Raw genomic sequence first — 56761 nt, forward strand, 5'->3', positions numbered from 1 at the left:
AGCCCGCCCTCAAAGCGGGTGCGCAGGCGGTCCTCCAGGGTGGTCAGCTGCTTGGGCGGGCGATCAGACGACAAGATGATCTGCTTGTTGGCCTGGTGCAAGGCGTTGAAGGTGTGGAAAAACTCCTCCTGCGTCGACTCCTTTCCCTCCAGGAACTGGATGTCGTCGACCATGAGGATGTCCAGGTTGCGGTAGCGCCGCTTGAAGGACTCCTGGCGGTCGTCGCGCAGGGAGTTGATGTAGTCGTTGGTGAATTCTTCGGAGGAAACGTACTTCACCCGCAGGCCCTTGTGCAGGTACTGCGCGTAGTTGCCGGCGGCGTGGAGCAAGTGCGTCTTGCCCAGGCCGGAGCCGCCCCAGATAAACAGGGGGTTGTAGGCGCGGGCCGGGTTTTCGGCTACTGCCACGGCCGCGCCGTTGGCGAAGCGGTTGGACGAGCCAATGACGAAGCTGTCGAAGGTGTGCTTCGGGTTCAGCGACTGATCGCGGTTCGGGTCGTGCGCCGGCTCCTCGCGCGGCATCCGGTTGCCGTAGTGCGGCGTCTGCTGCGGCTGCTCCACCGGGGCGGGGGTCTCCGGCTGTTGCTGCTGGTAGTGATCCGCCAGCTCGTCGAGGCTGGCCGGTGCGTGGGTCTGGGACCACGGCTCGCGGCGGTGCGGCTGCTCGCTGAATTCGCGCTGCTCCGGCGCCGGCTGCGTAGCGGTCTGGGCGGCGGCCGGATCCGTGATCTGGTGCGGGAAGTCCGGCATCTTGGTCACGTCGACCTGGTGCAGGCCCGGTTCGGGCTCCGGTTCGGGCTCGGGCGTGGGCTGCGGCGCGGCAGGTGCCTCGGGCGCGGCGACCGTCACGGCCAAGGCGCACGGGCTGGCCAGGTGCCGGTTGAGGGACTTGGTGATGTAGTGTCCCAGTTCCTGCTCGAGGGTGCGCTTGCCGGTTTCATCGGGCGCGGCGATCAGCGCGTAGCCGTTCATGACCATGATGGGCTGGGCGATCTGCAGGTACAGGCGCTGGGAGTGGGTAAAGGTTGGTACGTCGGAGTCTGGCTGCTCAGATTGAGCCAGGAGATCATCGACCACAGTTCGCCAGGTGGCGTTTATGTTCGCTTGCGGATCAGACACACCGTTGCCTTTTATTCTCGTTGACGGATAGGGACATATCGCAGCCAAAAGCGCGCCGGAGGACGCGCAGATTGCCGAAATTACAGTTTTCCACGGGGTTAATCACAACGGGATTTTGTGGTTAACCTCGGTTTCCACAGAAGTTTTCACAGGTGTGAAAGATCAGTTTATCCACAGCCTATACGATAGGGTGTGGATAAACTGCACTCGGGTGTTTACCGCTTGTGACCTCGGAAAACTCCGTAAGTCTCAACTATCGATTAAGGGTTATCCACACCCGAGTGCTTTCTGTGGAATATCGATTCTTCATTGATACCCCTTCGATCGCGGCGCTGTCTAGCGGGCGATTTTGCCCCTTCGCGTGTCGCTTCCCGGCGTGGGTGTCACGGTGATGGCACAATCCCAGTAAGACTGGCAAATCTATGGCCTTAGCTGGGCGAAACAACATCTTTGTAATTTCGGGTACCCCTGTGTGTCGATTTGTTTCGAGGTGGGTTCGTCACGTAATCTGTCAGGGTCTATCGCAACTTTATGGTTGCGCGTAAATGCATAACTCGCGCGGGGATCGCGCGCTTTGGTTGCGCTTTACGGAATCTAATCGTCGTGGAGGCGAGGGTTTATACTCTCCGCCTCCACACCCAAATTTCAAGGAGTTTTACCGTGGCAAAGGGAAAGCGGACGTTCCAGCCGAACAACCGTCGTCGTGCACGCAAGCACGGCTTCCGTACTCGTATGAACACCCGTGCAGGTCGCGCCATCGTGGCCGCACGTCGCAAGAAGGGTCGCGCTAAGCTGACCGCTTAAGACAACAGTGCTCCCTAAACCCCATAAGCTCACCTCGCCGACGCAATTTCGTCGGACCATCAAGGGCGGGCGCCGGGCTGGGTCACGCACCCTCGTGGTGTATGTCTTAGACACTTCTCACCAGCGTGACGAGATCGCGGTCACAGGTCCGCGGTTCGGGCTGGTGGTCTCGAAAGCCGTCGGGAACGCCGTGGTTCGCCACCGCACCTCCCGGCGGCTTCGCCATGTGTGCCTCGGGCTGCTGGACGAACTGCCCGGACACTACGACGTGGTGATTCGCGCCCTGCCCGCCAGCGGCAGCGCCCCGAGTGCCCAGCTGGACGCCGACCTGCGGAAGGCCTTGGCCCGCGCATGCCGTACCTAAACAGCTCCGAGGAGGAAATCCCGGCTGCTCGTGGCGCTGCGGTTCCGCTGGTGGCTATGGTGCGCTTCTACCAAAAAAATTTATCAGGCCTTAAACTGGTTTCGACCTGTCGTTTCGAACCGACCTGCAGCGCTTATGCACTGGAAGCTATTTCGGTGCATGGGGCCGTGCGCGGCACCGGGATGGCACTGGCACGCTTGGCCAAGTGCGGCCCGTGGCATCCCGGCGGGTTTGATCCAGTAAAGAAGAAAACTTAGGAATTCGTTTCAGTGCTTAATATCATCTACTGGCCGATTTCGGCCGTCCTGTGGTTCTGGCACTGGCTGCTGAGCTTCGTGCTCGACCCGGCGGCCGGTATCACCTGGATCCTGGCGATTGTTCTGCTGACGTGGACCTTGAAGGCGATCATGGTCAAGCCGACCATCACGCAGATCAGGTCCTCGCGCCGCATGCAGGAGATCCAGCCGAAGATGCAGGAGATCCGCAGCAAATACGCCAACGACAAGACCAAGGCTGCCGAAGAGATGCAGAGGGTCTACAAGGAGTCGGGCGTCAAGCCGGTGGCCGGCTGCCTGCCGATGTTGGCCCAGATCCCGATGTTCATCGGCCTGTTCCACGTTCTGCGCTCCTTCGACCGCACCGTCTCCGTGGCGGGCGGCCTGGGCCACACCGCCGGCGAGCCGATGACGGTGGAGCAAAACCGCCAGACCGCGAACTACATCTTCAGCCCCGAGCTGGTCCAGCAGTTCCTGGACGCGAAGATCTTTGGCGTTCCGCTGGTAGCCAACCTGCGCGTGAACTCCCCGGTCCTCGAGGACGTCACCGTCGCGCAGGCGGCCGTCATCATCGTGCCGCTGATTGCCATCATTGCTACCCTGACCCACTTCAACGCGCGCATGAGCTTGAACCGCCAGGAGAAGCGTCGCCAGTCCGGCAAGGTCAACGCGCCGCAGGGCGATAACGCGGAGATGATGCAGCAGCAGATGGCCGTGATGAACAAGATGATGCTCTGGGTTATGCCGGGCATGCTGGTCTTCTCCGGCTTCATCTGGCCTATTGGTCTGCTGTTCTACATGCTGGCCAACACCGTCTGGACCTTCGTCCAGACCCGCACCATCTACGCCAAGATGGACGCTGAGGAAGAAGCCGAGGAAGAGGCCAAGCGCGAGCTCAAGCGCACCACGGCCCCCAAGCCCGGCGCTCGCAAGAAGGACAACCGCAGCAAGAAGCAGCGCCGCCAAGGCTAGCTCTTCGGCTAGTTTCCCAGGAGTACACCACAAGAAAACGGAGAATAGAGTGTCCCAACTGGACCCGTCTGTAGTATTCGGTTCCCGCCTGCCGCTGGCGCAGGCCTACCACGACTCGCTCGCTACGGACGGGTCCACTCGTGGTTTTATCGGCCCCCGCGAGGTCCCGCGCCTCTGGGACCGCCACCTGCTCAACTGCGCCGTGGTCGAGGAGCTCATTGCCGCCGATGCCCGCGTCGTCGACGTCGGCTCCGGCGCTGGCCTGCCGGGCATCCCGCTGGCCATCGCCCGCCCGGACCTGCACCTGGATCTGGTTGAGCCCCTCCTCAAGCGCTACAACTACCTCAACGAGGTGGTGGACCTGCTGGGCTTAGACAACGTCACCGTCTGGCGCGGTCGCGCCGAGGAAGGCCCCATTAAGAAGGCCGTTAGCGGCTGCGACGTGGTGACCTCCCGCGCGGTGGCGCCGCTGGGCAAGCTGGCCAAGTGGTCCCTGCCGCTGGTGCGCAAGGGCGGCGAGATGATCGCCTTAAAGGGCGAGTCGGTACGCGACGAGCTTGAGCGGGATGCCGCGGATATTAAGCGGGCCGGCGGCGGTAAAGCCGAGGTCACTACGGTGCGGGGAACCACCGTCATCCGTGTCCCGCGCGTGAACTAGAGTAGTGGGCATGACTACTCCCCGGCTTATCACCATCGCCAACCAAAAAGGCGGTGTCGGCAAGACCACCAGCGCCGTGAACCTCGCCGCCGCACTGGCGGATTCCGGGCACAAGGTGTTGGTGGTCGACTTGGACCCGCAGGGCAACGCCTCTACCGCTGTCGGGGCGGCTCACAATTCCGGCACGGACTCCAGCTACGAGGTGCTGCTGGGTGATTGCCGCGCGGAACAGGCCATGCAGAAGTGCCCGGACGTGGACAACCTCTACTGCATCCCCGCCACCATCGACCTGGCCGGGGCGGAGATCGAGATGGTCTCTCTGGTGCGGCGCGAGTTCCGCCTGTACGACGCCCTGCACAAGGGCTTTTTGGACGAGCACGAATTCGACTACGTCTTCATCGACTGCCCGCCCTCGCTGGGCCTGCTCACCATCAACGCGATGACGTGTGCGGAAGAAGTCATCATCCCGATTCAGTGCGAGTACTACGCCCTGGAGGGCGTGGGCCAGCTGCTGGGCAATATCTCCATGATCCGGGAGCACCTGAACGAGGATCTGCACATTTCGGGCGTGCTGCTGACCATGTTCGATGCCCGCACGAAGCTGGCCGAGCAGGTCGCCGACGAGGTCCGCGATCAGTTCGGCGCCGTCGTTTTGGGCAACGTCATCCCGCGCTCCATCCGGGTCTCGGAAGCGCCGGGCTACGGCAAGACCGTCGTGGACTATGATCCGTCCTCGACCGGCGCGCGCGCCTACGTGGCGGCCGCCCGGGAACTCGACGAGCGGGGCGACTACCGCCCCCACCCCACCACGGGCGCCATTGGGGTAAGCCCGGAAATTTTCGCGGAATTGGAGGAAGGCTAAAACCATGGCGGACAAGAAAGCAGGAGCACCCAAGGCGGGCAAGGCACCGAAGGCGCAGCACGGCGGCCTCGGCCGCGGTCTGGCAGCGCTCATCCCGTCTGGGCCGGACGCGCCGACCCGCAAGCCGCGCCTGGGGGATTCCGCGGCGGATGTCATCCTGGGCAACGCCACCTCGCGCACGCCCGCTGAAGGCTCCTCTGAGGGTGGTTCCGAGGGCAAGCGCGTGAAGGGCGCTCCCACCATCCAGTCCGGGAACACCGGCAAGAAAAAGCAGCCGAAGCCGGCCGCTATCGGGGCCACCTACCGCGAGGTGCCCGTGGGCGACATCCTGCCCAACCCGAAGCAGCCGCGTACCGTCTTCGACGAGGACGAGCTCAAGGAGCTGGTTCACTCGATCAAGGAATTCGGCCTCCTGCAGCCCATCGTGGTGCGGCCTTCGGAGGAGGGCGGCTTCGAGCTCATCATGGGTGAGCGCCGCTGGCGCGCTTCCGCCAAGGCGGGCCTGGCCACGGTGCCAGCCATCGTGCGGGACACCACCGACGACAGCATGCTGCGCGACGCCCTGCTGGAAAACCTCCACCGCGTGCAGCTCAACCCGCTGGAAGAGGCCAACGCCTACCAGCAGCTGCTGGAGGAATTCGGGGTCACGCAGAACGAGCTGGCCGACCGCCTGGGCCGCTCCCGCCCGCAGGTGACCAACATGCTGCGCCTTCTGCGCCTGCCGGTGGCCGTGCAAAAGCGGGTGGCCGCCGGGGTGCTCAGCTCCGGCCACGCGCGCGCCCTGCTGGGCCTGGATTCGGCCGAGGCGATGGAAGAAATCGCCAACCGGATCGTGGCCGAGGGCCTGTCCGTGCGCGCCACTGAGGAGGCCGTGACGCTCTACAAGCGCCAGGGCAAGGCCGACCAGCCGGCCAAGCGGCAGGCGCCGGTGCAGCCGCAGTACTTCACCGACTCCGCGGAGCGGCTGTCCGATCGCTTCGACACCAAGGTGACGGTGACCATGGGCAAGCGCAAGGGCAAGATGGTCGTGGAATTCGGTGACCAGGAAGACTTCGAGCGCATCATGTCCCTCATCGAGGGCGAGAAGAACTAGCCGCGGCTTGCCGGGCACAACAAAAGCCAGCGTCGAGAATCTCGACGCTGGCTTTAGTGTTTACCGTGGCTTTTTAAGTCCTAGGACTGCTCGGCCTCGAGCAGCTCGGCGAATTTGTACGTGCCGGTGGCCAGGTTGTCCTCGTCCATGAGGTAGAGGCGCTTGACGGCCACGACGATGGCCTCGGCGATGTCGTCGCGCTTGGCGGGATCGGTGAGGATCTCCGTGTCGTGCGGGTTGGTCAGGTAGCCCAGTACCACCTGCACGACGGGCATCTGGGTAAAGCGCAGCAGCTCCCAGGTGCGGCCGTGGTTGCGGCAGTTGTTCAGGTTCGTGCGGGCTACGATTTCGCGCTGGATGAACCCGGAAAGGGTCTCCCCGATGAGCGAGGAGTTGCCGGACTCGGAGCCGAAGTAGAACGTCGCCACGCCGTTGGCCTTCTCGTTGGCGTAGGAGTCACAGGCCAGGGAAATAACCAGGTCCGCGTCGAAGGCGTTGGCCATCTCGGAGCGTTCCTTGATCGACGGATCGTGCATGCGCGGGCGGGAGAGGATGGTCTCCATCCCGGCGGCAATCATGCGGCCCTCAACGCGCTGGGCGAGATCCCAGATGAGCTCTTCCTCGGTGATGTCGCCGTAGCGCCCGGTCACGGTCCGGCCCTTGCGGGAGCCGCCGAGGCCCGGATCGATCACCACGCGCTTGCCGCTCAGCTTCGGGCCCGCGTTGCGCACGCGCTCGCGCTCCTGGATGTTGTGCGCCGAGCCGCCGGTGATCCGGCGGCCCAGCAGGCTCAGTGCCCGGAGGGTAACCGGCCCGCACACGCCGTCGGCCTGCAGGCCACTGTTGAGCTGGTAATCAGCCAGCGCGTCGTGGGTGTACTGGCCGAAGTGCCCGTCCACGCGGTTGTGGTAAAAGCCAAGCTCTTCCAGCTGGGACTGGAGCTGCGAGACGTCGTCGCCGACCAGCTCGCTGCCCTGCTGGAACTGCAGGACACGGGTGCCGAGGGAATAGGACGCCAGGCGCATCTCCCGCAGCGTCATGTCATCAATGCGACCGGAGGGGATGATCCCGCGCGACTGCTGGAAGGCCTTGATCGCTTCCGCCAACTCAGTATCGAAGTACTTGTCTTGCTCCGAGTAGCTCTGCTTCTTCCAGGCGCTTACCTCGCCGGAGTACTGCGTCAGCTGGCCGAGGCGGGCCAGGTTCGCGCGTGCCTCAGCGACGCGCACGCTGGTGTCGCCCACACTTAAAACGCGATTCACATTCATTCCTTCATCCTTCAAGCATCCCTGAACCACGGCTAAAGGTGGTTGTTGATCTTGGACAGAATGTCTTCCTTGCTGCGCAGACCAGCAAATTCCTCGACCTTCTCGCCGTTTTTGAAGATCAGCACCGAGGGCAGGGACATGATCTGGAACATGGCCGCCAGGTTGCGCTGCTCCTCGACGTTGACCTTCACGACGCCGACCTTGTCGCCCAGCTCTTCTGCGATCTCGTCCAGCAGCGGGGAGAGTTTCTTGCAGGGACCGCACCAGTCCGCCCAGAAATCGACGACGACCGGCTTACCGGCCTCGATAACCTCGGAACGGAAGTTATCAGTGGTCACTTCTTTGACATTGCTCATAATAATTTAACGATTCTCCGCGAGGAAATGTTCCGCATCGATCGCCGCGCGGCAACCGGAGCCGGCGGCGGTGATGGCTTGCTGGTAGTGGTCATCGACCAAGTCGCCGCAGGCGAAGACGCCCGGCAGGTTGGTCTGGGTGCCCGGGTGGGTCACGGTGACGTAGCCGGCCTCGTTGAGGTCGACCTGGCCCTCGAGGAAGGCCGAGCGCGGGTCGTGGCCGATGGCCACGAACATGGCGGTGACATCGAGGGTCTTGGTCTCCCCCGTCACCGCGTCGCGCAGCTCCAGGCCGCTGACCTTTCCGTCTTCTTCGATAACGCGCTCGACGGTCTGGTTGAGCTCCCACTTAATCTGCGGGTTCTGCTGCGCGCGCTCCAGCATGATCTTGGAGGCGCGGAAGTTCTCGGAACGGTGCACGATGGTCACGGTCTCGGCGAACTTGGTCAGGAAGGTTGCCTCCTCCATGGCGGAGTCGCCGCCGCCGATGACCGCGATGTTGTGGCCCTTGAAGAAGAAACCGTCGCAGGTCGCGCAGGTGGACACGCCGCGGCCGGTCAGCTCCTGCTCACCGGGCACGCCCAGGTGACGCGGGGCGGCGCCGGTCGCCAAGATGACGGTGCGGGCCTCGAAGACCTCGTCGCCGACGTGCAGCTTCTTAATCTCGCCGTCGAGCTCCACGGAGTCGACGACCTCCATGCGCAGGTCAGCGCCGAAGCGGGTGGCCTGAGCGCGCATTTCCTCCATGAGGTCCGGGCCCATGATGCCCTTCTGGAAGCCGGGGTAGTTTTCTACCTCGGTGGTGTTCATCAGCTCGCCGCCGTATTCGAAACCTTCGAAGACGATGGGGTTTAACTCCGCGCGGGCCGCATACAGCGCCGCGGTGTAGCCGGCCGGGCCGGATCCAACGATGGCGACATTGTGAACGGTCATGTGTGTGTAACTCCCCTTGATTCAAATCGAGTCGCTTAACGCCCCAGATTCTACTCGGTCTAGGGAAAACTCCCGCATCGACAGCACGGGCCTGCGGGAAGTTGATACACAACCTTAACCATTCGTCGGTTTCTCACGACGAAAAAGAGATGGCTTCCTTGAGCACACCCTTGGCCCGGGCGCGGCGGGACTTGATGGTCCCGGGCGCCACGCCCTGGTGGCGGGCGACCTCGGCCACGTCGAAGCCGGCGACGTCGATCAGCCACAGCGCCACCCGCTGATCCGGGCGCAGCAGGCGCAGGGCGGCGCTGAGCGTCAGCCGCAGATCCACGTCCCGGTCGTCGGTGCAGGCCAGCAGGTGGTTGTAGTCCTCCTCCACGACGCCCGCGTCCAGTGAATAATTCTCCCGGTTGGAGCGGTGGTTGAGGAAGTCGTAGCCGGAGTTCATCACCAGCCGGTGCAGCCAGGTGCCCAGCCGGGCCTCCCGCCGGTAGGTGTGCAGCTTCCGGCTGGCGCGCAGCAGCGCCTCCTGCACGATGTCCTGGGCGTCCGTGTCGTTATGCGTGTACCGCCGCGCCACGGTGGTCAGGCGCGAGCGGTGGCGCTCCACGATGGCGGAAAAGGCCTTGCCGTCTCCCCCGATATACGCGTCGACGAGTTCCTGATCGGTCTTGTCGCGCCCCGCGGTGGCAGTGCTATTTGCGCTGTTTGCGCTGTTTGCGCTGCTTGTCTTGTCTGCGTGATCTGCTGTGTGATCTTTGTGGTCAGTTTTATGGCTGGATAGAGTCTCCCCCGAGCCCATCGCTTGAAACACCCCCGAGTTTTAAAAAGTGATGGTGACTCCTATTCCACCTTATTTTTGCGACCTGCGCCACCCGGGGAGACGAAGTTTTCTCGGGGAGGTGCTCCTAGCGCTGGGCCGGCGAGGCCTTCACGGCCTGCCGGCGGTGCAGCTCGTCCTGGCATTCGGTCAGCACGCGGGCCAGCGCGCGCGGGGGCTGGTGGCTTTCGATAAAGGCCGTGGTGGCGGCGTCACTGCCCGGCAGGTACGGGTAGAGGCCGCGGACGAGCCGGTTGGCAATCTCGATGGGGTGAGCCTCCCAGAGGTGCGAGATCTTATCGAAATAGACCTGGGCGAAGGGCTCGCGCAGGGCCTTCGAGCGCGGGGCGTTGAAGGCGGCCAGCAGGGAGTCGACCTGGGCGTTGGAGAACTTCTCCGGGGTGGTCACCAGGTCGAAGACCTCGCGCTTGGTGGCGGCGTCCGGGGTGGAATAACGCGCGCCGAGGGCGGCTGCGGCGCCGGTGAGCGTGGCATCGTTAGCCTCTTCCGCCGCCAAATCCTCGGCGCTGAAGGCGTCGCGGGCGCGCAGGGCCTTGACCAGGGACCAGCGCACATCCGTATCGAGGCGCAGCCCGGCAAGCTGCCCGTCCAGCAGCGCCTTGAGGCGCGCGACGGGGGCGTCGCCGGGCGCGGCGGCTAGGGCGGCAATCGTGCTGCGGGCCAGGATGAGCTGCTCGTCGGAGCCGGGCGCGGCCCGGTGGACAAGATCCCAGAGCCGGTCCGCGAAGTCGGTGCGGGCCGCGTCCTGCTCGGCCTCCGGCAGAAAGCAGTTGATCGCGTAGTGCGCGTTGTTCAGCGCGGTGGCCAGCAGGGTCGCGTTGGTCTCCGCGGCGGCATGCCGGGTGACCGTCTCCACGTACTGGCTGACCGGCCAGGCGCCGTCGCGGGTCATGTTCCACACCCCGGTCCAGATCACCGCCCGTGTCAGATCGCTGTCGATCTCGGACAGGCGGGTGCGGATGGTCTCCAGGGAGCGGGCGTCGAAGCCCACCTTGGCGTAGGCGTGGTCCGAGTCGTTGACCACCACCAGCGCGGGCAGGTCCAGCCCGGCGGCCTCCGGGATCTCCGTGGCTCCGGCGCCCGCGGCGATGTCGACGTCGAAGGTGGCCTGCTTGCGCAAGTGCTCGTCCAGCAGCGTCACGTCCAGGCGGTGCGGGCGGGTGGATTCCGGGTCCGCGCTTAAAACGGAAAGGTGCTCGATAGCCGTGGTGCCGGTGACCTTGGGGCGCAGGCTATCGATGCCGGTGGTGCGCAGCCAGTGCCGCGCCCACTCCGGCAGGTCGCGGTCGGTGTGCCCGGCTAGCGCGTCCAGGAAGTCGTCGAAGGTGGCGGCGGCGAAGGCGTGGGCGGCGAAGTAGTCCCGCGCGCCGGCGTAGAAGGCCTCGCGGCCGACGTAGTGGACCAGCTGCTTCAACACGGCTGCACCCTTGGCGTAGGTGATGCCGTCGAAGTTCTGGCGGGCGGCGTCCACGTCCGGGATCTCCGCCTTGATGGGGTGCGTGGTGCGCAGCTGGTCCTGCTGGCAGGCCCAGTTCTTGCGGCTGCCGGCGAAATTCGCCCAGGCCTCCGTGTAGGCGGTGGCCTCCACCGAGGAATCCGCGCCCATGAACTCGGCGAAGGACTCCTTCAGCCACAGATCGTCCCACCAGCGCGGGGTCACCAGGTCGCCGAACCACATGTGCGACATCTCGTGGAGGATGGTGTTCGCGCGCCCGGCGTGCTGGGCGCGGGTGGCCTGCGAGCGGAAGAGGTACTTCTCCGTGAAGGTGACCAGGCCCGGGTTTTCCATGGCGCCCAGGTTGTATTCCGGCACGAAGATGGAGTCGTACTTGCCCCACGGGTACGGGTATCCGTAGTGCGCGTGGAAAAACCCCAGGCCCTGTTGGGTCAGCTCGAGGATCTCGGCGTCGAGGTGGTCCGCCATGGACGCACGGGCGAAGGCGCGCAGCTGGATCGGCTGGGCGCTGTCGCTCTGAGGGGTCCAGCTATCTTCCACCACGCGGTAGGGCCCGGCCGCGAAGGCGGTCAGGTACGTCGACAGCGGCGGCGTCGGCGCGAAGGTGCAGGTCACGTAGTCCTCGTCGCAGTCGGTGCGGCTGACCTCCGGCTGGTTGGACAGGATCTGCCAGGCCTCCGGGGCCGTGATGTGGACGGTGAATGCGGCCTTCAGGTCCGGCTGGTCGAAGCACGGGAAGATGCGGCGGGCGTCCGAGGGCTCCAGGTGGGAGTAGATATAGACGGCGTCGTCCGCCGTGTCCACCATGCGGTGCAGGCCCTGCCCCGTGCGGGAATAGCGGCTCTGGCCGTGGACCTCGAGGCGCACGGTCTGGCCGACCGGTACGTCGTCGACGGTCAACCAGCCGTCGGCGAAGGCAAACGGGCACGGCTGGCCGTCGAGGGTGACGCTATCCACGCTGGCGCCCAGGTAGTCCAGGAAGACGTGCGGGTCAGCGGTGGAAAACTCCACGACGACGTGCACGCCGAAGGTCGCCTGGGTGGCCGCGGCACTCAGATCCAGGTGCAGATCGTAGGAGTCCACCCGCAGGTTCTCGCTGCGGTGGCGCGCCGCCTCCTGGGTGAGGGTGGCGGGTTCGGGCACGGAGGCAGTCTGGGAAGTCATAGCCACCACAGTAGTGCCTGAAAACGCCGGAAACCCCGGAATCGGCTCCGCAAAGTCTGCGAGCCGACCCGGGGTCTGGGTCTTGTTGGAAGGGGGCGAGCGCCTTACTGCTTGATGGCGGAGGCCTCGATCTCCAGCTTGATTTCCTCGGAGACCAGCACGCCGCCGGTCTTGAGCGGGGCGTTGAAGTCAACGCCGAAGTCGGTGCGGTTGATCTTGCCCTTGGCCTCGAAGCCCAGGCGGGTGTTGCCGAACGGATCCTCGGCGATACCGTCGGTCTCGACCTCCAGGGTGACCGGCTTGGTGGTGCCCTTGATGGTCAGGTCGCCGGTGACGGAGCCGTTGCCGGACTCGTCCAGCTGGAACTCGGTGGCGGTGAAGGTGATCTCCGGGAAGGACTCAACGTTGAAGAAGTCCTCGCCCTTGACGTGGTTGTCGCGGTCGGCGTTGCCGGAGTCGATGGAGCCAGCCTTGATGGTGACCTCGGCCTTGGAGTCAGCGATGTTGTCCGCGATGGTGATGTTGGAGTCGAACTCGGTGAAGTTGCCGCGGACCTTGGTCACCATGGCGTGGCGGGCGACGAAGCCGATGGTGGTGTGGGCCGGGTCCAGAACGAAGTTACCTGCGAGGTTGGTCATTGTTACTCCTTGAAGTAGTCGGTGTAGTAGGCGGTGTTTGTTTGGCAAGCGCCAGTCTATGAAATTCTCCGCGCACCTGTTGTTGATGCGTCTACAAACGATGATACACCAAGGTTTAAATCTGTCAACCCCTGCTAGGAGATAATTTTTTAGTTAACGGCTAAACTAACCGCTAGCTGCGGGAATCCGCCGGGGCCGCAGCGGAAGAAAAGCTACTGCGGTACTCCGGCGACGCGGATATCGGCCAGGGTGGCCTTCTTGTTCTTCGGAAGTTCGCTGACCCAGACGAGCAGGCCGTCGTAGAACTCCGGCTTCTCCTTCAGGTCCAGCGAGGTGCGCGAGCCCTGCAGGGTCTCGTTGGCCAGCTGCGGCAGCTGTTCCAACTGCGGGTTCGTGGGATCGAAGGTCTCCGAATCCACCGCGTAGATTTCCACCGTCGCCTGGGAGCTCCCCGACTGATCGATGATGACGTCGCGCAGCTGCACCGGGTCCTCAAGGCTTAAGACCACGCCGGTCTCCGCCTTCTCGGTGGACCAGCGCGTGGACTTGTCGCCGTCGATGAGTTCTTTGGCGTCCTTGTTCGCCGGCACGGTGTCGGCCGATTTGGCGTCGAGGAGCAGCGGCGGGCCCGAAAGCAGGGTCGGCTCGGCCTGCTTGACGGCCTCGGTATTGATGGGCGCGTTCTCGGCGTTGTTGCCCAGGATCGACATCACCCAGGTGGTCAGGGCCGCCATGAGCACCACGAAGATCGTGGCCAGCACGCCGATGAGCAGCACGCCGGAGCCGGAGTAGCCGCGCCCGCCGAAGCCGGCGGTCGGTTCCGGGGTCTCCTCCGGGGTATCGTCCGGCAGCTGGCTGACCGGTAGGGCCTCGTCGCCTTCCGGATCGTCCGGGGCGAAGTCGTAGAGGCGGCGGGCGATGCCGGCCAGGGTCTTGCCCTGCGCGGTGGCCAGCGCCTCCTGCTTGTCTTCCTTGTCGTCCGCGTCCGCGGCGTCGAGTTCGCGGTAGGCCTGTTCCACCTCTCCCGCGACCTCCTCGCCGGAGAGCCCGGCATCGGCCGCGATATCGCGCAGCACCTTCGGCGTGGGCGAGGTCGACTCGACCAGCATGTCGAGCGCGGAGCTCAGGCTCTCGCGGTCGGTGGACTCCGCGGCGTCGCTCAGCACCGCCGGGAAGGCCAGCACGGCCACGCCGTCGGTGGAGATCCGGATGCGGTCGCGGTGATCCAGGCCCATGAGTACGCCGGCCTCGTGGGCGGTTGCGGTGTCCTCGACCATGTAGCCCATCGCGTGGGCGACCGCGTGCGGGTCCAGCCCGTCGGAGGCGGCGACCGTCTTCAGCTCGGTGCCGGCGACCCAGTCGGCCACCACCAGGCAGCCGGAGCGGTAGGACAGCACCTCGATGTTCGGCGCCACCGAGGTCAGGCCGAGCTCGCCCAGCTTGCGGGTGTTGCGGGCCACCGCGGCGGAGCGGCGCGCGGCCTGGCCCGGGTTCGCCGGCGCGAACGGCGCCTGGTTGGTGGTGTCCACGAAGGTCAGCGCCACCGTCCGGCCGGTGGACTGCTCGCGCGCCTGCCAGAAGCGGGCGCCGGCCACGGAGCCGTGGTCCTTGAGCAGGCGGAAGCGGCCGTCGGAGACCGGCGCGCCCGGGACCAGCCGGGGGCCGCGGACAATGCCGGCGGACATGGGCGGCGGGACCGGCGAGGAGTTGAAGGAGTCCTGCGTGAACACGGACTGGATCTCCTGCAGCTCCGGCTCCTCGACCTCGATGGCCTGGGAGTTGTCGACCTTGATGAAGCGTGCCATGCCCGGGATGCGGTGCAGGGCCCGGCCCAGGTTCTGGACCTCGGGCAGGCCGGAGCGGGACAGCACTAGGCCGGTGATGACGACGAAGAGCAGCCCGAAGACGATAACGCGCAGCAGGTAGAAGATGGACGGCATGGGATCCGGCAGCACCAGGCCCACCAGCCAGTTCGCGGCCATCGTGAGGGCGACTCCCACCACGCCGGAAATCGTGGCCCACACGATCGTGCGGCTGAGCTCCTTGCCGCCCAGGGAGCCCAGCTTGCGCTTGAGCAGGAACGCGCCGATGACCGCGCCGGAGATGAAGCCGAAGCCGTTGGCGGTACCCAGCAGGATGACTACGTGCTCCGGGGTGCTGGCCACCAGCGGCGCCAGCAGGGTCAGCACCACCTTGGTGAAGGTAATGCCGGCGATGATAAACGTCGGGGTCCAGGCTTCCTCGCGGGCGTAGAAGACGCGCAGGTGCAGCAGCACCAGCGCATAAGGGATCAGCGTGAAGGCGGAGAAGCTAATAGTTAGGCCGAGCTGCTCGGCGCTGTCGGCGCCGTAGGAACCGTACTGGAAAAGAGCGCGCGCGATAGGCGTGCCGAAGGCCGTCATGAAGATGACGATCGGGATGAGCGCGATGAAGGTCAGCTTGGAGCTCAGCGTCAGGTCCCGGACCACGCCGTCGACGTCGCCGTCGGCTGCGTTGCGCGACAGCCGGGGCATGATGGCGGTCAGCAGCGTGACGCCGATGATGCCGTAGGGCACCTGCAGCAGCAGCCAGGCGTTCTGGTAGACCAGCGGCGCGCCGGCGTCGGCGTGCGCGGCCACCCGGGAGGTAACCACGTAGCCGGCCTGGGAGATGGCCACGTAGGCGATGATGGCCACCGCCATGCTGCCGAACTGCTTGATGCGTTCGTCCAGGCCCCACATCGGCCGCATGTTGATGCCGGCCTTCTTCAGGTACGGCAGCAGGATCAGCGCCTGGACCACCACGCCCGTGGTGGTGCCCAAGCCCAGCAGGATGACGTGCGGGTCGGTCACCGCGCTGGGCGCGTCCGGGTGCAGGCTGCCCGGCAGGAAGCGGTACATCAACAGCACCGAGATAGAGATGATGTTGTTGACCACCGGCGCCCACGCGCCCGGGCCGAAGATATTCTTCGTGTTCAGCACCGCCTGGGACAGCGCGAAGAGCCCGTAGAAGAAGATCTGCGGCAGCAGGAAGTAGGCAAAGGAGATCGCCTGGATCGAGTTCGCCTTGGAATCTTCGGGCAGCATCAACTCCGTCAGCAGCGGAGCGAACAGCACCGAGAGCAGCGTGACCACGCCGAGCAGGCTAAAGGCCAGCGTGAACAGCCGGCGGATGAAGACCTCGCCGCGGTCGGAGTCCTCCTTCTCCGCGCGCACCAGCACCGGCACGACCAGCGAGGTCAGCACCGCGCCCAGGACGATCTCGGTGACGAGGTTCGGGATCTGGTTGGCGGAGCTGAACGCCGTGCCGACGGCGGCGCCCAGGGTGGCGCCGATGAGCATCTGGCGGAGGAAGCCGGTGATACGCGACAGCAGCGTGGCGATGGCCATCGTGCCGGTCGCGCGCACGACGTCGCGGTCGCTGGTGGACTGCTCGGCGTTCTTGCCGCGCAGATCCGACTTGTCCTCCACCGGCTCCGCGGCCGGCACGTTCACCGGTTCGCGGCGGGTGGGCACGGGAGCCGGCGGCGACGCCGAAACGATCCGCCCGCGGAGGCCGGCGGGTTTCGGTTCTTCGTGCCTGGATTCTGATTCAGCCTCGCGGCCCTGCTGGTTGGTCATAGAAAAACTTAAGCTCTTTTACGTCTCTGATTTCTTCTTGCGCCCGACCTTAAAAAGAAGGGCCAAACCTACTGCGAGTGCAGCGGCGATGCCGATGCCATAGACACTGAGGATACCGGCTCGGGTCTGCACGGCGATACTTATTGGCTGCGAGATCATGTCGGATTCCGGGGTGGCCAGCCACAGCTCCATACGGATGCGGTCGGTCTGCTCGGGAAGATCGGCGGTCATGTTCACCGTAATAGAGCCGGTGGCGGGGATCCGAACCCGCTCCGGCGTGTTCAGCCGGGCGTTATCCGGGCCCTGGTACTCCAGCGTGGCCTCCACCGGCAGCGGCAGGCCGTTTTCCGCCACGATGAGCAGCGGCGAGGACTCCGAGACGCGCGTGTAGACGTTGCCGGGCGGCAGCAGCGTGACCGAGGAGCGCAGCTCCTGCAGCGTGTTCGAGTTGGCGTCCAGGCGCCGGACGGAGGCCTCTTCCGACTCCTTAGTGGTCGGCAGGCTGGTCCGCCGGGTGGCCGAAAGCGCCGTGAGCAGATCGTGGCGCAGCGGCTGGGTAAAGCCGTAGCGGGTCAGCGCGATATGCGGATCGTTGACCATGATCTTGGTCAGCTCGTCGGCGTACTTCGCCTGCTGCTTGATGCGCCCGGTCTGGGTGGCATCGAAAGCAGCCGGGTCCACGTAGGGGCTGCCAGCCGGCAGGCCCTGCTCCGCCGCCTCGTTGGTTTCCAGCGGCAGCGCGGAAACCGGCTTGGCACGCGCGGTGTGATCTACCAGCACGGCCTCGCCCGCGGCGAGCACCTGGTCGGCGGTGGCCGGCTCCAGGGTGGCGGGCAGCACGGCCAGGGTGTCGTCTTCCTGGGCGCCCAGCCGGAGGGCTGCGGCGGCGCTCAAGTCCCGCGCGAGGACGGAGTCCACCCGGTAGTCGTAGCGCAGCTCCGGGTTGGAATAGGCCGTGGTCTGCGGCCGCGTGCCGGTCTGGGCCAGCAGGCTACCCAGGGAGGGGTCGAAGGAAAGCGCCTGGCCGGCCCAGATGCTGTTGTTGGCCACCACGGCGGGCCGGCCGAGGTCCTCGGTCACGTAGCCCTTGCTGCCCACCAGGGCGTTGCTGGCCAGCGGGCGGCCGGCCAGGCGCTCGATAATTTCGGCGCCGTGCGCGAAGGCCTCGTGATCGAGCCAGGCGTTGTCCACGCTGCGCACGGCCGAAGGATCCGCGTCCGCCCAGGGCATGGCCATAACGCAGTCGAGCTGCTTGATCTTGGCCAGCCACTGGCTGGCGGCCCTACTGCCCTGCCCGGACTCGCCGCGATAGTCCGCGTCCTCGTTGAACCACGAATCGCGCAGGCGCTTGGCCTGGTGCGCCACCGAGGGCCGGGAGTCATGGACGGTGTAGCCGTCCTCCATGCGCTCGACCACGCTGAGCAGCGCCGGGTCCAGCGCCGCGCAGGCCGCGCCCTGCAGGTCGTGGGACAGGTAGCTATCCACCAGGCGGTCCAGCCGTCCCCCGGGCGAGAGGGACTGGGCCAGGTGATCGGACTCCAGAATCAGCGATTGCCCGCCGGTATCCCCCGGCACGATGTCCACCGTGTCAGTAATCGGATAAATAACAGACAGGTCGTGGGGCTCGGAGTTCTCTGTCTCTTCTGTGTCTTCTGCGTCTTCGGCCGCGTCGCTTGGGGACTCCTCCCCCGGCTGCGGCGCGAGATCCAGCAGCGTGCGGTCCTCCGACAGGCTGACCGGTTCCCCGTCGCGGGTGCCGGTCAGCGTGTAGAGCAACGGGTAGATGCCGGCCTCGGTGATGGCCAAAGAGCCTTCGCCCTCCAGCCCGGTCGGGATCGTCAGGCTGACCTCCCGGGTCTCCCCGGGGCCCAGGGCCCCGGGGTTGGCGCTGGCGCCGAAATACGGGAAGGAGCCTTGGGCCAGCTGCGTGCGGGCCTCGGCGGTGGTGGCCACCGCATCCCCGCGCCGGGTGGTGACCTGCAGGTCGTCTACGGCCTGATCGGTCGGGTTGTGGATCCGGAAGCGCACGGTCAGCGTGTCGCCCACCTGGACCGGGCTGGCCTCGATGAGCTCGAGGTCCAGCTGGCCCGGCTGGCGCGCTTGGCCCCAGGCGGCGGAGTCAGCGTCCTGCGCGGTCGCGTCGGGGGTGGCCGCCGGGCCGCCGATGCTGATTCCGAGCGCCACGGCCAGGCAGGCGGTCGTACCGGCGGTCAGGCGGCGGAGTCGGCGTCCCATCACCGCGGCGTGGCCTTCCCGGCGGCTGCCTCCTGACGGGCCATGTCCGGCAGGATGTCGTGGGCAATGCGGGCCAGCTTGCGCTCGTCCGCGTAGGCCAAATGCTCGATGAGTTCGGAGACGGGGATCCAGGCCACCTCGGTGACCTCCGGGTCCTCGTCGTTGAGGATGCCGTCGACGAAGCGCAGCAGGTGGTGGTGCACCGTCTTGTGGATGCGTACCCCGTCGGAGACGAACCAGTAATCAATAGTGCCGAGATCGGCGAAGACCTCGCCGTGCACGCCGGTTTCCTCCCAGACTTCGCGCTCGGCGGTGGTGTGCCGCGGCTCCCCGGGCTCCACGTGGCCCTTCGGCATGGACCACAGCAGGCGGCCGCGGCGGTCGAGCCGGCCGATCAGCGCCACGTAGATGCGGGTGAGATCCACCTCGCCGCCGTCGTGGACGGCCTCGGCGAGGCCGGAGACCACCAGGCCGCCGGCCGAAGTCTCGTCCCGGGTGGTCATGTGGCTGGCCGCCGCCTGGCGCCGGGAGTTGTTGCCGCCGCGCCCGCCGCGGGACTTGGAATGGGTGCGGGTATTCTTGCCGCCCTTGCGGGCGTTGTTCGCGCGCCCGCCGCGGCGCGACTTGGCCCCGCCGCGCCGGCGCGAGCGGCCGCGGCCCCCGCGACGGGAGGAGCTGGAACCGCTCCCGCCTGCCGTGGCAGCCGCAGGCTCGCCGCCGGGCGCGGCGTTGGTGTTGCTGGCCTTCGGGCTGGCCTCGTTGTGGTTAGTCATCCTGGTTAATCGTAGTAGACTAACGTGCGTGAATTTTCAGGACACTCAGCTAATTGGCGTTATGGCGCGGGCAGAATCCGCGATTGCCCAACTCAGTGACCTGTTGAGCGGGCTCGTGGAGCGCTTCGCGCAGCGAGGCTTTCCGCTCTACCTGGTAGGTGGTTCCGTCCGGGACGCCCTTTTGGGGCGCCTGGGCAATGACCTCGACTTCACCACCCCAGCCCGCCCCGACGTCGTCCAGGAGATCTTGGAGGATTACGCCGAGAAGGTCTGGGACACCGGCATCGCCTTCGGCACCGTCTCCGCGGTCTACCGCGGCCAGCAGATCGAGATCACCACCTTCCGCGCGGACTCCTACGACGGCGACTCCCGCAACCCGGAGGTCGTCTACGGCGACACCCTGGCCGGGGACCTAGTTCGCCGCGATTTCAAGATCAACGCCATGGCGGTCGAGCTCAAGGCCGACGGCGGCCGCGAATTCCACGATCCGCTGGGCGGCCTGGAGGATCTCGTCGCCGGGATCATCGACACCCCGGACGCGCCGGAGATCTCCTTCCACGACGATCCGCTGCGCATGCTGCGCGCCGCCCGCTTCGCCTCCCAGCTGGAATTCCACGTCGCCGACCGGGTCTTCGGCGCCATGCAGGACATGGCCGGCGAGATCCGGCGCATCACCGTCGAGCGCATCCGCGTCGAGCTGGACAAGCTGGTCGCCGGTACTGCGCCGTGGGTGGGCATCGACCTGCTGGTCGATACCGGGATCGCCGAGATCGTCATCCCCGAGATCCCCGCCATGTGCATGGCCCCGGACGAGCACGCCCAGCACAAGGACGTCTACGCCCATTCCCTGCAGGTCATGCGGCAGGCGATGGATCAGGAAGAGGACGGACCCGACCTGGTCCTGCGCTGGGCGGCGCTGCTGCACGACTGCGGCAAGCCGGATACCCGGGACACCACCGGCGGCAAGGTGACCTTCCACCACCACGAGGTGGTCGGCGCGAAGCTGGTGCGCAAGCGCCTGCGCGCGCTGAAATTCCCGAAGGCCATGACTCAGGACATCGCGCAGCTGGTCTACCTGCACATGCGCTTCCACGGCTTCGGCGAGGGGCAGTGGACGGATTCCGCCGTGCGCCGCTACGTCACTGACGCCGGCGCGCTGCTGCCGCGCCTGCACAAGCTGGTGCGCGCGGACTGCACCACGCGCAACGAGCGCAAGGCGCGCCGCCTGCAGCGGACCTACGATCACCTGGAGGAACGCATCCAGGAGATCCAGGAGAAGGAAGACCTGGCCCGCGTGCGCCCGGACCTGGACGGCAACGAGATCATGGAGATCCTGGGGCTGCAGCCGGGGCCCGAGGTGGGCCGCGCGTGGTCGTTTATGAAGGAACTGCGCCTGGAGCAGGGCCCGCTGCCCCGCGAGGAAGCAATTGCAAAGCTACGTGCTTGGTGGGAGTCTGGTAGTTAATGTACGCGGACCGACTATTTAATGCCCTCGAACGCAACGACCCGGAGCCCGGCCAACTGCTGGTCGCCGCCCCGGGCATGTTCTCTGCCGAGTTTGCCCGCTCGGTTATCCTCATCATCCAGCACGACGACTACCTGACCTTCGGCGTGAACCTGACGACCCGCAGCGAGCTGGCGGTCTTCAACGTGCTGCCCGAATACCTGCCGGTGGTCGCCAAGCCGCAGGCCCTCTACATCGGCGGCCCGCTCAACCAGCAGTCCGTGGTGGGCCTGGGCATGACCAAGCAGGGCGTGCGCTTCGAGGATCACCCGCAGCTCAGCCGCCTGGCCCCGCGGCTGGCGCACGTGGACATGCGCGCCGACCCGGAGTTTTTGGCGCAGACCCTGGACGGGATGCGGCTGTTTGCCGGCTACGCCGAGTGGGCCCCGGGCCAGCTGCAGCAGGAGATCGACCGCGGCGACTGGTTCGTCGCCCCGGCCCTGGCCCATGACGTGTTGACTCCCGGCCCGGCCGACCTGTGGGCGGACGTGATGAAGCGCCAGCCGATGCCGCTGCCGCTGTATTCCACCTTCCCCGCCGACCTGGATGATAATTAGAATTTTTATCTCCATTCTCGGGGGCGGGTGGGCGTCGCCGCCGCTACGATAAGCGCATGCACGCTGATGTTCGCCAGGGATTGAAGGACACCTGGACCGTAGCCTTGGGCCTGGTTCCCCTGGGCCTAGCCTTCGGTGTCCTGATCGTCCAAACCGGCTTCGACTGGTGGTGGGCGCCTATCTTTTCGATCGTCATCTATGCCGGCTCCATGGAGTTTTTGGCCATCAGCATGGTCACCTCCGGGGTCGGCCCGCTCTCGGCGGCGCTGACCGGCTTCATGGTCAACTTCCGCCATATCTTCTACGGGTTAAGCTTCCCCCGCCACCGCATCTCTTCGGTGGGCGGGAAGGTCTACTCCACCTACGCGCTGACGGACGAGACCTACGCGATCGTCTCGGCACTGCCCCACGACTCCGCCCTGACCGGGCGGCGGATACTTACCATCCAGCTCTTCGCCCAGTTCCTCTGGGTCGGCGGCGGCGTGGTGGGTGCGCTGGCGGGCCAGGCCATCCCGGACAACGTGCAGGGGATTGAATTCGCGCTGGTGGCCCTGTTTGTGGTGCTGGCGCTGGATTCCTTTCGCAACAACCCGGACTTTTCCCTGCCGGCGGTCGCCGCCTTGCTGGGCATAGTGGCGGTGGTTATCACGCCCAACCAGGTGCTGATGGTCGCGCTGATCGCCTATTTCCTTTTCCTGCTGGCGCGCGTGTATTCCCCGCGCTTCGATGAACTCATCGAGTGGCGCCGCGGGCCCCACCGGGCACAGGGAGGTGAACGCTGATGCCAGCTGGCGTGAGCCTATCCATGATCCTGGCCGTGCTCATCCCGGTCTGCGTGGTCACGGTCCTGCTGCGGCAGATCCCCTTTAGCTTTGTTAAGGCGCTGCGCGGCAGCGATCTGGTCAGCGTTTTGGGCCGGACGATGCCGGTCGGCGTGATGGTGGTCTTGGTCGTCTACACCATCGTCGGGCAGTCCGCGGCCCCGGGCGGCATCCTGGCCGCCCTGCTGGGCGCGGCCGTCACCGCCGGCCTCCACCTGTGGCGGCGCGAGTCCGGGCTGTCCATCCTGGGCGGCACCGCCGTCTACATGGTGCTGGTGAACTTCGTCTTCTAGAGCCCCGGAAAGCGCAGCTGCGCCTCGACCCAGAGGGACTCGAAATCCGCCGCGGCGAGGTACTCGGCGTCGATGTCCGGGTAGGACGCGTAGGTATCCGGGTGCGGCACGGTGCTGTTGGGCTTGTCGATGCTGCCGACGCGCTGGCTGCCGCTGACCGCGCCGGCGATCTGCCCGTCCGGGGTTTGTGCGATGAGTCGGTGGATGCGGCAGCTGCGGGCGTCGAGCTGCTGCATCTCGGCCACGTGGATGGCCGCGCCGGCGCCCGGGATGTGCAGCGTGGTCTTGACGTAGAGCAGCGCCTTGTCGCTCTCGGAGTTCTCTGCGGAAGTCATGGCACCCAAGTCTAGTGCCTAGCCTTCCCGGTGTTTAACGCGCCTCGGCCGCGGGGTCTTGCCGGGCGTAGCGGGCGGCCAGCCACGAGCAGACCATCAGCTGGACCTGGTGGTAGATCATCAGCGGCAGGATCAGCAGCCCCAGCTGCCCGCCGCCGGTGGCGAAGATGACCGAGGCCATCGGCAGGCCGGTGGCCAGGGACTTCTTCGAGCCGCAGAATTCGATGGCGATGACGTCGGGGCGTGCGAAACCCAGGCGCGCGCTCACCCAGCGGGTCAGCCACAACACGGCGCTGACCAGCACGACGGCGAAGACGATGAGGAATAGCAGCTGGCCCACCCCGATATCGGACCAGATCCCGCCGACCACGCCGGAGGAGAAGGCGGAGTAGACCACCATCGCGATGGAGCCGCGGTCGACCACCTTCGTGGCCTTGTGGGCGGCGAAGTTCTTCACCCAGCGGCGGGTCAGCTGGCCCAGGACGAAGGGCATGAGCAACAGGAGGGAAATCTCCAGAAAGACCGAGGAGTCGATGTGGATGCCGTGGCCGGCGCCCATGCACAGCATCACCAGCAGCGGGGTGAGGATGACTCCGGCGAGGTTAGACAGCGAGGCTGAGACGATGGCCCCCGCCACGTTGCCGCGCGCGATGGAGGTGAAGGCGACCGAGGACTGCACCGTGGACGGGACCAGCGTCAGGTAGAGAATGCCCAGGTAGAGCTCGTCGCCCACGACGAAGGACAGGGGCCGCAGGGCCATGCCGATGAGCGGGTAAAGCACGAAGGTAGCCGCCAGGATGGTCAGGTGGAGCCGCCAGTGCTGCAGGCCCGCGAGCGCCTCCCGGGTGGATAGTCGCGCGCCGTAGAGGAAGAAAAGCAGCGCGATCGCGATGTTGGTGAGTACCGCGAAGACCTCGGCGAACTGCCCTCGGGCGGGCAAGACGATCGCGATAAGGACCGCCGTGATGATCAGGACGATGAGCGGATCTAGTCGGCGCAGTGCGTTGAGCATGTACCGCAGTTTACGCCCCGCCTCCCCCTCGGCGGCGGGGTTTCACGTGAAACCTTAGACGGTCTTCACGGTGGTTCCGTCGTCCTCGACGGAGATCTCCTCGAGCGGATCGCGGCCGGGTCCGGAGACGACCGAGCCGTCGGTGATGTCGTACTCGGTGTAGTGGGAGGTGCAGATGACGTGGGAGCCCTCCACCTCGGTAATGGGGTTGCCCTGGTGGGGGCAGGTCTGCGAGTAGGCCTTGAAGAGCCCCTCCTCCGGCTGGGCGAAAATCACGTTGTCGACGATGACGGCGGAGCCGACCGGGATCTCGGTGGCGGCGATCTCCGCCGAGGCCTGCTTGCCGCAGGCGGCGAGGTAGGCGCCAGCGAAGGTGGTGGCGGTCCCGAGCAGGAACATGCGACGCGAACACTTCATAGTCATGCCCCCTACTCTATCCCTCGGCCGGCGGGGAGACTATTTACGGCAGGCTATCCTTCCGTCGCCTCGGGCCCCACGCGGGCAACGCGAGAGACAAAAACACCCACCACAAACATTGCGTCACAGTGACAATAGTGGTGGGTGCTGCGGGTCTAGGCCGCGGCGGGCTATTCGACCGGGGATCGGCTACTGATCCGCGCGGTTGGCCGCCTGGCGGACAGCGTCGAGATCGATCTGCGCGGGCGCGGCTTCCGCTGCGGTATCGCTGCCGCAGCCGCCGGAGCCGCAGTTGCAGCTGTCGCCGCAGCCCTCGTCGGCGTTGTTGGCCTGGTCCCACAGGAGCGCCGAGCGCGCGCCCAGGTTGGCGCCCACCGACAGGGTAATGACGGCGATGATGGCGGTTGCCACCGGGATGAGCCACATCCAGCCGGTCGCGGTCAGGGCGACGATCCCGCCGAAGGCGAGCGCCACTCCCCCGAGGAACCAGACGGGGCCGGCGACGGCGTGCGCGGCATCCCAGGCCTCGCGGGACTTGCGGACCTCCTCGACGCGCAGGCCCACCACCGAGTTGCCCGGCAGTTTGCGGGTGGTGGCCAAGGCTCCGACCACGATCAAGACCGCGGCGAGGATGAGGATGACAATACCGATAACGACCATGCCTCATATCCTAACCCGCTGGGCCGGGCGAGCAGCAATTCTCGGCGGGTGCACTTAGCCATCCCCCCTTCCGGCGGGGCATACCCGTTGGGTACACTTTAATTCAGGTCGGTCTATAGAAAATATTTAGCGATTGGCCCGCTGTCTTTGAAAGTCTCATCCTGCGCACCGCGGAAACGCCGGGGCGCGGGATATAAAAATAGTTAGTGACATCATGAAATTGAAAACACTGAGCCAAAACTTGTTGTTCCGGATCGCCGTAGCCATCGTGCTGGGCATCGGCTTAAGCTTCGTCGCGCCGGAATGGCTGGGCCGGGTCTTTGCCACCTTCAACGGGTTGTTCGGCAATTTCCTCAACTTCTTCATCCCCGTCCTCATCTTCGCGCTTATCGCCCCCGCCATCGCCGCGCTCGGCCGCGGGGCCGGCAAGTGGCTCGGGATCACCGCCGGCATCGCCTGGGGTTCGACCATCATCGCGGGCCTGCTCGCCTACGGCGTCTCGATGCTGGTGTATCCGTGGATGCTGGCCGGCCAGACCATCGATACCAACGTCTCCGATATTGATGCCGGTGCGCTGGAGCCCTACTTCGAGGTCGAGATGCCCGCGCCCATCGAGGTCATGACCGCCCTCCTGCTGTCCTTCTGCATCGGCGTGGCCATGACCCAGGTCAAGTCCGACAACCTGTACAACGTCACTAAAGAGCTCGAGAACGTAGTGGTCAAGGTCATCTGGGGCTTTGTCATCCCGCTGCTGCCGTTCTATATCTTCGGCATGTTCTTGGATCTGGGCATGAACGGCAACCTCGTCGACGTGCTCGTCGCCTTCGGCAAGGTCCTGCTGCTCTCGGTCGCTATGACGCTGGTCTACCTGGTCATCCAGTACCTGATCGCCGGCGCTATCACCGGCAAGAACCCGTTCAAGGCGCTGAAGAATATGCTGCCGGCTTATGCCACCGCGCTGGGTACCTCCTCCTCGGCCGCCACCATCCCGGTGACTCTGGACAACGCGCTGAAGAACAACATCTCCAAGCCGGTGGCCAGCTTCGTGGTCCCGCTGTGCGCGACCATCCACATCGCGGGTTCGATGATCAAGCTGATGCTCTACGCCTTCGCCATCATCTACCTCACCGGCATGGACGTCAGCTTGGGCGCGGCCATGGGCTTCATGCTCTTGCTGTCTATCACCATGATTGCCGCCCCGGGCGTGCCGGGCGGCGCGGTCATGGTGGCCGTCGGCCTGCTGAGCCAGAACATGGGCTTCGACGACAACCTCGTCGCGCTGATGATCGCCGCCTACATTGCTGTCGACTCCGTCGGCACCGCGGCCAACGTCACGGGCGACGGCGCCATCGCGATGATCGTGGACAAGTTCGCCCGCGGCAAGGTCAACGCGGAGGGCGAGCCCGCTGACGCCGAGGCCGCGCGCCCGGTCGCCCAGGAGGAGCGCCCGTAGTCCGGGTCCCCTAGCCCAGCTCGGCAACGCTGTTATGCTGGGTAAATGACCAATCATCGAATACGCATATTGCGTTGGATTTCCCTCGTCCTGCTGGTCCTGGGCCTGGGCGTTAGCGCCCTGGGCGGCGTGGACCAGCCGGAATCCGCCACGGCCACCGCGCCGTCCGGCATGGATTCCACCCAGGTGGCCGAGTTACAAGAAAAATACTCGGCTCAAAACTCTGAGGGCGAGTCCGGCAGCACCGCGCTGGTCTACCTCAAGTCCGCGGAGCCGCTGGACCTGCCCGCCCTTAAGGAAGTGACCTCCCAGTGGGGTGAGGCGCTCATCCCCAGCGAGGACGGCACCGCCGCCCTGCTGCCCGTCACTGTGAATGCGGGCACCGCCTCGGAAAACGCCGAGGAGGTCGAGAAGCTCCGCGCGGATATTAACGCGGAGATGCCCGCGGGCGTTTCCGCCCAAGCCACCGGCCCCGCCGCTATCCAGGCGGATCTCGCCGGCGTCTTCGAGGGCGCGAACTTCCTGCTGCTGGGCGTCACCACGGCCATCGTCGCCTTCCTGCTCATCGTGACGTACCGCTCCCCCATCCTGTGGATCCTGCCGCTGGCCGTTATCGGCGTCGCCGACCGCACCGCAGCCACCGCGTTTACCTATGTGCTGGACGCCTTCGGCCTGTCCTGGAACGAGTCCACGGCCGGCATCCTGTCGGTGCTCGTCTTCGGCGCGGGCACGAACTACGCGCTGCTGCTCATTTCCCGCTACCGCGACGAGCTGACCGGGACCGCGGACCGCTTCACCGCGATGGCGCGGGCGTGGACCCCGACCGCCAAAACGGTCTCCGCCTCGGCGGCCACCGTCATCGTGGGCGTGGCCTGCCTGCTGTTGTCCTCGGTGCCGACCACCCAGGGCCTGGGCGCGGCCGCCATCGTCGGCATCTCGATCGCTTGGCTCTTCGCGCTTTTCGCCCTACCCGGATTCCTGGCCCTGTTCGGCCGGTGGATCTTCTGGCCGCGCATCCCCCGGGAGGGCGACACCCCCAACCACGGCGTCTGGGCGAAGGTCGGCTCCTGGGTTAACCAGCGCCCGCGCAAGGTCGTGGCCGTGGCCCTGCTGGTGCTCGGCCTCTGCTGCACCGGCTATTTCCAGACCAACACCGGGCTGATCCAGTCCGAGCAATTCATCGACACCCCGGAGTCCATCACCGCCGCGGAAGAACTCAGCCGCGACTTCCCGGATCAGTCGGCCACCCCACCGGTGGTGGCCACCCAGGACGTGGACCGCACGCAGGAGCAGCTTGAGCAGCTGGGTGCGAACGGCCGCGAACAAGGCAGCGTCGACGGCTGGACCCTCCTGCAGGTCAGCGGTGCCGACTTCGCGGAGTTGCGCGGCGAGCTGGATGGGGCGCTCGTGGGCGGCCCGGACGCGGAGCTCGCCGACGCGGAGACCGCAGCGGCCGAGGACCGGCAGCTCATCTTCCCCCTCGTGCTGGTGCTGATCTTCGCCGCCCTCGTGGTCATGCTGCGGGCCTTGGTGGCCCCGGCCATCATGATTGCCTCGGTCCTGCTGACCAATATCGCGGCGCTGGGCCTGGGCTGGTGGGTCTCCCACTACGTGCTGGGCTTCAACAATTTCGATTCCACCACCCCGCTCTACGCCTTTGTCTTCCTCGTCGCCCTAGGCGTGGATTACACGATCTTCTTGGTCACACGCGCCCGCGAGGACTCCGCCCGGGAGGGGACGGCGTCCGGTATCTACACCGCCTTGGCCGCGACCGGCGGGGTTATCACCTCGGCCGGTGTCCTGCTGGCCGCGGTCTTCGCCGCCCTGGGCGTCCTGCCGCTGGTGGTGCTGGCCCAGATCGGCGTCATCGTGTGCATTGGCGTGCTGCTGGACACCCTCATCGTGCGAACCCTGGTCGTGCCCGCGGTGGTGCAGCTGCTGGGCGAGCGCTTCTGGTGGCCGGCCCGCCCGGCAAAGAGCGCGGGCGGGAAGTCTCCTGCCCCGTCTTCTGGTGACGATGCCAATGGTGTTGCCCGGCCAATCAGAAGTAGTAGCGACTAAGAAATGACAAGACCGCCGGTCCTTTTCGGGCCGGCGGTCTTTTTGTGCCTTCTTGCCAGTACTGCCTTGCCAGTACGGCGGGCCAGTTCCTAGCGGCGGGTGGCCGCCTTCATCGCGGAGACGTACTCGTTAAGTTTGGCATCGAGTGCTGCTCGGTCGGTCACGCGGGCCGGCGAGTGCTCGTCGTCCGGATCGGTGCGCTCGACGTATTCGTTGATGATCTGGGTGATGGCGGAGCCGGTGATGGCGCCGGAGGCCCCGGCGGCGATGGCGTCCCGGACGTGCTCGGGCTGGGAGATGCCGAAGCCGAGCAGGACCGGCGGGCCGTCGTGGCGAGCGACGTTGTTCACGACCTCCTCGAGGCCCAGTGTCTCGGAGGAGCGTTCGGTACCGGTCACGCCGTCGCGGGAGATGGCGTATATATAGCCCTCGGACAGGGCCGCCACGCCGGCCAGGGTGGCATCGGTAGCGCGGGCCGGGGCGATGAAGATCGGATCGATGCCGGCCTTCTTCGCGGACTCGGCAAAGGGCTCGCCCTCTCGCACCGGAACGTCCGGCAGGAGAATGGAATCCACGCCGGCGTCGTGGAACTCCGTGTAGAACTTGTCGCGGCCGCGGGTGAAGGCGACGTTGCCGTAGATGAGCATGCCGATGGGCAGCTCGGGGAATTCGGCGCGGACGGTGCGGATGATTTCCAGGGCCTGATCCACCGTGGCGCCGCCGTCGAGGGCGCGGATGTGGGAGGCCTGGATGGTCGGGCCATCGGCGACCGGGTCGGAGAACGGCACGCCTAGCTCGAGCGCGTCGGCGCCGGCGCCCACCACCGTGCGGATGGTGGCGAGGCAGTCCTCGGCGTTCGGGTCGCTGAGCATAATGAAGGGCACGAAGGCGCCTTCGTTGCGCTCCGCGAGGGCGGAAAACATCTTTTCGTAGCGGTTGTCGGTCATGGTTAGTCCTCCTGGTTCAGTTGCAGTTCGGGGTGGGCGCTCAAGGTGGCGCGCACGTGGTCGATGTCCTTGTCGCCGCGACCGGACAGGGAGACGAGGATGGTGATGTCCTCGTCCTTGCGCTTGAGTGCGTAAGCCAGGGCGTGGGAGGACTCGAGGGCCGGGATGATGCCCTCCTTCTGGCTCAGCAGCTGGAAGGCGTGCAGGGCCTCGGCGTCGGTGATGCCGACGTACTTCGCGCGGCCGGTGGCGGACAGGTAGGCGTGCTGCGGGCCGACGCCCGGGTAGTCCAGGCCGGCGGAGATGGAATAGGATTCCTCGACCTGGCCGTCCGCGTTGCGCATCAGGTAGCTGCGGGCGCCGTGGAGGATGCCCACGGTGCCGTTATTAATCGTCGCCCCGTGGTGGCCGGAGTCCAGGCCCTCGCCGCCGGGCTCGGCGCCGACGAGCTCCACGCCTTCCTCGTCGATGAAGTCCGCGAACATGCCGATGGCGTTGGAACCGCCGCCCACGCAGGCCACCACGAGGTCGGGTAGGCCGCCGGTGCGCTCGAGCATCTGGGCCTTCGCCTCGGTGGAGATGACGCGGTGGAATTCGCGCACGATCGTCGGGAACGGGTGCGGGCCCGCCGCGGTGCCCAACAGGTAGTGGGACTCGTGGAAGGTGGCGGTCCAATCGCGCAGGGCCTCGTTCACGGCGTCCTTCAGGGTGCCGGAGCCGGTGTCGACCGGGACGACCTTCGCGCCCATGAGCTCCATGCGGTAGACGTTGGGCTGCTGGCGCTGGACGTCCTTGGCGCCCATGTAGACCACGCACTCCAGGTCGAGCAGCGCGCAGGCCAGAGCCGTCGCCGTGCCGTGCTGGCCGGCGCCGGTCTCCGCGATGATACGGGTCTTGCCCATGCGCTTAGCCAGCAGCGCCTGGCCGATGACCTGGTTGGTCTTGTGGGCGCCGCCGTGGACGAGGTCCTCGCGCTTGAGGAAGATCCGGGCCTTACCGCCCAGCTTGGTCGCCTCGGTCAGCGGGGTCGGGCGGCCCAGGTAGTCCTTGAGGTAGCCGGCCAGCTCCTTGTGGAACTCCGGGTCGTCCATCGCCTCGACGAAGGCGGCCTCGAGCTGGTCGAGGGCCGGGATGAGGGACTCGGGCACGAACTGCCCGCCGAACTCCCCGAAATAGGCCGGGAGGATAGTCTTCTTGGTTTCACGTGAAACTTCCGCCATGGGAATCTCCTTGTGTCTTGTCTGCTTCTGTGTTCTGGTGTGGGTCTAGTTGTTAACGGGGGTTGCTTCGGTGTTGGCGCGGATTACCTGGAAGGCGCGGGCGATGAGCCCGGTGTCCTTGGCTCCCCGCTGGGCCTCGAGCCCGGAGTTCAGGTCCAGCCCGCGGGTGCCGACCGCGAGCGCGGCCGCCAGGTGGGTGTGGTCGATGCCGCCGGCGAGCAGGCTGCGTTCCTTCACCGCGTCGGGCACATCCGACCATCGGAAGGACTGGCCCGTGCCGCCGTGGCCGGAGTCCAGGACCAGAAGGTCCGCCTCGCGGGCGAGGTCTTCGGCGAGGGCGGCGTGCTCGGGGTCGGTCATGGCGACGGCGCGCCAGACCTCCGCTCCCCCGGCCTGCTCCCGGGCCTTGGCGATGAGCGCCCGCTCGGCGTCCAGGCTGCCCTGGTACGGCGCCTGCACCTGGATGGCGTGGACGCCGGGGAGGGCGAGCTCGGCGAAGTTGTCCTCGCGGCGGCTGACAGCCACGTAGTGGAGGCCCGGCTCGGCGTTGATGATCTTTTCCGCGGTTTCACGTGAAACATTGCGGGGGCTGGCTTCCTCGAAGATCAGGCCGCCGTAGCAGGGGCCGGCGGCGCGGGCCGCCTGGGCGTGCTCCGGGGTGGTGAGGCCGCAGACCTTGTGGGTGCCGTAGACCAGCTCGCGGGCCGCGCGGTCCACGTCCGGCTGCGAGGACAGCTGGGAGCCGACCAGGAAGGCGTTCGCGTGCGCGCCCAGGCGGCGGACCGTGGCGTGGTCGCGGATGCCGGACTCGGAGACCACCACCTTGCCCGGGGATACCAGGCTGGCCAGCCGCTCCGTGCGGCTCAGGTCGATGCTCAGGTCGTGGAGGTTCCGGTTGTTGATGCCGATGATGTCGACGCCGAAGTTCTCCGCGCGCTGGACCTCCTCCGGGGTGATCGCCTCGGTGAGTATGTCCAGCCCGAGCTCGTCCGCGAGCGCCTTGAGCTCCGCGAACTCCTCGTCGTTGACGATCGACATCATGAGCAGGATGGCGTCCGCCCCGTAGTAGCGGGCGGCGTAGACCTGGATGGGATCGACGATGAAGTCCTTGCAGAGCACCGGCAGGTGCGTGGACAGAGAGACCGTCTGCAGGTGGTCGTAGTCGCCGCCGAAGTGGTCGGGCTCGCACAGCACCGAGATGCCCGCGGCGTAGCGGGAGTAGATGCGGGCCATGTCCCCGGGGTGGTAATCCGAGCGGATGAGCCCCAACGACGGCGAGGAGGACTTGCACTCCATGATGAAGTGGTTGGTGCCCTTGAGGGACTCGTAGAGCGAGCGCTCGGAGCGCGGCAGCGCGGAGGTATCCACGTGGGCGAGGCGCTCGCGGATTTCCGGCAGGTGCGTCCGGCGGTTCGCCACGATGTTTTCCAACACCGTGGGTAGCGCCCCGGAAGGATTCGCAGAAGAGGGATTACTGGGCATAGTTGGCCTCCTCGTGCTTGGCCAACCATGCGTTGACCTCGCCGGAGGTAATCAGCTGCTGGGCGCGGGCCACGCCGTCGGCGATGGTCTCGTCGTGGCCGTCCAGGTAGAACATGGCGCCCGCGGTGGCCGCGATGGCGTCGAAGTGGGCCTCGCTGCCTTGCCCCGCGAAGACGGCGCGGATGGCGGCGGCGTTGTCCTTGCCCTCGCCTCCAACCAGGTCGGCCAGCTGGTGGCGGCCGATGCCCATGTCCTCCGGCGTAATCTCGTAGTGGGTGATCTCCCCGTCGCGCAGCTCCCAGACCAGCGTGGTGCCGTGGGTGGCGATCTCGTCGGTGCCGGCGCCGTGGACCACCAGGCCGCGGCTGCGGCCGAGCTCCTTAAAGACCTCGGCGATGAGCTGGCCCTGGTCGGGGTTGGCGATGCCCATGATCTGGAATTCCGGGCGGGCCGGCGAGAGCAGCGGGCCCATGGTGTTAAAGAGCGTGGACACGCCCAGCGCCTTGCGCACCGGCTGCACGTGCGCGACGGCCGGGTTGTAGGCCGGGGCGAAGAGGAAGGTGAAGCCGGAGGCCTCGAACTGGCGCACGGCGCGCGGGGCGTCGAGGTCGAGCGGGATATTCAGCGCCTCCAGCACGTCCGCGGAGCCCGACTTGGAGGAGACCGAGCGGTTGCCGTGCTTGACCATCTTCACTCCCCCGGCGGCGGCGACCAGCGACGCCGCGGTGGTGATGTTGATCGTGTTGGCGCCGTCGCCGCCCGTGCCGGCGGTGTCCATGAGGCCCTCGCCCGTGATCGGGAACGGGTAGCCGACCTTGAGGAAGGCCTTGGCCGCGCCGGCCACGTCCGCGAAGGTCTCGCCGCGGGTGCGGATGTGCGTTAGAAGTGCCGCGATCTGGATGTCGTCGTAGTCGCCGACCGCCAAGGGGGCGAAGGCCTCCATGGCCTCCTCCACCGTCGGATCGTAGTTGTCGAGGAACTGCTGCAGAATCTTGCGGGATTCGTTGTTTGCCATGTGCTGGACTCCTTGAGTGATAGTTCTAAGTCTTTAGGGGGTGGTTGCTTCGGGTTAGCATCGCCCTAGTCGGGGCTGAGCCGGGCGATGCACCGCTCCAGGATGAGCGGGCCGGTCGGACTCAGGATGGACTCGGGGTGGAACTGCAGGCCCAGGATGGTGCCCTCCGCGTTATCGGCGGCCATGGCGACCGGCCCGATGGCGGTCTCCGTGGTGGCCAGGGCCCGCAGCGGTTCCGGGAGCTTTCGGCAGCCCAGGGAGTGGTAGCGCGCGACCGGCACGGCCGCCGGGTCCGTGTCGGTGCCCAGCCCAGCGAAGAGCTCGCTGGCAATACCTTCCTCGGTCAGCTGCATGGGAACCGACTGGCCGTGGACGGGGCCGCAGCGCTCGACGTCGCCGCCGAAGTGCTCGCTCAGGGCTTGGAAGCCCAGGCAGATGCCCAGCAGCGGGATGCGGCCGGCGGCGCGCTCGACGAATTCCATGAGGTTGCCCGCCTCGCGTGGGTGGCCCGGCCCGGGCGAGAGGCAGATGACGTCCGGTTGGGTCTTAAGGACCGCGTCGACGTCCACGGTGTTGCGGAAGACGTGCACGTCGTAGGCGCGCAGCGCGTCGGTCAGGTTGTAGACAAAGGAGTCATGGTTGTCGATGACGGCCACGGTGGGGCGCTTGTCGCTCATCGGATAACCTCCAATTCAGCGTGGTGGGCGGTGGCGATGGCCTTCAGCACGGCGAAGGCCTTGTGGACGGTCTCATCGGCCTCGGCCTGGGGCGAGGAGTCCCGCACCACCCCGGCGCCGGCCTGGACGATGGCGCGGGAGCCGCGGATGAAGGCGGAGCGAATGGCAATGCAGTTGTCCATCACCCCGTCGCCGCGGAGGTAGCCCACTGCCCCGCCGTAGGAACCGCGCCGGGTCCCCTCGGCGTTGCGCAGCAGCTCCGTGGCCTTGAGCTTCGGCGCGCCCGAGAGCGTGCCCATGTTCATGCACGCGCGGTAGGCGTCCAGGGCATCGAGGCCTTCGTCCAGCTGGCCCGTCACGCGGGAGACCAGGTGCATCACACGGGAGTAGCGGTCCACCTGCATCAGGGCGGAGACCTTCCGGGTCCCCGGCACGCAGACGCGCGCCAGGTCGTTGCGGGCCAGGTCAACTAGCATGGTGTGCTCGGCTAGCTCCTTGGCGTCCGTGCGCAGGTCCAGCTCATTGCGGACGTCCAGCTCCTCGTTGAGGCTGCCGTCCGGGTTCAGCCCGCGGGGGCGAGTGCCGGCGATGGGATAGAGCTGCAGCTCGTGGGTCTCCGGGTCGTACTTCAAGTTGGACTCCGGGGAGGCGCCGATGAGCTCGTAGTCGCTGCCGCGCACGTAGAACATATAGGGCGAGGGGTTCGCCGCGCGCAGTTCGCGGTATGCGGCAAACGCGTCCGGGCAGGGGATGCTAAAGGCCCGGGCCGGCACGACCTGGTAGATATCGCCAGCGTGGACGTGCTCCTTCATCTGCTCGACGATGCCCCGGAACTCCTCGTCGGTGCGGTCCGCTCGCGCCTGGAAGGTGGTGTTGGGCCCCCCCACCGTGGATGGCTCCCGAAGTAGGCTATCCCTAGCGCCATCGACGCGGCGCACCAGCTCGCCCAGCTGCTGGTCGACCTGGCCCTCATCAACCCCTAACACGTGCAGGTGAGCTTCGCCCGCCTGGTGGTCGACGTGCAGCAACTCCTGGGCCACTATGAACTCGTAGTCCGGGTAGGTGTTGGCGCCGTCCGCGACGGCGGGCAGCTCTTCGAAGCCGGCGAGGTAGTCGAAGGCGAATCCGCCCGCGACGAAGGGAAGCATCCCGTCGCCGTAGCCGGCGTCCGCCTGCAGGGCCCGGAGGACGGAGACCGTTGATTCCTCGCGCAGCCGCTCCCGCTCGTCAATGGCCGTGGAACGGCTAAAGCGGAACGTGGCCTGAGCAGCGGACTCGTCTACTAAACGGTGGGAGAACTGCTCCTTCAGGCGCGAGACGATCTCCTGGCCTGCCGCGGTGAGGGCGGTGGCGGTGACTTCATCGTCCTGGCAGACCATCTTAGCGGCGGCGGTGAGGACGGCCAGGGAGTTGAGGCTGTCCTTGGATTGAATATCCGCGGATTCCAGCAGCAGGCTGTCGTGCGGCGTGCTGAGTTCTTGGAACACGGCCGCCGTGTCGCCGTGAAAAGCCAGCGTCTGGCTGGCGGTTACTAGCGTCATTGAAGACCTCTCTTGCGGGTCGAAGGTGTGGGAGCGGTGGGAATTTAGCTTTACCGCGAGCAAGAGAGGTGCAGAAACACCACTAGGCCCGCGCTAAGCGGACCTAGGACATGACTAGAAGCTGGTGGTCCGCTACGTTAAGCGAGCCACCACCACTGGGCGTTGAGTGTGTTCTGCTTCATGAAACCTATATTAACGTAGAAACTCCGGATGGTGGGAGCGAATCGGGAGATTTATTCATCCCGGGCGGGCTCCTGGGCCTCCGCCGGCCGTAGCCGCCACAGGTGCACGGTCACGCAACTGGCGATGATGATGAAGACTACCCAGACGATGGGCTTGTTGATTAACGCGGCGGAAACGAGGATGCCGATCCACATGATGCTGAGCGTGCGGACCTTGTGGCGGGTACTCATCTGGCCCGACTCGTAGTTGCGGAGGTAGGCGCCAAAGACCCGGTGGTTGTAGAGGTAGCCGTGGAAGCGCTCGGAACTGCGGGCGAAGCAGAACGCGCTCAACAAGAGGAAGGGCGTCGTCGGCAGCAGGGGCAACACCACCCCGATCGCCGCCAGGGCCACGCTTACCCAACCGAGCCCAATGAGTAACGCCTTCCGCATAGTTGCCACCCTAGTGGATGTCCTCCCCCGCTCACCATTCGCCGAAACCGGGATCCGAGCGCGGCCCTCCCGTCCCGCAGGCCACAGCAAATAACGTCACAGTGACTATACGGATGCGGGTAAATGTCCGTGGCTCATCGCCAGCCAAGGGTGTGATCGGGGCCGCACTACTCTAGACAAGTGTAGAGTGGCGATCAGAAGGGAACCTCGATTAGTAGTTTAGGAGTGGGACATGGCAGTTAATGTGGAAGAGCTTCTCAGTCGCGTACCGAAGGGTCTGTTGATCTGCGGGGAGTGGCGCGACTCTAGCGACGGTTCCACCTATGAGGTGGAAAACCCCGCCACTAAGGAAGTTATCGCCACGATGGCCTCCGGCTCCTCGGCGGACGCCCTTTCGGCTTTGAACTCCGCGTGCTCTGTCCAGGACCAGTGGGCCGCAACGTCCCCGCGGGAGCGCGCCGACATTCTGCGCCGCGCCTTCGAGCTCGTCCACGAGCGCGCGGAAGATTTCGCCACCTTGATGACCCTGGAGATGGGTAAGCCCCTGGCCGAGTCCCGCGGCGAGGTTACCTATGGCGCGGAGTACCTGCGCTGGTTTAGCGAGGAAGCCGTGCGCGATTACGGCCACTCCTCCCCCGTGCCGGAGGGTACGCTGCGCATGATTACCCGCCGCAAGCCGGTGGGGCCCTGCCTGCTGATTACCCCGTGGAACTTCCCGCTGGCCATGGCGACCCGCAAGGTCGCGCCCGCCGTGGCCGCCGGCTGCACAATGGTGCTCAAGCCGGCCAAGCTCACCCCGCTGACCGCGCAGTACTTCGCCAAGACCATGGAGGACGCCGGCCTGCCCGCGGGCGTGCTCAACGTGGTTTCCGGGCAGTCCGCTTCCGCGGTTTCCAACCCCTTGCTTGGCGATGCCCGCCTGCGGAAGGTTTCCTTCACCGGCTCCACCGCAGTCGGCCGCTCGCTGCTCAAGTCGGCCTCCCACAACGTGCTGCGCACCTCGATGGAGCTCGGCGGCAACGCCCCGTTCATCGTCATCGAGGACGCCGATATCGACCAGGCCGTCGAGGGTGCCATGGGCGCCAAGATGCGGAACATGGGCGAAGCCTGCACCGCCGCCAACCGCTTCTTCGTCCACGAATCCGTTGCCGAGGAATTCACCCGCAAGCTGGCCAAGCGGATGGACCAGCTGAAGATCGGCAACGGCTTGGACGAGAAGACGACCTGCGGTCCGGTGATTGAGGAAAAGGCTCTCGAGAACCTGGAAAAGCTCGTCGAGGACGCCGTTTCCAAGGGCGCGACCGTGGAAACGGATCAGCGCGCCGTGAAGAAGCCGGGCTACTTCTTCCGCCCCACCGTCTTGAGTAACGTCTCCAGCCGTGCCCGCGTGATGCGCGAGGAAATCTTCGGGCCCATCGCCCCCATCATGACCTTCCGCTCGGAGGCCGAGGTCATCGAGCTGGCCAACGACACCGAGTACGGTCTTGCCTCCTACGTCTACTCTGAGGATCCCGACCGCCTCTGGCGCCTTGCCGACGGCCTGGAATTCGGCCTGATGGGATTCAATTCCGGCGTCATCTCAAACGCCGCCGCCCCCTTCGGCGGTGTCAAGCAGTCCGGCCTGGGCCGCGAAGGCGGCGCCGAGGGCATCGAGGAGTACACCGAGGTCCAGTACCTGGGAATCCGCGACCCCTACGCAAGCCAGGCCTAGCTAGGGCCCAGCCCGGCTCCTTGGGTAAGCAAAAACCGGGGTGGATAGTTGATATCCACCCCGGTTAAGTCTGCTGCGGGCCGGCCCCTAGGCTCGCGAATCGATGCTCGCTTTGACCCGACGCAGGGCGGCGACCATCAGGGTACCGATGGACAGCGCGGTCAGAACTCCCAAGATTCCTGGGTAGCCGAAGTCGTCGACCTCAATGGTGAACCAGACGCTGCAGGCTACTGCCGCTACCATCCACAAGATGATCACGGCGATTAGGGAGCGGAGCAAGAACACGGCCTGCGATCGCCCGCCCCGGGTGAGGCAGAACCAGGTGCAAATGCCAAGAAAGACTGCGAAACTTAGCCCGCAGACTGTAAAGCAGACGGAATAAGGTATTCCGGCCCGCGGAGTGCCGGTGACGTCGGTGAGCCAAGGGGCGACGGTGGAAACTATCGCGGCCGTGCCTAAGCAAGTACACAAAAGAGCCAGGGCGGCTGTTATCAGCAAAACTATTCTATTGACGACGCTCAAAGTGGATCTCCAATTTTCGTTGTTGGGATTCGTATTTTACGGGTGCTTAGGGGGTCGATAGGCGGCAATAAGGGAATTATCGTTAAACCCTGCGCGAGGCGCAGCGGGGCTAACGGAATCCTCCTCGCGACTTGCGAAATGCAATGTTCCACGTGAAACATTCGCGTTCGGGGGAGAAAAGTCCTTGCCGGGTTCACCGGGTGCGCATAGTCTTGCGTTAACCGGTCAGCCCCATCCGCCAAACCAGGGAAGGTTTCTTCCATGAAGTTCAACCCGTTAACTGAAAGCTCCGGACTGCCGCACTCCCCATTCAAGGGCTGCACAGTGCCTCGCCCCATCGGATGGCTCTCCTCGGTGAGCGAAGACGGCCAGGAGAATATCGCGCCCTACAGCCAGTGGCAGAACCTGACCTTTGACCCTCCGATGGTGATGTTCTCCGCGAACCACTACCCCGACGGGCGTCGCAAGGACACGGTCATTAACGCTGAGCGCACCGGATGGTTCGTCTGGAACATGGCTACCTATCCCCTCCGCGAAGAGGTCAACAAGTCCGCGATGGCGCTCGAGGCGAACGAGAGCGAGTGGGACCACCTCGATGTCACCAAGGTCTACGCAGACAACTACCCCATCCCTATGGTCAAGGAATCCCCGGTCCACTTCGAGTGCCGCTACCTGTCCACGCAACGGCTCATGGGGAACTCCAACCAGGGCAGCATCGACGTCGTATTCGCGCGGGTCGAAAAGATTCACATCGATGACGATTACCTGACCGAGGATGGGTTGCTCGATATCCTCAAGGCCGAGCCGATCGCCCGCATGGGCTACTTCGACTACACGGTAGTCCGCGAGAAATTCGAGATGCGCGTCCCGGGCGCCTCGGCGGAAGCCCGGCAGGGCCTGGAAGGTACCGCCAATTAACCTCATGGTTTCACGTGAAACCATGGATGTGTGACCTGTGCAATACTGGAGGCCAAGTTCTTGACCCTCCGATCCTCTCCCAGGAGTTCTCGTGACCACAGTGCACAACTACGCAGACCTGCTCCCCCACGTCGACTCGGGCACGGGGCGCGAAATCATTAACCCGGCGACCGAAGAAGTCGTCGGCGTCGCGCCCGTCGGAACCGTGGACGACGTCGACGTCGCGGTGAATAAGGCCCGCGCGGCGCAGAAAGACTTCGACCGGCTAGGGGATGCCGCCCGCTGCGACCTTTTGCTCAAGGCGGCCGACGTCATCGAGGAACACGCGGAGGCGCTCGCGGAGCTGCTATCCCGCGAGCAGGGCAAGCCGCTCAACGGCCCGAACGCGCGCTTTGAAGTCGGTGCCTGTTCCGCGTGGCTGCGCGCCACGGCGTCGTTCGAATCCCCGGACTACACCGCGGTGGATGACGACATCACGGCCACCGTGCACTACCGCCCCCTGGGCGTGGTGGGAGCTATCGGCCCGTGGAACTGGCCCATGATGATCACCGTCTGGCAGGTCGCCCCGGCACTGCGGATGGGCAACGTGGTTGTTGTGAAGCCTTCCGAATACACGCCGCTGTCCGTGCTGGCGTTGATGAAGATCATGAACGATGTGCTGCCCGATGGCGTCCTCCAGGTGGTCACCGGCGACGGCGAAGTCGGCGCGGCGATGTCCACCCACGCGGGGATCGACAAGATCATGTTCACCGGCTCGACCGCCACGGGGCGCAAGATCGTGGAATCCTCCGCGGCCAACCTGACGCGCCTGACGCTGGAGCTGGGCGGTAACGACGCCGGCATCGTCCTGGATGACGCGGACATCGACGCTATCGCCGGGGATCTCTTCTGGGGCGCGTTCATCAACACCGGCCAGACCTGCGCGGCGATGAAGCGCCTCTACGTGCCGGCGGCACAATACGACGACGTGGTCGCGGCGCTGATCGAAGTAGCGAAGAATTCCCCCATGGGCGTTGGTCTCGAGGATGACAACGTCCTCGGCCCACTGCAGAACAAGCAGCAATTCGAGATCGTCGACCGCTTGGTCAAGGAGGCGAAGAAGGGCGGCGCCACGGTGCTACTCGGCGGTGAGCCGGACTACGACGCGCCGGGCTACTTCTACCCCACCACGTTGGTCGGGGACATCGACCCGGATAACCCGCTCGTGGTGGAAGAGCAGTTCGGCCCCGTGCTGCCGATCATCGCCTACGAGGACGAGGAGTGGGCCATCGAGCAGGCGAACAAGCTGGATGTCGGGCTGGGCTCGTCGGTGTGGTCCAGCGACCGCGAGCGCGCGCGTCGCGTGGCCGCCCGGCTGGAGGCCGGAACCACGTGGATCAACGGCCACGGCGGGGTGGATCCCCGCGTGCCCTTCGGCGGCATTAAGTCCTCCGGCTACGGGGTGGAATTCGGCGCGGAGGGGCTGAAGGGCCTAGCCTACCCGCACATCATCAACGGCTAAAGGCCAAAACCTGCCGAGAGATAATTCACCGCAGCGCAACGTGGCGCCCGCCATGCAGGACCCCACGGGCCTTGAGCACCACCCCAAGGTCGGCGACGCCGTCGGGCTGAGGATCAGCCGGCCGATGGTCTACCCGGCAACCTAACGGCCCGTTCTAGGCTTCGGCGCCATTTTGGGTTCGGTGGTCCGGCGGGGTGCTGTCAGCCTGCGCCGCGCCGGGCGGGGTGCCGGCGGCTAGGCCGTCGGGTCCTTTCCCCCACCGGGGCCGCCTTCGGCACCCGGTCCGGAGCCCTCCTGCTGAGTGGTCGTGCCGGCATAGTCGTTCTGGGGATCGCGGTAGATGGTGTGGATATGGCCCCAGCCGGAGGTGGTCACCCCGTCGACATCCGCGCCGGCAGAGCCCTGCTGGTTGGCGAATTCGATGTAGGCGCTCGGTCCGGAAATCTGGAAGTAGATGCCCTCGCCCTGGGTCATGTCGTAGGTGGTGGCACCGGACCAGTTGATATACGTCTCGTCCAAGGTATCCCGGATAGCACTCAGCGTGGTCTCGTTGGTGGACTCGTCGGAGAGTGTGGTCCATTGCGCGATGAGCTCGAGAAGGAGCTCCTTCTGCTCGTCGTTGAGATCCGCGCCTTTTAGCCCGGTACCCGTGTCGTAGTCGCAGGTGCTGCCCGGGGCGCAGCTGAGGTTCTTTACTTCCTCGCCCTGGTAGAGCTGCTCCTTCTGCTCATCGGTGAGTGAGTCGTAGAAGGCAAAGGCGGCCTCGTAGATGTTGCTCATCGGCTGCACCTCTTCGCCCGCGTCGTTGGTGTAGACAGCCGGCTGGGCGCCGAAGTGGGTGGGCGCGAAGGTGATGGAACCGTCGCTGAACGTGGCGTTTAGGCCCAGGTGGTGGCCGCCGAACTGCAGCGCCCACTCGCCGGATTCACTCGGGGTGCCGTACAGCGTGAAGTAGTACTGCCCCAAGGAGTCTTCCGTCGAAGACGAGTTGTCCAGGAGGTACTGGTCGCCCTCCATGATGGCGACGACCCGCTCATAGGCGCTTTCGGATAGCAGGGTTTCGAGCACTTTCAACGCCGCGGCGCGCTGTTCGTCGTTGAGGTCGTTGAGGTTGAGCCCATTGCGTTCCACGAAGGTTACCGGGAAGTTGGACCAGGCGGTTGAGCGGGAGTCGTCGTCCATGCTGAGCTGGACCGCTTCCTTTTGCTCGTCGCTTAGCGTGTCCAAGAACTCTTGGACGGCCTGGGCGGTGGCCGCGGTGGTCTCGCTAGAGGAACTGGAGGTGGTGGTGGACGCGGTGCTGGTGCTTGCCGAGCTGGAGCTCGCGGCGGTGGCATCGTTAGCCGAGCCGGTGCCTGTGGAGCAGGCGGCGAGCGGGATGGTCAGGGCGGTGGCGGCCAGGAGGGCGGCCACTTTCGTGCGGAGTCTGTGCGATGTCATGAACTCGAGACTAAGCCGCCCGGGTGCCAAAGCCGTGGGGTTTTCGGGGCAGTAAACCGAGAGCTTCCTGAACGGTTGCTGTACGCCTCGGCCCTACCCGAAACCCTGTGACCTGCCTATTCGCCGTCCGAGGGGTCGAAGCCGCCGTCCACGCGCCAGGTGCGGGTGGTGTGCAGGGAGACGCTGGCTTCGGGGTCCTCGACGTCTGAGACGCGGTAGTAGCGCATCTCTACGTCGTCGGCGCGCAGCTGCGCGACCGCGTAGCCGTGGGCGTCGTAGTCGAGGTGGTTGACGTTGGGGTTCGCGTCCTTGATGGCGCTTTCCACCAGCACGGAGGTCGATTTGTCCTCCGCGTGGTAGATGCCCGTGTACTCAGTCAGGATTTCGTCGACGTTCGGCGCGGAGATGGACGTGGTCACCATCTCGCAGGCGACCTCCTTGTCACCGGTGTAGATGGAGTTGGCCCACTCGGAGTGGATATCGCCGGTGACGAAGAAGTTGTGGCGGCCGCGCTTCCCTAAAAGCTCGAGCAGCTTGTCGCGGTCGTGGGTGTAGCCGTCCCACTGGTCGGAGTTAAGCGCGATACCGGAGCGGGAGGCCTTCATCGCCTGGATTGCTTCTTCGGCCTCGCGGTTGCCCGGCATGGTCAGCAAGCGCATGGGCGACATCATGACCGAGTTGCCCAGCACCATCCAGCGCGCCGGGGAGGTCTCCACGACATCGGTCAGCCAGGCGAACTGCTCGCTGCCGAGCATGGTGCGGTCCGGGCTGGCGAAGTTGGCGGAGGTGGTCTCCGCGTCGCGGTAGCTGCGCAGGTCCATCAGCGTCAGCTCCATGAGGTCGCCGAACTGGAAGCTGCGGTAGAGGTGGCCTTCCTTCGAGGTGCCGGCCTTGCGCAGCGGCATCCACTCGAAGTAGGCCTGCAGGGCCTGGTCGCGGCGGCTGGCCCACTGGCCCTCGGCGAAGCCGTCGGTGTGGTTTTCCGCGCCCTCGCGCCAGGCGTTGTTTGCGGACTCGTGGTCATCCCAGGTCACGACCCACGGGGCGGAGGCGTGCGCGGCCTGCAGGTGGGCATCAGTGCGGTACCGGCCGTAGCGCATGCGGTAGTCCTCGAGGGTGGTGATCTCCCACGTCGGGTGGTGCGGGCGGGCGATGCCGGACTTGCCCACGTACTCGCCCGTGCCGTATTCGTAGATGTAATCGCCGAGGAAGACGACGAGGTCGAGCTCGCCAGACCAGCCGCGCTTGGCCATGTCGCGGTAGGCGCAGAAGAAGCCGGATTTGTAGTTCGCGCACGATGCCACGGCGAAGGTCAGCTGGTCCGGGCTGTCCCCGTGGGCGGGTGCGGTCTTGGTGCGGCCCACCGGGGACTCGGCCCCGGCGTGCGGGCCGTCGGCAACGCGGAAGCGGTAGTAATACTCGGTGGCCGGGCTCAGGTCGTGCGGCTCCGCGTGGATGGTGTGGTCGCTATCCGGGCTGGTGGTCTCCGTGCCGCGGGCGACGATGTCGCCGAACTCGGGGCTGGTAGACACCTCCCAGTCGACGCGGGTGGGCTCGCCCAGGCCGGAGCCGGGCAGCGAGTCACGATCCGGGGTAACGCGGGTCCACAACACCACGGAGCTCGGCAACGGGCCGCCGCTGGCCACGCCGTGCAAGAACGGCAGGCTGGCACCGGAATCTTGGTTATAAATATCCAACGGGGAGGTGGGCTGGTCTTGGGCAAAGGCGGGGGCCGCGGCGATGCCGGCTGCGGTAAGGGAGGCAGCGGTCAGGGCCGTGCGGCGGGAGAAACGAGTCGTCTTCATGGCTGTCAAACTAGCCCAGTCCAGGGTCCCTCGCTGCGGGAATAAGTGCTGGTTGTCAAGTTTTAAGTAGAAGTTATTTTCTGAGCAACCTGACTTTAACCTGGCATTTACCTGTATTTGTTTCCATATGCCTAACGTTTTGCTCAAGCCGGGTGGTTTACGCGGGCGACCGAAGATTTTCCCTCGTGACCGCCCGGCTCTAAAGCTGTAAAACAACTCGCCCACCACTCTGCTTTTGGTTCTGCCGCACGGATCACTTGGCACTGCAGCCCCGACACCAATGAATAACTGCAGTGTCATCCGGCCCCGCGGTAGGACCGTCTGACCAGGAAGAAGCTCATGATTAAAGCTCGCCTCAACCGCTCATTCGTGGCGCTTGGTTGCGCTTTGTCTGTCACCCTAGCCTCCGGCGCCGTCGTCCCGACCGCCGCGCAGGCGCAGGAGTCCCCGATTTTCCGCCAGGTCCTGCAGCCGGGCGCGGATGAAACCTCCGTCATCGTCTCCTGGCGCACCAACCACAAGGGTGAGGAAAAGCTCAAGGTCTACCCGACCGGGCAGGAAGACCAGGCGAAGGAATTCGACGCCAAGGAGAAGGACGCCGGCCGCATCCTCTACCTGTCCAACTACGCTACGGCTACCGGCCTGGCGGAGAACACCGAGTACACCTACGTGGTGGGCTCCGACGAGGGCGGCTGGTCCGCCCCGCACACGTTCAACACCGGTTCCTACGGTGATGACTGGTCCTTCGTCACGATTAGCGACGCGCAGATCGGCGTGGGCGCGAAGATCGAGGAACAAACCGAGCAGTGGAATAAGACCATCAACAAGGCCATCGGTGACGTTCCGGATTCGCGGCTCATCTGGTCCCTGGGCGACCAGATTGAGGGCTGGGGCGCTCCCCTGGCTCAGTACGACGGCTTCTTTAGCCCGGATGTCATCCGGCAGATCCCGCTCAGCGCTATCCCGGGCAACCACGAGGGTTACCCCTCCGCGATTGCTTTTGGTGACTACGACGAGCACTTCATCAACCCCAACCAGGCCCCGGACCTGCGCAACTCCTGGTTTGAGCGCAACAACGTGCTCTTCATCAACCTGGACTCCAACGCAAGCCAAGAGGACGACATTGAGCGCCACAAGCGCTTCCTCAAGGACACCATCGACAACCGGGGCGCCTTCAACGAGTGGGTAATCGTGGGTATGCGCCACTCCCTGTACTCGCAGGCCACCCACTACACCGACTCCGATGTCGGACGCCTGCGCGACGGCCTGGCGGATACCTTCTCTGAGCTCGGCGTCGACGTGGTCCTGTCGGGCCACGACCACATCTACACCCGCACCCACCTGATGAACGGCCATGAGCCGGTCTCTGAGGGCTTGGGCAAGCGCAATGACAAGCTTTCCCCGAACGACAACGAGGTCCTTTACCTGACCACCACCAGCGCCGGCGGCGGCAAGTTCTACGATTTCCAGGACGTCAACGGCGAAAAGCAGCCGAACGCCCGCATGGAACACGTCCCGCAGGAACTGGTGCACGACTCCACCGCCTACGGGCGCCAGGACTACACCCCGGATTACCTGCGGGTGGACGTGACCGGCGAGCAACTGCGCCTGACCACCTACGACGAGCCCACCGGCGCACTCGTCGACCGCGTCACCCTGGAAAACCGCGACCGCGCCCTGGTCGATCCGCGCGAGGAGCAGCCGGAACCGACCGAAGAGCCGTCGACCGAGCCGTCGACGGAGCCCTCCAAGGAGCCGACCACCGAACCGTCGACCGAGCTTTCTGAGGAACCGTCTACCGAACCGTCGACCGAGCCTTCTGAAGAGCCGACCACCGAGCCGAGCGAACCGGAAGAGTCCACCGAGCCGAACAAGCCGTCCGAGCCGGCTGAGACTACGAAGCCAGCTGAGCCGACCGAGCCGGGTAAGCCGGGCGAGACTGAAGAGCCTTCGAAGCCGAGCAAGCCGTCTGAACCGGCGAAGCCGAGCAAGGAACCGAACAAGGAAGGCAGCAGCGGCAGCAGCAATGGCAGCTCCGGTAGCTCGAGCAGCAGCAACGGTAGCTCCGCTAGCTCGCAGGGCTCTTCCAACGTCTTCTGGGGCTTTAGCCTGGTCGCGGCCGTGCTGGGTGCGCTTGGCTTGGGCAGCTGGGCAGTCTGGAAGTATGTACCGCACCTGATGATGAAGCCGGTCAAGAACTTCTTCGACCGTATCTTTGGCTAGGCCCTTAACTAGCCGGCACGCCAAGAGCCGCGCGGCGCTGAGATGTTCAGCGTTCGCGCGGCTCTTGTTCTGTGCTTCAGGTAGGTCGGGAACCAGGCTTACTTGTTGCGGTTGTCGACCAGGCGCTTGGCCTTGCCGTCGCCGGAATCGAAGTGCTCGACCAGCTGGATTTCGACGGTGACGCCAATCCGGTCCTTGATCTGCTTGCGCAGCTGGCGCTCGGAGGCGTCGAGGTCGTCGCGGCTCAGGTTTTCGGCGTGCTGGACGACCAGGGTCAGGTGGTCCATGCGGCCGCGCTTGCTCAGCACGCACTGGTAACGGGGGCGCAGGTTGCGGTCTTCGGTGATGATTTCCTCGAACTGCGACGGGAAGCAGTTCACGCCGCGCAGGATGATCATGTCGTCGTTGCGGGCGGAGATGCGGTCCAGGCGGCGCATCGAACGCGCCGTGCCCGGCAGGATGCGGGTCAGATCATGCGTGCGGTAGCGGATGATCGGGAAGGCTTCCTTGGTCAGGGAGGAAATGACCAGCTCGCCGTACTCGCCATCCGGGAGCGGCTGCAGGGTCTCCGGGTCGATGATCTCCGGGTAGAAGTGATCCTCCCAGACGGTCAGACCGTCCTTGGTCTCGATGCACTCCTGCGCCACGCCAGGGCCCATGACCTCGGACAGGCCGTAGATGTCGGTGGCGTCGATGCCGAAGCCTTCCTCCAGCTCGCGGCGCATGCCCTCGGTCCACGGCTCGGAGCCGAAGACGCCGGTGCGCAGGGAGGTCTCCCGCGGGTCGATGCCCTCCTTGCGCATACGGTCCAGGAGGTTGAGGACGTAGGAGGGGGTGCCGAGGATGGCGTCCGGCTCGAAGTCCTTGATGAGCTGGATCTGGCGTTCGGTCTGGCCGCCGGAGGTTGGGATGGCGGTGGCGCCGAGGGCCTCCACGCCGTAATGCGCGCCCAGGCCGCCGGTGAAGAGCCCGTAGCCGAAGGTGATCTGCACCTTGTCGCTCGGGCGCAGACCGCCGGCCCGCAGGGAGCGGGCCATCAGGTCAGACCAGATGCGGATGTCGTTGTCGGTGTAGCCAACCACCGTCGGGCGGCCGGTGGTCCCGGAGGAGGCGTGGATACGAGCGATCTGCTTCTGCCCCACCGCGAACATGCCGAAGGGGTACTCGTTGCGCAGCGTCTCCTTGTCCGTGAACGGGAACTTCGCGAAGTCGGCGAGCTCCTTGAAATCGTCGGGGTGGACGCCGAGTTCATCGAAGGCTCGGCGGTAGTGGGGAACGTTGTAATACGCGTGGCGGAGCTCGTTGCGAGCGCGCTCAGTCTGGAGGGCGATGATTTCGTCTCGCGAGGCGTATTCAATGCCCATTTGGGGGCCATAGTTGTCGGAGAAAATATCAAAAGTTGCAGTCACAGCAGTGCCTTTCACTTCGGGAAACGTGCAGGCCCACACCTGGCGTCTTCTCGAATGCGCCTATTGGGTTGGAAGTCATGGGTGCCGCGGGAGCGGCGAGCGATTAATTCCTGACTTAACAATCGGTCAGTTAAGTCTTGTGAGGTAGAATACAGGCGATTTTAGTGAGTGGCAACACATTTTGGGGAAATTGTTGTTTCGGTCAATGTTGTTCAACAATCCCCGACCTGGTGTTTTGGCGAGCTTAGCGCGGTGAAAGACCGCCGAAGAGCAGGCGTTCCACGCTGTTGGCGATGTCCTCTGCGCCGAATTTCCCGCCGGGTTCGTACCAGTCGGACACGGAGTTGACCATGCCGAAGGCGAGGCGGGTTAGGGTGGCCGCTTCGAGGTCGTTGCGGATATCCCCGGTCTCTTGGGCCTGCTTGACCATCGGGATGACCGACCGGGTAAGCGCGCGGCGGCGTTCGAGTGCGCGTTCCTCGACTTCGGAGTTACCGCGCAGGCGCAGAAGCAGCGCCACGGATTCGGGATCGCTGCACAGAACGTGCACGGACCCGCGGACCAGCATGGCGATCTGCTCGGCCGGGGTGGCGTCGGCAGCCTGGGCCTCGGCGACCACGTCCTCGAGCTGCCCCATGGCGCGGGAAACGGTCTCCTCGAGAATCTCTTCCTTGGAGGAGATGTGGTGGTACAGGGCGGACTTGGAAATTCCCAGGTCGTTTGCCACAACTCCCATGGACGTCGCCTCGTAGCCGCGGGTGTTGAACGCCTTGATGGCGGCGCGGATTACGTCGGCGCGTGAGTAGCCAGGGCGGCCGCGGTGGGTGTCGGTACTCGTGTCAGTCACGCATTCCATTCAAGCACGACTTAGTCGCAGCGGTTATAGTATGTGTCACCCACACCCGGAAGTTTTCTCTTTGCGCTGGCCAAATAACTCCCAAGGAGAGTAGAAATGTCAGCCAATAACTCCACCCCCTCCCGCTCTACTGCCGCGGAGGAAATGTCGACCGAGGCAGTTGCGCCCGCTCCCGTGCTAGCGCCCGGCGTAGCCGCGAGCCCGGAGTTCGTGCACGTCCGCGAGATGTTCGAAAGCGACCGCGCGACCGCCTTTCTGGGGGTGACCATCACCGAGCTTGACCTGGGGCACTGCGCGGGTGAATTCACCGTGCGCCCCGAGATGTGCAACGGGCATGACACCTGCCAGGGCGGTTTTCTCTACGCCTTCGCCGATTCCCTGTTCGCCGGCGCCTGCAACTCCTACGGCGACGTCGCCGTGGCGGCGCACAATTCCATCCACTACCTCGCGCCGGGCTTTTCCGGACAGCGGGTCGAAGGCGTGGCCACGACGCGTCAGTCCTGGGGCCGAAACGGGATCGTGGACGTCACGCTGCGCGCCGACGGCCGGGACATCGCCGAGTTTCGCGGCACGTACCGGGTCCTCCCTGGCAAGCCGGAGAAGCGGAGCTAGGCCGCGAGGCGATTATCGCGGGGCCACAATGACGGCCCGTTAATTGCCACCTAGATCACACTTGCTATTGACGTAGGTCACATTTTCTCATATACTGACCAACCATTCAGTAGGTAATCCTGCTACTGACACTCTCCCCACCCGAGGAGGAAACCCACCATGACTAACCGTGACCAGGCATTAACCGCAATCGATGGCGCCGCTGACGCGGAATTCGACGTCGCCCAGGCCCAGCAACGCTTCGATGAGATCATCGCGGAGGACTCCCGCATCGAGCCCACCGACTGGATGCCCGAGGCCTACCGCAAGACCCTGACCCGCCAGATCTCCCAGCACGCGCACTCCGAAATCATCGGCATGCAGCCGGAGGCCAACTGGATCACCCGCGCTCCTTCCTTGAAGCGCAAGGCCATCCTGATGGCCAAGGTCCAGGACGAGGCCGGCCACGGCCTCTACCTGTACTCCGCCGCCGAGACCCTCGGTACTCCCCGCGATGAGCTGGTTGACCAGCTGCTAGACGGTCGTGCCAAGTACTCGTCCATCTTCAACTACCCGGCCCGTACCTGGGCGGATATCGGCGCTATCGGCTGGCTGGTCGACGGTGCGGCCATTTGCAACCAGGTGCCGCTGTGCCGCGCTTCGTATGCGCCTTATGGCCGCGCGATGGTGCGTATCTGCAAGGAGGAATCCTTCCACCAGCGCCAAGGCTGGGAGATCCTCTACGAGCTCGCGCACGGCACCGAGGCCCAAAAGCAGATGGCCCAGGAAGCCATCAACCGTTTCTACGGCCCGGCCCTGCAGATGTTCGGCCCGCCGGATGATGACTCCCCCAACAGCAAGCAGTCGATGGCCTGGAACATCAAGCGCTTCTCCAACGACGAGCTGCGCCAGCGCTTCGTGGACATGATCGTCCCGCAGGCAGAAGCCCTGGGGCTGCACTTCGAGGACCCGGACCTGAAGTGGAACGAGGAGCGCGGCCACTACGACTTCGGCGAACTGGACTGGGACGAGTTCAAGTCCGTCATCAAGGGCAACGGGCCCTGCAACGAGCAGCGCCTGCAGCGCCGCAACCAGGCCCACGACGAGGGCGCCTGGGTCCGCGAGGCCGCCGCTGCCTACGCGGAGAAGTACCACCACACCGACTCGGCGCTTTCGGCCTAGCGCCCGGGCGCAGTGAGCAACTAGGAATTAAGGAGTATCCACCCCATGACCGCTAACCAGGGAAACGAGTGGCCCATGTGGGAAGTGTTTGTGCGCTCTTCCCGCGGCCTTTCCCACGTCCACGCCGGCTCTTTGCACGCCCCGGACGCGACGATGGCGCTGCGCAACGCGCGCGACCTCTACACCCGCCGCAACGAGGGCACATCCGTGTGGGTTGTCCCCTCGGAAGCTATCGCCTCGTCGGATCCGGACTCCAAGGGCGGCTATTTCGAGTCGCCGCAGGGCAAGAACTACCGCCACGCCACCTACTACGACAAGTCTGAGGGGGTGCCGCACCTGTGAGTGGATTCGCTGCCGCGGACTCCGCCACCAAGCAATCGCAGGGTGACGGTATTACCGCAGAAGACATTGTGGCCTCCGGCGCTACCGCCGACCAGGACGTGGCCAACTACGCCATCACGCTGGGCGACGACGCTCTCATCCTGGCCCAACGCCTGGGCTGGTGGATCTCCCGCGCCCCGGAGATGGAAGAAGACATTGCGCTGGGCAATATCGCCCTGGACCTTATCGGGCACGCCCGCTTCTTGCTCTCCTACGCCGGAACCGCCTTTGACAAGACCGAGGACGATCTCGCCTACTTCCGCGACGAAGAGGAGTTCTGCTCTTGCCGTCTCGTGGAGCAGGAAAACGGCGACTTCGGCCACACTATCGCTCGCCAGCTCCTCTTTTCCTACTACCAATACGGGCTGTACACCGCCCTGCTGGAGTCGGCCGACCAGACGCTGGCTGCCATCGCGGCGAAGGCGATCAAGGAGGTTGAATACCACGTCGACCACGCCAACCAATGGGTGCTGCGTCTCGGCCTCGGGACTGAAGAGTCCAAGCGCCGACTGACTGCGGGCCTGGAGCACATGTGGCCCTACCTCGACGAGCTCTTCGAGGACTTGCCGGTGCACGAGAAGCTGGCGGAGCGATCCATCGCGGTGCTCCCGTCCAGCCTGCGCCCGCAGTTCGACGAGCGGATCGCGTACGTGCTGGACAAGGCCGGCCTTGAGGTGCCGCAGGTCAAGCAGGCACGCTCCGGCCAGCGAACCGGCTGCTTTTCGGAATACCGCGGCTTCATCCTGGCGGAGATGCAGTCCCTGGCCCGGAAGCACCCGGGCGCTACCTGGTAGCGGGAGGTGACAGTGATGGCTAGCCAGACCCCCACCAACCAGCCGGCGCACCCTCTGCGGCCCGCGGATCCGGAAGCCGCCCGGGTTTGGGACGTGGCTGCCCAGGTCCCGGACCCGGAAATCCCAGTCATTTCTATCGCCGACCTGGGCATCCTGCGGGCAGCGACCTTAGAGGGCGAGACCGCCGTCGTCACTATCACCCCGACCTACTCGGGCTGCCCGGCGATGGAGCACATCACGACCGATATCGTCCGGGCCTTGGAAGAGGCGGGATATAGCTCTTCCCGCGTCGACCTCGTCCTGGATCCGGCGTGGACCACCGACTGGATTACCGAGCGGGGCAAGCAAAACCTCCGCGACTACGGCATCGCCCCGCCCACCGGGCAATCGCGAAAGGCAAATGACGGGCCCATCCCGCTGACCTTGGCCCCGCCGCCGGCCATCGAATGCCCGCACTGCGGTTCGCGCCGCACTCAGAAACTTGCACAATTTGGCTCTACGTCCTGCAAGGCGCTCTACAACTGCCAGGACTGCCTGGAGCCTTTCGACTACTTCAAGGTGCACTAATGACTACTCCCACCACAACTGCCCCGGCCGAGTCGGCCCAGAAGCCGGCCAAGAAGAAGGCGACCTTTCACCCCCTGACGGTCTCTGCGGTGCGGCCGCTGACCGACGACGCGGTGGAGGTCTCCTTCGCAGTCCCGCCGGAACTCCAAGACGACTACGACTACGTGCCCGGCCAGTACGTGGCGCTGCGCGCCACCATCGACGGCAAAGAAGTCCGCCGCTCCTATTCCATCTGCGACGTCCCCCGGGACGGGGTCATCCGCGTGGCCATCAAGCGCGACCGCGGGGGCGTGTTCTCCACCTGGGCGAACACCGAGCTGGAGGCCGGCTATGAGATGGACGTGATGAACCCGCAGGGCGCGTTCACCTCCAAGACCCACCTGACCGGCCTGAACAACCCGGAGGCCGTACGCGAGGAACTAGAAAAACTGGATAACCCCCACCTGGTGGCTATCGCGGCCGGTTCTGGCATCACCCCGATCATGGCTATTGCCCAAACCGTCCTGAACGAGTCGGAGCGGACCACCTTCGAGCTCATCTTCGCCAACAAGGGCGGCGGGGACGTGATGTTCGCCGAGGAGATTGGCGATCTGAAGGACAAATTCCCCAACCGCTTCGCGGTCCACCACGTCCTGTCCCGAGAGCAGCGCGTCAACCCGCTGTTCTCCGGTCGCATTGATGCGGAGAAGCTCCAGACGCTGCTGGACAACGTCATCCAGACCGGTTCGGTCGACGAGTGGTTCCTCTGCGGCCCCTTCGAGCTAGTCCAGCTGGTCCGTGACGAGCTTTCGGGCCGCGACGTCGCGGAAGAGGCGGTGCGCTACGAGCTGTTTACCACCGGTAAGCCTTCCGGCAACCAGGGCCAGACCGGCCGCGAGGTGGAAGCCGACCCCGAGGGCGACAACGTGGACATTGAATTCACCCTGGACGGCCTGTCCGGTTCCGTGCAGTCCCCGGTCTCGGCCAACGAGTCCCTGCTCAATGCCGCGCTGCGGGCGCGCCCGGACGTCCCCTTCGCCTGCGCCGGCGGCGTGTGTGGCACCTGCCGCGCGAAGCTCGTCGACGGCGAGGTCGACATGGCCGAAAACTACGCCCTGGAAAAGGACGAGGTTGAGGCCGGCTACATCCTGACCTGCCAGTCGCGTCCGAAGACCGACAAGATTTCCCTCGATTTCGACGCTTAGTCAACAGCCGGACTACCCACCACCCCAACAGAAAGAGAAGAAAGCAATGTCGATGATCGATTATCACTTTGCCCCGGACACCGGCGTCGCTGAAGTCGTGCTCAACAACCCGCGAGCCCGCAACGCGATGGGGCCAGAGGATTTGGCGGAGCTAAAGGACACCCTCGACAAGGCCGCGCAGGATAAGCCACGCGCGCTGGTGCTGCGGGGTGAGGGCAAGGGCTTTAGCGCCGGCCGGAATATCAAGGGCCTGAACCCGCGCGAGGACGACGCCACCGAGTTCCTCGCCGGGGCGGTTACCCCGGTGCTACGCGCGATTGATGACTTCCCGGCCCCGACGTTCGCGCTGGTGCACGGCGCGTGCCTGGGCGTGGGCCTGGGCCTGGCGCTGGCCTGCGATGTCGTCTACGTGGCCGACGATGCCCTCTTCGGCTCCCCGTTCGCCAACCTCGGCGCCACGCTGGATTCGGGCGGGCACGCCCTCTTCGTCGAGCGGCTTGGTGTCCACCGCGCCATGGACCTCATCATCACCGGCGACCTGATTTCCGGCGCGGACGCGGTGGCCGCCGGCTTGTTCTCCCGCGGGGTCCCGGCGGACGAACTGCTCGAGTTCGGCCGGACCAAGGCCGCCGCCGCAGCGCAGGGCGCGACCCAGGCCTTCCTGGCCAGCCGCGCGTTGGTGGCCAGCATCCGGGACGAGCGCACCGGTTTCTGGGACAGCGTGGACGCCGAAAACCAAGCGCAGGGCCGCCTGTGCGATACCGAAGACTATTACGAAGGCTTTGCCGCGTTCAACGAGAAGCGCCAGCCGGAATTCAAAGGAGCCTAAAATGTCCGATTCTTCTGCATACCTCGTATCCGGTTTCCGCACCCCGGTGGGCCGCTACGGCGGGGCCCTGTCGTCGGTGCGGCCGGATGACCTGATGGCGCTGACCATCAAGAAGACCGTCGAAGAGTCGGGCCTGGATCCGGCCGCCGTCGACGAGGTCATCATCGGCAACGCCAACGGGGCGGGCGAGGAAAACCGCAACGTCGCCCGCATGGCCTGGCTGCTGGCCGAGTTCCCGGACACGGTCCCGGGGATGACCATTAACCGCCTGTGCGCGTCCGGCATGTCGGCTATCGCGCTGGCCACCGCTCTGGTGGAGTCTGGCCAGGCCGAGGTCGTGGTCGCCGGCGGCGTGGAGTCGATGTCGCGCGCCCCGTGGGTGATGGAAAAGCCGACGAAGGCCTTCGCCAAGCCGGGCGCGGCCTTCGATACCGCCATCGGCTGGCGCTTCGTGAATGACAAATTCGCGGCGCAAGAAAAGCTCACCTATTCCATGCCGGAAACGGCCGAGGAGGTCGCCAACACCTTCGGCATCAGCCGCGAGGACGCCGACGCCTTCGCGCTGCGCTCCCACCAACGGGCGCTCAAGGCCATCGCGGACGGCAAGTTCGCCCACGAAATCGTGCCGGTGGAGGTCACCGACCGGAAGGGCAACGTGACCGTGGTGGATACGGACGAAGGCCCGCGCGCTAATACCTCCGCGGAGGCGCTGGCCAAGCTGAAGCCGGTCACCAAGCTCGGCGAGGTCACCACCGCGGGCAACGCCTCCTCGCTTAACGACGGTGCCTCGGCGGTCATCGTGGCCTCGGCCGCAGCGATCCAAAAGTACGGGCTGAAGGCCCGCGCCCGCGTCGTGGCGAACTCTGCCCGCGGCGTGAGCCCGGAAATCATGGGCACCGGCCCGATCCCGGCGACGCGCGACGTGCTGGAGCGCGCCGGGTGGGGCCTGGACTCGGTGGATGCGGTGGAGCTCAACGAGGCCTTTGCCAGCCAGTCGCTGGCCTGCATCCGGGAGCTCGGGCTGGACGAGGACAAGGTCAACGCCTGGGGCGGCGCCATCGCCCTGGGCCACCCGCTGGGCTCGTCCGGCTCCCGCATCACCCTCACCCTGTTGAACCGCTTGGAGCAGGACGGCGGCGCGCGCGGCATCGCCACCATGTGCGTGGGCGTTGGCCAGGGTTCCGCTATCGCGATTGAGAAGGTGTAAAAGACATGCCAGAAGCACTCGAGATCATCCCCGGTGACGGCTTCGTCACCGCCCGCTTAAACCGTCCGGAGGTTCGCAACGCCATCGATGAAACGATGGTCGCGGAGCTTCACGAGCTGTGCCAGCAGCTGGAAAACGATCCGCAAATTCTCATCCTGACCGGCTGCATAGCCGAAACCTCGAAGGGGCCGCGCGGGATCTTCGCCTCCGGGGCGGATATCGCGCAGCTGCGCGAGCGCCGCCGCGCCGACGCGCTGCGCGGCATCAACTCCGGCATCTTCGACCGGATCGCTAAGCTGCCCTCCCCGGTCATCGCGGCCATCGACGGCTTCGCCCTGGGCGGCGGGCTGGAGCTCGCCCTTGCCGCTGATTTCCGGCTGGCCACCCCGCGCGCCAAGTTCGGGCAGCCGGAGGCGGGTCTAGGCATCATCGCCGGCGCCGGCGCGCTCTGGCGACTCAAGGAGACCGTGGGCGCTCCCGTGGCCAAGGAAATCCTCCTGGCGGGACGCATCCTGAGCGGCGAAGAGGCGCACGCGCTGCACCTGGTCACGGAAATTCACGAGCCGGAAGAACTGGACGCGGCGGCCGCGGACTTGGCCGGGCGCATCGCGGCGCTCGACCCGCTGGCAGTGCGCCTAAGCAAGCAGCTCATGGACATGCCGGCGGCGGCCCACCCGGCCGTGGACAACATCGCCCAGGCCGTCCTTTTTGAATCCCCCGCCAAGTTCGACCGCATGCAAGCATTCCTCGACAAGAAGAACAAGAAGAAGGGCAAGTAAATGACTATCCCGAACAAAGTAGGCGTCCTGGGTGGCGGCCGGATGGGCGCGGGAATTGCGCACGCCTTCCTCGCCGCGGGCTCGGAAGTCACCGTCGTCGACATCAATGAAGACGCGGCCCAGGCCGCGCGGGAGCGGGTGGAAAAGGCCATCCGCGGCTCCCTTGACCGTGGCGCTGAAGGAAGCTTTGAATCCTGGGCCGAACGCCTGATCACCAGTACCGAGGTGGGCGACTTTGCCGGCTTTGAGCTGGTGGTCGAGGCGGTCCCGGAGTCCATGGAGCTCAAGCAGGAGGCCTTCGGGAATATCGCGAAGACCGCTCCGAAGGCGGTCATCGCCACCAACACCTCCTCGCTGTCCGTGACTGAGCTCGCCGCCACCGTGGACAACGACGTCATCGGCCTGCACTTTTTCAACCCGGTCCCAGCCTCCAAGCTGGTCGAGGTCGTGGTCGCCGAGTCCACCCCGGAGGTCTTGGTCGCCCAGTCCCGCGAATGGGTCGCAGGCCTGGGCAAGACGGCAGTGGTGGTCAAGGACGCGCCGGGTTTCGCCTCCTCCCGCCTGGGCGTGGCCATTGCCCTGGAAGCCATCCGCATGGTTGAGGAGGGCGTGGCCGAACCGCGCGACATCGACAACGCGATGGTCCTGGGCTACAAGTTCCCCATCGGCCCGCTGGAGCTGACCGACATCGTGGGTCTCGACGTGCGGCTGGGCATCGCGGAGTACCTGGAGTCCACCCTGGGCGAGCGCTTCGCCCCGCCGCAGCTGATGCGGGACATGGTCGCTCGCGGCGAGCTGGGCCGCAAGGCCGGCAAGGGTTTCTACGATTACTCCGAATAAGCCC

The 56761-nt window shown here is 65.6% G+C and carries 52 protein-coding genes and 1 pseudogene (1 of these 53 running past the window's edge); 27 read left to right on the forward strand and 26 right to left on the reverse strand.

What is annotated here, in order from left to right; all coding sequences use genetic code 11:
• Window positions 1–1118: the 5' portion of a chromosomal replication initiator protein DnaA gene (gene dnaA / locus VVR85_RS09440; protein ID WP_368520646.1), read on the reverse strand. 550 nt of this gene lie to the left of the window's left edge; only the first 1118 of its 1668 coding nucleotides appear in the window; it begins with the start codon at window positions 1116–1118; the stop codon falls past the left edge of the window.
• A gap of 660 nt (window positions 1119–1778) precedes the next feature.
• Here dnaA and rpmH point away from each other — a divergent pair.
• Genes rpmH through VVR85_RS09475 form a run of 7 tightly spaced genes read left to right on the forward strand, consistent with a single transcriptional unit; the run spans window position 1779 to window position 6146 of the window.
• Window positions 1779–1922, forward strand: coding sequence for a 50S ribosomal protein L34 (rpmH, locus tag VVR85_RS09445; RefSeq protein ID WP_035106118.1), 144 nt, complete (start codon window positions 1779–1781; stop codon window positions 1920–1922).
• A 7-nt stretch (window positions 1923–1929) separates the two neighbouring features.
• Window positions 1930–2286 carry a ribonuclease P protein component gene (gene rnpA, locus VVR85_RS09450; protein ID WP_368520647.1) on the forward strand — a complete coding sequence of 119 codons (357 nt, stop codon included), beginning with the start codon at window positions 1930–1932 and terminating at the stop codon, window positions 2284–2286.
• Window positions 2274–2543: a membrane protein insertion efficiency factor YidD gene (gene yidD, locus VVR85_RS09455; RefSeq protein WP_368520648.1), complete on the forward strand. Its 270-nt coding sequence runs from the start codon at window positions 2274–2276 to the stop codon at window positions 2541–2543. Before rnpA ends, yidD begins: the two co-directional genes overlap by 13 nt.
• A 12-nt stretch (window positions 2544–2555) precedes the next feature.
• Entirely contained in the window at window positions 2556–3533 is a 978-nt protein-coding gene (gene yidC / locus VVR85_RS09460) for a membrane protein insertase YidC (RefSeq protein ID WP_368520649.1), read from the forward strand.
• A gap of 49 nt (window positions 3534–3582) precedes the next feature.
• On the forward strand, window positions 3583–4191 hold the full coding sequence (gene rsmG / locus VVR85_RS09465) for a 16S rRNA (guanine(527)-N(7))-methyltransferase RsmG (RefSeq protein ID WP_368520650.1): 609 nt from the start codon (window positions 3583–3585) through the stop codon (window positions 4189–4191).
• 10 nt (window positions 4192–4201) lie between these two features.
• A complete protein-coding gene (locus VVR85_RS09470; RefSeq protein ID WP_368520651.1) occupies window positions 4202–5053 on the forward strand; it encodes a ParA family protein in 852 nt (283 codons plus the stop codon).
• A gap of 4 nt (window positions 5054–5057) precedes the next feature.
• Complete coding sequence (locus tag VVR85_RS09475) at window positions 5058–6146, forward strand: ParB/RepB/Spo0J family partition protein (protein ID WP_368520652.1); 1089 nt, start codon at window positions 5058–5060, stop codon at window positions 6144–6146.
• A gap of 80 nt (window positions 6147–6226) precedes the next feature.
• Here VVR85_RS09475 and VVR85_RS09480 read toward each other — a convergent pair whose 3' ends face one another.
• The 9 genes and pseudogenes from VVR85_RS09480 to VVR85_RS09520 form a co-directional block, all read right to left on the reverse strand.
• Window positions 6227–7408: an N-acetylmuramoyl-L-alanine amidase gene (locus VVR85_RS09480; protein ID WP_368520729.1), complete on the reverse strand. Its 1182-nt coding sequence runs from the start codon at window positions 7406–7408 to the stop codon at window positions 6227–6229.
• A 38-nt stretch (window positions 7409–7446) separates the two neighbouring features.
• A complete protein-coding gene (trxA, locus tag VVR85_RS09485) occupies window positions 7447–7770 on the reverse strand; it encodes a thioredoxin (RefSeq protein ID WP_070767829.1) in 324 nt (107 codons plus the stop codon).
• Between the two features lie 6 nt (window positions 7771–7776).
• Window positions 7777–8703 (reverse strand): thioredoxin-disulfide reductase, encoded by a 927-nt coding sequence (gene trxB, locus VVR85_RS09490; RefSeq protein ID WP_368520653.1) that lies wholly within the window; start codon window positions 8701–8703, stop codon window positions 7777–7779.
• A 133-nt stretch (window positions 8704–8836) separates the two neighbouring features.
• The gene (locus tag VVR85_RS09495; RefSeq protein ID WP_368520730.1) at window positions 8837–9346 is read right to left on the reverse strand and encodes an RNA polymerase sigma factor; all 510 of its coding nucleotides are present in this window, start codon (window positions 9344–9346) and stop codon (window positions 8837–8839) included.
• Between the two features lie 265 nt (window positions 9347–9611).
• A complete protein-coding gene (pepN, locus tag VVR85_RS09500) occupies window positions 9612–12164 on the reverse strand; it encodes an aminopeptidase N (protein WP_368520654.1) in 2553 nt (850 codons plus the stop codon).
• A 104-nt stretch (window positions 12165–12268) separates the two neighbouring features.
• Window positions 12269–12802 carry a YceI family protein gene (locus tag VVR85_RS09505; protein ID WP_368520655.1) on the reverse strand — a complete coding sequence of 178 codons (534 nt, stop codon included), beginning with the start codon at window positions 12800–12802 and terminating at the stop codon, window positions 12269–12271.
• Window positions 12803–13014: 212 nt separating this feature from the next.
• Window positions 13015–16401: a murein biosynthesis integral membrane protein MurJ gene (gene murJ, locus VVR85_RS09510; RefSeq protein ID WP_368520656.1), complete on the reverse strand. Its 3387-nt coding sequence runs from the start codon at window positions 16399–16401 to the stop codon at window positions 13015–13017.
• Window positions 16402–16419: 18 nt separating this feature from the next.
• Entirely contained in the window at window positions 16420–18636 is a 2217-nt protein-coding gene (locus VVR85_RS09515) for a hypothetical protein (RefSeq protein ID WP_368520657.1), read from the reverse strand.
• Window positions 18636–19145: pseudogene (locus VVR85_RS09520) on the reverse strand (NUDIX hydrolase); the annotation flags it as partial. The pseudogene VVR85_RS09520 and the gene VVR85_RS09515, both read right to left, overlap by 1 nt.
• A 292-nt stretch (window positions 19146–19437) precedes the next feature.
• Here VVR85_RS09520 and VVR85_RS09525 point away from each other — a divergent pair.
• The 4 genes from VVR85_RS09525 to VVR85_RS09540 are packed head-to-tail and all read left to right on the forward strand — an operon-like array spanning window position 19438 to window position 22584.
• On the forward strand, window positions 19438–20874 hold the full coding sequence (locus tag VVR85_RS09525) for a CCA tRNA nucleotidyltransferase (protein WP_368520659.1): 1437 nt from the start codon (window positions 19438–19440) through the stop codon (window positions 20872–20874).
• Window positions 20874–21470, forward strand: a complete 597-nt coding sequence (locus VVR85_RS09530; RefSeq protein ID WP_368520660.1) for a YqgE/AlgH family protein — start codon at window positions 20874–20876, stop codon at window positions 21468–21470. Before VVR85_RS09525 ends, VVR85_RS09530 begins: the two co-directional genes overlap by 1 nt.
• 56 nt (window positions 21471–21526) lie before the next feature.
• Complete coding sequence (locus tag VVR85_RS09535; protein WP_368520661.1) at window positions 21527–22252, forward strand: AzlC family ABC transporter permease; 726 nt, start codon at window positions 21527–21529, stop codon at window positions 22250–22252.
• Complete coding sequence (locus tag VVR85_RS09540; protein WP_368520662.1) at window positions 22252–22584, forward strand: branched-chain amino acid transporter permease; 333 nt, start codon at window positions 22252–22254, stop codon at window positions 22582–22584. The genes VVR85_RS09535 and VVR85_RS09540 overlap by 1 nt, the downstream gene beginning before the upstream one ends.
• Here VVR85_RS09540 and VVR85_RS09545 read toward each other — a convergent pair.
• From VVR85_RS09545 to VVR85_RS09560, 4 genes are all read right to left on the reverse strand, one after another.
• Window positions 22581–22919, reverse strand: coding sequence for a hypothetical protein (locus VVR85_RS09545; RefSeq protein WP_368520663.1), 339 nt, complete (start codon window positions 22917–22919; stop codon window positions 22581–22583). The genes VVR85_RS09540 and VVR85_RS09545 overlap by 4 nt on opposite strands.
• A gap of 34 nt (window positions 22920–22953) precedes the next feature.
• Window positions 22954–23931 carry a bile acid:sodium symporter family protein gene (locus VVR85_RS09550; protein WP_368520664.1) on the reverse strand — a complete coding sequence of 326 codons (978 nt, stop codon included), beginning with the start codon at window positions 23929–23931 and terminating at the stop codon, window positions 22954–22956.
• Window positions 23932–23985: 54 nt separating this feature from the next.
• A complete protein-coding gene (locus VVR85_RS09555) occupies window positions 23986–24330 on the reverse strand; it encodes a Rieske (2Fe-2S) protein (protein ID WP_141759337.1) in 345 nt (114 codons plus the stop codon).
• A gap of 207 nt (window positions 24331–24537) precedes the next feature.
• The gene (locus VVR85_RS09560) at window positions 24538–25008 is read right to left on the reverse strand and encodes an SdpI family protein (RefSeq protein ID WP_368520665.1); all 471 of its coding nucleotides are present in this window, start codon (window positions 25006–25008) and stop codon (window positions 24538–24540) included.
• Window positions 25009–25222: 214 nt separating this feature from the next.
• Here VVR85_RS09560 and VVR85_RS09565 point away from each other — a divergent pair, with 214 nt between their 5' ends.
• Both VVR85_RS09565 and VVR85_RS09570 read left to right on the forward strand, forming a co-directional pair.
• The gene (locus VVR85_RS09565; RefSeq protein WP_368520666.1) at window positions 25223–26461 is read left to right on the forward strand and encodes a dicarboxylate/amino acid:cation symporter; all 1239 of its coding nucleotides are present in this window, start codon (window positions 25223–25225) and stop codon (window positions 26459–26461) included.
• Between the two features lie 69 nt (window positions 26462–26530).
• Complete coding sequence (locus tag VVR85_RS09570; RefSeq protein ID WP_368520667.1) at window positions 26531–28522, forward strand: MMPL family transporter; 1992 nt, start codon at window positions 26531–26533, stop codon at window positions 28520–28522.
• Between the two features lie 89 nt (window positions 28523–28611).
• Here VVR85_RS09570 and trpA read toward each other — a convergent pair whose 3' ends face one another.
• From trpA to VVR85_RS09605, 7 genes are all read right to left on the reverse strand, one after another.
• On the reverse strand, window positions 28612–29469 hold the full coding sequence (trpA, locus tag VVR85_RS09575) for a tryptophan synthase subunit alpha (RefSeq protein WP_368520668.1): 858 nt from the start codon (window positions 29467–29469) through the stop codon (window positions 28612–28614).
• Between the two features lie 2 nt (window positions 29470–29471).
• Window positions 29472–30689: a tryptophan synthase subunit beta gene (gene trpB / locus VVR85_RS09580; RefSeq protein WP_368520669.1), complete on the reverse strand. Its 1218-nt coding sequence runs from the start codon at window positions 30687–30689 to the stop codon at window positions 29472–29474.
• Window positions 30690–30734: 45 nt separating this feature from the next.
• The gene (trpCF, locus tag VVR85_RS09585) at window positions 30735–32171 is read right to left on the reverse strand and encodes a bifunctional indole-3-glycerol-phosphate synthase TrpC/phosphoribosylanthranilate isomerase TrpF (RefSeq protein WP_368520670.1); all 1437 of its coding nucleotides are present in this window, start codon (window positions 32169–32171) and stop codon (window positions 30735–30737) included.
• Window positions 32161–33186: an anthranilate phosphoribosyltransferase gene (trpD, locus tag VVR85_RS09590; protein ID WP_368520671.1), complete on the reverse strand. Its 1026-nt coding sequence runs from the start codon at window positions 33184–33186 to the stop codon at window positions 32161–32163. Before trpD ends, trpCF begins: the two co-directional genes overlap by 11 nt.
• Before the next feature lie 65 nt (window positions 33187–33251).
• Window positions 33252–33863, reverse strand: coding sequence for a glutamine amidotransferase-related protein (locus VVR85_RS09595; RefSeq protein WP_368520672.1), 612 nt, complete (start codon window positions 33861–33863; stop codon window positions 33252–33254).
• Window positions 33860–35404 carry an anthranilate synthase component 1 gene (locus VVR85_RS09600; protein WP_368520673.1) on the reverse strand — a complete coding sequence of 515 codons (1545 nt, stop codon included), beginning with the start codon at window positions 35402–35404 and terminating at the stop codon, window positions 33860–33862. The genes VVR85_RS09595 and VVR85_RS09600 overlap by 4 nt, the downstream gene beginning before the upstream one ends.
• Before the next feature lie 233 nt (window positions 35405–35637).
• The gene (locus VVR85_RS09605; RefSeq protein ID WP_368520674.1) at window positions 35638–36018 is read right to left on the reverse strand and encodes a YbaN family protein; all 381 of its coding nucleotides are present in this window, start codon (window positions 36016–36018) and stop codon (window positions 35638–35640) included.
• 232 nt (window positions 36019–36250) lie between these two features.
• Between VVR85_RS09605 and VVR85_RS09610 the strand changes: the two genes are divergently transcribed.
• Window positions 36251–37729, forward strand: coding sequence for an NAD-dependent succinate-semialdehyde dehydrogenase (locus VVR85_RS09610; protein WP_368520675.1), 1479 nt, complete (start codon window positions 36251–36253; stop codon window positions 37727–37729).
• An 87-nt stretch (window positions 37730–37816) separates the two neighbouring features.
• Here the strand turns inward: VVR85_RS09610 and VVR85_RS09615 are convergent, their stop codons facing one another.
• Window positions 37817–37972: a hypothetical protein gene (locus VVR85_RS09615; protein ID WP_368520676.1), complete on the reverse strand. Its 156-nt coding sequence runs from the start codon at window positions 37970–37972 to the stop codon at window positions 37817–37819.
• Between the two features lie 603 nt (window positions 37973–38575).
• On the opposite strand from VVR85_RS09615, the gene VVR85_RS09620 reads away from it, so the two are divergent.
• Complete coding sequence (locus VVR85_RS09620) at window positions 38576–39169, forward strand: flavin reductase family protein (protein ID WP_368520677.1); 594 nt, start codon at window positions 38576–38578, stop codon at window positions 39167–39169.
• Between the two features lie 91 nt (window positions 39170–39260).
• On the forward strand, window positions 39261–40670 hold the full coding sequence (locus VVR85_RS09625; RefSeq protein WP_368520678.1) for an aldehyde dehydrogenase family protein: 1410 nt from the start codon (window positions 39261–39263) through the stop codon (window positions 40668–40670).
• Window positions 40671–40904: 234 nt separating this feature from the next.
• Here VVR85_RS09625 and VVR85_RS09630 read toward each other — a convergent pair whose 3' ends face one another.
• Window positions 40905–42110, reverse strand: coding sequence for a DUF3500 domain-containing protein (locus VVR85_RS09630; protein WP_368520679.1), 1206 nt, complete (start codon window positions 42108–42110; stop codon window positions 40905–40907).
• Window positions 42111–42226: 116 nt separating this feature from the next.
• On the reverse strand, window positions 42227–43915 hold the full coding sequence (locus VVR85_RS09635) for an alkaline phosphatase (RefSeq protein ID WP_368520680.1): 1689 nt from the start codon (window positions 43913–43915) through the stop codon (window positions 42227–42229).
• A gap of 339 nt (window positions 43916–44254) precedes the next feature.
• On the opposite strand from VVR85_RS09635, the gene VVR85_RS09640 reads away from it, so the two are divergent.
• A complete protein-coding gene (locus VVR85_RS09640) occupies window positions 44255–46138 on the forward strand; it encodes a fibronectin type III domain-containing protein (RefSeq protein WP_368520681.1) in 1884 nt (627 codons plus the stop codon).
• Between the two features lie 98 nt (window positions 46139–46236).
• Here the strand turns inward: VVR85_RS09640 and VVR85_RS09645 are convergent, their stop codons facing one another.
• Together VVR85_RS09645 and VVR85_RS09650 are read right to left on the reverse strand one after the other, a co-directional pair.
• The gene (locus tag VVR85_RS09645; protein ID WP_409338208.1) at window positions 46237–47502 is read right to left on the reverse strand and encodes an AMP-binding protein; all 1266 of its coding nucleotides are present in this window, start codon (window positions 47500–47502) and stop codon (window positions 46237–46239) included.
• Between the two features lie 289 nt (window positions 47503–47791).
• Complete coding sequence (locus VVR85_RS09650; protein WP_368520683.1) at window positions 47792–48403, reverse strand: TetR/AcrR family transcriptional regulator; 612 nt, start codon at window positions 48401–48403, stop codon at window positions 47792–47794.
• A gap of 96 nt (window positions 48404–48499) precedes the next feature.
• Here VVR85_RS09650 and paaI point away from each other — a divergent pair, with 96 nt between their 5' ends.
• The 10 genes from paaI to VVR85_RS09700 all read left to right on the forward strand — a co-directional run bounded on the left by paaI (window position 48500) and on the right by VVR85_RS09700 (window position 56757).
• Window positions 48500–49015 (forward strand): hydroxyphenylacetyl-CoA thioesterase PaaI, encoded by a 516-nt coding sequence (gene paaI / locus VVR85_RS09655; RefSeq protein ID WP_409338204.1) that lies wholly within the window; start codon window positions 48500–48502, stop codon window positions 49013–49015.
• A gap of 159 nt (window positions 49016–49174) precedes the next feature.
• Window positions 49175–50176: a 1,2-phenylacetyl-CoA epoxidase subunit PaaA gene (paaA, locus tag VVR85_RS09660; protein WP_368520684.1), complete on the forward strand. Its 1002-nt coding sequence runs from the start codon at window positions 49175–49177 to the stop codon at window positions 50174–50176.
• A gap of 45 nt (window positions 50177–50221) precedes the next feature.
• A complete protein-coding gene (paaB, locus tag VVR85_RS09665) occupies window positions 50222–50518 on the forward strand; it encodes a 1,2-phenylacetyl-CoA epoxidase subunit PaaB (RefSeq protein WP_368520685.1) in 297 nt (98 codons plus the stop codon).
• Window positions 50515–51351, forward strand: coding sequence for a 1,2-phenylacetyl-CoA epoxidase subunit PaaC (paaC, locus tag VVR85_RS09670; RefSeq protein ID WP_368520686.1), 837 nt, complete (start codon window positions 50515–50517; stop codon window positions 51349–51351). Before paaB ends, paaC begins: the two co-directional genes overlap by 4 nt.
• Window positions 51352–51366: 15 nt before the next feature.
• The gene (paaD, locus tag VVR85_RS09675; protein WP_368520687.1) at window positions 51367–51918 is read left to right on the forward strand and encodes a 1,2-phenylacetyl-CoA epoxidase subunit PaaD; all 552 of its coding nucleotides are present in this window, start codon (window positions 51367–51369) and stop codon (window positions 51916–51918) included.
• Complete coding sequence (gene paaE, locus VVR85_RS09680; RefSeq protein ID WP_368520688.1) at window positions 51918–53102, forward strand: 1,2-phenylacetyl-CoA epoxidase subunit PaaE; 1185 nt, start codon at window positions 51918–51920, stop codon at window positions 53100–53102. Before paaD ends, paaE begins: the two co-directional genes overlap by 1 nt.
• A gap of 52 nt (window positions 53103–53154) precedes the next feature.
• Window positions 53155–53931 (forward strand): enoyl-CoA hydratase/isomerase family protein, encoded by a 777-nt coding sequence (locus VVR85_RS09685; protein WP_368520732.1) that lies wholly within the window; start codon window positions 53155–53157, stop codon window positions 53929–53931.
• Window position 53932: 1 nt separating this feature from the next.
• On the forward strand, window positions 53933–55138 hold the full coding sequence (locus tag VVR85_RS09690) for an acetyl-CoA C-acyltransferase (protein WP_368520689.1): 1206 nt from the start codon (window positions 53933–53935) through the stop codon (window positions 55136–55138).
• 5 nt (window positions 55139–55143) lie between these two features.
• Window positions 55144–55917 carry an enoyl-CoA hydratase/isomerase family protein gene (locus VVR85_RS09695; RefSeq protein WP_368520690.1) on the forward strand — a complete coding sequence of 258 codons (774 nt, stop codon included), beginning with the start codon at window positions 55144–55146 and terminating at the stop codon, window positions 55915–55917.
• Complete coding sequence (locus VVR85_RS09700) at window positions 55918–56757, forward strand: 3-hydroxyacyl-CoA dehydrogenase family protein (RefSeq protein ID WP_368520691.1); 840 nt, start codon at window positions 55918–55920, stop codon at window positions 56755–56757. It begins immediately after the preceding gene.
• Window positions 56758–56761: the final 4 nt, after the last annotated feature.

The organism is Corynebacterium sp. LK2590 (assembly GCF_040946105.1).
In the GTDB taxonomy this organism is placed as follows: Bacteria; Actinomycetota; Actinomycetes; order Mycobacteriales; family Mycobacteriaceae; genus Corynebacterium.

Bases quoted from the DNA above. Each gene is read 5' to 3' on its own strand.
- paaD (WP_368520687.1), top strand. From the start codon at position 51,367: ATGGCTAGCCAGACCCCCACCAACCAGCCGGCGCACCCTCTGCGGCCC.
- VVR85_RS09645 (WP_409338208.1), bottom strand. From the start codon at position 47,502: ATGGGCATTGAATACGCCTCGCGAGACGAAATCATCGCCCTCCAGACT.
- paaA (WP_368520684.1), top strand. From the start codon at position 49,175: ATGACTAACCGTGACCAGGCATTAACCGCAATCGATGGCGCCGCTGAC.
- VVR85_RS09505 (WP_368520655.1), bottom strand. From the start codon at position 12,802: ATGACCAACCTCGCAGGTAACTTCGTTCTGGACCCGGCCCACACCACC.
- VVR85_RS09615 (WP_368520676.1), bottom strand. From the start codon at position 37,972: ATGGTAGCGGCAGTAGCCTGCAGCGTCTGGTTCACCATTGAGGTCGAC.
- VVR85_RS09690 (WP_368520689.1), top strand. From the start codon at position 53,933: ATGTCCGATTCTTCTGCATACCTCGTATCCGGTTTCCGCACCCCGGTG.
- yidD (WP_368520648.1), top strand. From the start codon at position 2,274: ATGCCGTACCTAAACAGCTCCGAGGAGGAAATCCCGGCTGCTCGTGGC.
- VVR85_RS09470 (WP_368520651.1), top strand. From the start codon at position 4,202: ATGACTACTCCCCGGCTTATCACCATCGCCAACCAAAAAGGCGGTGTC.
- VVR85_RS09540 (WP_368520662.1), top strand. From the start codon at position 22,252: ATGCCAGCTGGCGTGAGCCTATCCATGATCCTGGCCGTGCTCATCCCG.
- VVR85_RS09685 (WP_368520732.1), top strand. From the start codon at position 53,155: ATGATCGATTATCACTTTGCCCCGGACACCGGCGTCGCTGAAGTCGTG.
- VVR85_RS09555 (WP_141759337.1), bottom strand. From the start codon at position 24,330: ATGTTCCTGCTCGGGACCGCCACCACCTTCGCTGGCGCCTACCTCGCC.
- trxB (WP_368520653.1), bottom strand. From the start codon at position 8,703: ATGACCGTTCACAATGTCGCCATCGTTGGATCCGGCCCGGCCGGCTAC.
- paaB (WP_368520685.1), top strand. From the start codon at position 50,222: ATGACCGCTAACCAGGGAAACGAGTGGCCCATGTGGGAAGTGTTTGTG.
- trpD (WP_368520671.1), bottom strand. From the start codon at position 33,186: ATGGCAAACAACGAATCCCGCAAGATTCTGCAGCAGTTCCTCGACAAC.
- VVR85_RS09635 (WP_368520680.1), bottom strand. From the start codon at position 43,915: ATGAAGACGACTCGTTTCTCCCGCCGCACGGCCCTGACCGCTGCCTCC.
- VVR85_RS09610 (WP_368520675.1), top strand. From the start codon at position 36,251: ATGGCAGTTAATGTGGAAGAGCTTCTCAGTCGCGTACCGAAGGGTCTG.
- VVR85_RS09600 (WP_368520673.1), bottom strand. From the start codon at position 35,404: ATGACGCTAGTAACCGCCAGCCAGACGCTGGCTTTTCACGGCGACACG.
- VVR85_RS09650 (WP_368520683.1), bottom strand. From the start codon at position 48,403: ATGGAATGCGTGACTGACACGAGTACCGACACCCACCGCGGCCGCCCT.
- VVR85_RS09605 (WP_368520674.1), bottom strand. From the start codon at position 36,018: ATGCGGAAGGCGTTACTCATTGGGCTCGGTTGGGTAAGCGTGGCCCTG.
- VVR85_RS09530 (WP_368520660.1), top strand. From the start codon at position 20,874: ATGTACGCGGACCGACTATTTAATGCCCTCGAACGCAACGACCCGGAG.
- trxA (WP_070767829.1), bottom strand. From the start codon at position 7,770: ATGAGCAATGTCAAAGAAGTGACCACTGATAACTTCCGTTCCGAGGTT.
- trpCF (WP_368520670.1), bottom strand. From the start codon at position 32,171: ATGCCCAGTAATCCCTCTTCTGCGAATCCTTCCGGGGCGCTACCCACG.
- VVR85_RS09535 (WP_368520661.1), top strand. From the start codon at position 21,527: ATGCACGCTGATGTTCGCCAGGGATTGAAGGACACCTGGACCGTAGCC.
- paaE (WP_368520688.1), top strand. From the start codon at position 51,918: ATGACTACTCCCACCACAACTGCCCCGGCCGAGTCGGCCCAGAAGCCG.
- VVR85_RS09545 (WP_368520663.1), bottom strand. From the start codon at position 22,919: ATGACTTCCGCAGAGAACTCCGAGAGCGACAAGGCGCTGCTCTACGTC.
- trpA (WP_368520668.1), bottom strand. From the start codon at position 29,469: ATGACCGACAACCGCTACGAAAAGATGTTTTCCGCCCTCGCGGAGCGC.
- VVR85_RS09550 (WP_368520664.1), bottom strand. From the start codon at position 23,931: ATGCTCAACGCACTGCGCCGACTAGATCCGCTCATCGTCCTGATCATC.
- VVR85_RS09695 (WP_368520690.1), top strand. From the start codon at position 55,144: ATGCCAGAAGCACTCGAGATCATCCCCGGTGACGGCTTCGTCACCGCC.
- VVR85_RS09700 (WP_368520691.1), top strand. From the start codon at position 55,918: ATGACTATCCCGAACAAAGTAGGCGTCCTGGGTGGCGGCCGGATGGGC.
- murJ (WP_368520656.1), bottom strand. From the start codon at position 16,401: ATGACCAACCAGCAGGGCCGCGAGGCTGAATCAGAATCCAGGCACGAA.
- VVR85_RS09560 (WP_368520665.1), bottom strand. From the start codon at position 25,008: ATGGTCGTTATCGGTATTGTCATCCTCATCCTCGCCGCGGTCTTGATC.
- VVR85_RS09515 (WP_368520657.1), bottom strand. From the start codon at position 18,636: ATGGGACGCCGACTCCGCCGCCTGACCGCCGGTACGACCGCCTGCCTG.
- paaI (WP_409338204.1), top strand. From the start codon at position 48,500: ATGTCAGCCAATAACTCCACCCCCTCCCGCTCTACTGCCGCGGAGGAA.
- pepN (WP_368520654.1), bottom strand. From the start codon at position 12,164: ATGACTTCCCAGACTGCCTCCGTGCCCGAACCCGCCACCCTCACCCAG.
- VVR85_RS09630 (WP_368520679.1), bottom strand. From the start codon at position 42,110: ATGACATCGCACAGACTCCGCACGAAAGTGGCCGCCCTCCTGGCCGCC.
- VVR85_RS09640 (WP_368520681.1), top strand. From the start codon at position 44,255: ATGATTAAAGCTCGCCTCAACCGCTCATTCGTGGCGCTTGGTTGCGCT.
- VVR85_RS09475 (WP_368520652.1), top strand. From the start codon at position 5,058: ATGGCGGACAAGAAAGCAGGAGCACCCAAGGCGGGCAAGGCACCGAAG.
- VVR85_RS09565 (WP_368520666.1), top strand. From the start codon at position 25,223: ATGAAATTGAAAACACTGAGCCAAAACTTGTTGTTCCGGATCGCCGTA.
- trpB (WP_368520669.1), bottom strand. From the start codon at position 30,689: ATGGCGGAAGTTTCACGTGAAACCAAGAAGACTATCCTCCCGGCCTAT.
- VVR85_RS09595 (WP_368520672.1), bottom strand. From the start codon at position 33,863: ATGAGCGACAAGCGCCCCACCGTGGCCGTCATCGACAACCATGACTCC.